Source organism: uncultured Sphingomonas sp., assembly GCF_964244235.1.
In the GTDB taxonomy this organism is placed as follows: Bacteria; Pseudomonadota; Alphaproteobacteria; order Sphingomonadales; family Sphingomonadaceae; genus Sphingomonas.
In genome coordinates this window covers 1-43,020 of the sequence record NZ_CAXTII010000013.1, presented here as the reverse complement: position 1 = coordinate 43,020, position 43,020 = coordinate 1, and the positions used below count along the sequence as shown (strand labels likewise).

At 67.3% G+C, this 43,020-nt stretch carries 45 protein-coding genes; 21 read left to right on the top strand and 24 right to left on the bottom strand.

Features of this window, described 5'->3' with window-relative positions; genetic code table 11:
• Positions 1-222: 222 nt before the first annotated feature.
• Together ACFE7D_RS04265 and ACFE7D_RS04260 are read right to left on the bottom strand one after the other, a co-directional pair.
• Complete coding sequence (locus ACFE7D_RS04265; protein WP_375394189.1) at positions 223-1,113, bottom strand: IS1595 family transposase; 891 nt, start codon at positions 1,111-1,113, stop codon at positions 223-225.
• Positions 1,114-1,351: 238 nt separating this feature from the next.
• Complete coding sequence (locus ACFE7D_RS04260) at positions 1,352-1,888, bottom strand: Panacea domain-containing protein (protein ID WP_375394188.1); 537 nt, start codon at positions 1,886-1,888, stop codon at positions 1,352-1,354.
• Between the two features lie 231 nt (positions 1,889-2,119).
• Between ACFE7D_RS04260 and ACFE7D_RS04255 the strand changes: the two genes are divergently transcribed.
• On the top strand, positions 2,120-3,709 hold the full coding sequence (locus tag ACFE7D_RS04255; protein WP_375394187.1) for a lysine--tRNA ligase: 1,590 nt from the start codon (positions 2,120-2,122) through the stop codon (positions 3,707-3,709).
• 90 nt (positions 3,710-3,799) lie between these two features.
• Here the strand turns inward: ACFE7D_RS04255 and ACFE7D_RS04250 are convergent, their stop codons facing one another.
• The 4 genes from ACFE7D_RS04250 to ACFE7D_RS04235 all read right to left on the bottom strand — a co-directional run bounded on the left by ACFE7D_RS04250 (position 3,800) and on the right by ACFE7D_RS04235 (position 8,129).
• Complete coding sequence (locus tag ACFE7D_RS04250; RefSeq protein WP_375394186.1) at positions 3,800-4,099, bottom strand: hypothetical protein; 300 nt, start codon at positions 4,097-4,099, stop codon at positions 3,800-3,802.
• Positions 4,100-4,309: 210 nt separating this feature from the next.
• Complete coding sequence (gene thrS, locus ACFE7D_RS04245) at positions 4,310-6,328, bottom strand: threonine--tRNA ligase (protein ID WP_375394185.1); 2,019 nt, start codon at positions 6,326-6,328, stop codon at positions 4,310-4,312.
• 47 nt (positions 6,329-6,375) lie between these two features.
• On the bottom strand, positions 6,376-7,188 hold the full coding sequence (locus ACFE7D_RS04240; RefSeq protein ID WP_375394184.1) for an NYN domain-containing protein: 813 nt from the start codon (positions 7,186-7,188) through the stop codon (positions 6,376-6,378).
• A 125-nt stretch (positions 7,189-7,313) separates the two neighbouring features.
• Complete coding sequence (locus ACFE7D_RS04235; protein WP_375394183.1) at positions 7,314-8,129, bottom strand: LD-carboxypeptidase; 816 nt, start codon at positions 8,127-8,129, stop codon at positions 7,314-7,316.
• A gap of 314 nt (positions 8,130-8,443) precedes the next feature.
• Here ACFE7D_RS04235 and ACFE7D_RS04230 point away from each other — a divergent pair, with 314 nt between their 5' ends.
• Both ACFE7D_RS04230 and ACFE7D_RS04225 read left to right on the top strand, forming a co-directional pair.
• Positions 8,444-9,841 carry a glutamate ligase domain-containing protein gene (locus tag ACFE7D_RS04230; protein ID WP_375394182.1) on the top strand — a complete coding sequence of 466 codons (1,398 nt, stop codon included), beginning with the start codon at positions 8,444-8,446 and terminating at the stop codon, positions 9,839-9,841.
• Between the two features lie 54 nt (positions 9,842-9,895).
• Positions 9,896-10,150: a DUF6356 family protein gene (locus ACFE7D_RS04225; protein WP_375394181.1), complete on the top strand. Its 255-nt coding sequence runs from the start codon at positions 9,896-9,898 to the stop codon at positions 10,148-10,150.
• Between the two features lie 84 nt (positions 10,151-10,234).
• On the opposite strand, the gene ACFE7D_RS04220 is transcribed toward ACFE7D_RS04225, so the two are convergent.
• Positions 10,235-11,590, bottom strand: coding sequence for an RsmB/NOP family class I SAM-dependent RNA methyltransferase (locus ACFE7D_RS04220; protein WP_375394180.1), 1,356 nt, complete (start codon positions 11,588-11,590; stop codon positions 10,235-10,237).
• 77 nt (positions 11,591-11,667) lie between these two features.
• On the opposite strand from ACFE7D_RS04220, the gene ACFE7D_RS04215 reads away from it, so the two are divergent.
• The gene (locus tag ACFE7D_RS04215; protein WP_375394179.1) at positions 11,668-11,829 is read left to right on the top strand and encodes a DUF1674 domain-containing protein; all 162 of its coding nucleotides are present in this window, start codon (positions 11,668-11,670) and stop codon (positions 11,827-11,829) included.
• A 31-nt stretch (positions 11,830-11,860) separates the two neighbouring features.
• Here ACFE7D_RS04215 and ACFE7D_RS04210 read toward each other — a convergent pair whose 3' ends face one another.
• A complete protein-coding gene (locus ACFE7D_RS04210) occupies positions 11,861-12,193 on the bottom strand; it encodes a pilus assembly protein PilZ (RefSeq protein ID WP_375394178.1) in 333 nt (110 codons plus the stop codon).
• A 23-nt stretch (positions 12,194-12,216) separates the two neighbouring features.
• Positions 12,217-12,759 carry a beta-carotene hydroxylase gene (locus ACFE7D_RS04205; protein WP_375394177.1) on the bottom strand — a complete coding sequence of 181 codons (543 nt, stop codon included), beginning with the start codon at positions 12,757-12,759 and terminating at the stop codon, positions 12,217-12,219.
• Positions 12,760-12,851: 92 nt separating this feature from the next.
• Here ACFE7D_RS04205 and sucC point away from each other — a divergent pair, with 92 nt between their 5' ends.
• From sucC to ACFE7D_RS04185, 4 genes are read left to right on the top strand one after another with little or no spacing between them, the layout of a single operon-like run.
• On the top strand, positions 12,852-14,051 hold the full coding sequence (gene sucC / locus ACFE7D_RS04200; RefSeq protein ID WP_375394176.1) for an ADP-forming succinate--CoA ligase subunit beta: 1,200 nt from the start codon (positions 12,852-12,854) through the stop codon (positions 14,049-14,051).
• Entirely contained in the window at positions 14,051-14,254 is a 204-nt protein-coding gene (locus ACFE7D_RS04195; protein WP_375394175.1) for a hypothetical protein, read from the top strand. The genes sucC and ACFE7D_RS04195 overlap by 1 nt, the downstream gene beginning before the upstream one ends.
• An 8-nt stretch (positions 14,255-14,262) precedes the next feature.
• On the top strand, positions 14,263-15,024 hold the full coding sequence (locus tag ACFE7D_RS04190; RefSeq protein WP_375394174.1) for an electron transfer flavoprotein subunit beta/FixA family protein: 762 nt from the start codon (positions 14,263-14,265) through the stop codon (positions 15,022-15,024).
• The gene (locus ACFE7D_RS04185) at positions 15,021-15,950 is read left to right on the top strand and encodes an electron transfer flavoprotein subunit alpha/FixB family protein (protein WP_375394173.1); all 930 of its coding nucleotides are present in this window, start codon (positions 15,021-15,023) and stop codon (positions 15,948-15,950) included. Before ACFE7D_RS04190 ends, ACFE7D_RS04185 begins: the two co-directional genes overlap by 4 nt.
• 8 nt (positions 15,951-15,958) lie before the next feature.
• Here the strand turns inward: ACFE7D_RS04185 and ACFE7D_RS04180 are convergent, their stop codons facing one another.
• The 6 genes from ACFE7D_RS04180 to ACFE7D_RS04155 all read right to left on the bottom strand — a co-directional run bounded on the left by ACFE7D_RS04180 (position 15,959) and on the right by ACFE7D_RS04155 (position 22,607).
• Positions 15,959-17,422: an ArnT family glycosyltransferase gene (locus ACFE7D_RS04180; protein ID WP_375394172.1), complete on the bottom strand. Its 1,464-nt coding sequence runs from the start codon at positions 17,420-17,422 to the stop codon at positions 15,959-15,961.
• A 58-nt stretch (positions 17,423-17,480) separates the two neighbouring features.
• The gene (locus ACFE7D_RS04175; RefSeq protein WP_375394171.1) at positions 17,481-18,710 is read right to left on the bottom strand and encodes an MFS transporter; all 1,230 of its coding nucleotides are present in this window, start codon (positions 18,708-18,710) and stop codon (positions 17,481-17,483) included.
• Positions 18,700-19,704 (bottom strand): histone deacetylase family protein, encoded by a 1,005-nt coding sequence (locus ACFE7D_RS04170; RefSeq protein ID WP_375394170.1) that lies wholly within the window; start codon positions 19,702-19,704, stop codon positions 18,700-18,702. The genes ACFE7D_RS04175 and ACFE7D_RS04170 overlap by 11 nt, the downstream gene beginning before the upstream one ends.
• On the bottom strand, positions 19,704-20,897 hold the full coding sequence (gene nhaA, locus ACFE7D_RS04165) for a Na+/H+ antiporter NhaA (protein ID WP_375394169.1): 1,194 nt from the start codon (positions 20,895-20,897) through the stop codon (positions 19,704-19,706). Before nhaA ends, ACFE7D_RS04170 begins: the two co-directional genes overlap by 1 nt.
• 36 nt (positions 20,898-20,933) lie before the next feature.
• Positions 20,934-21,482, bottom strand: coding sequence for a 2'-5' RNA ligase family protein (locus ACFE7D_RS04160; protein ID WP_375394168.1), 549 nt, complete (start codon positions 21,480-21,482; stop codon positions 20,934-20,936).
• Between the two features lie 123 nt (positions 21,483-21,605).
• Positions 21,606-22,607, bottom strand: coding sequence for an adenosine kinase (locus ACFE7D_RS04155; protein ID WP_375394167.1), 1,002 nt, complete (start codon positions 22,605-22,607; stop codon positions 21,606-21,608).
• Positions 22,608-22,678: 71 nt separating this feature from the next.
• Between ACFE7D_RS04155 and ACFE7D_RS04150 the strand changes: the two genes are divergently transcribed.
• Together ACFE7D_RS04150 and ACFE7D_RS04145 are read left to right on the top strand one after the other, a co-directional pair.
• Entirely contained in the window at positions 22,679-23,353 is a 675-nt protein-coding gene (locus tag ACFE7D_RS04150; RefSeq protein ID WP_375394166.1) for an EI24 domain-containing protein, read from the top strand.
• Positions 23,350-23,718, top strand: a complete 369-nt coding sequence (locus ACFE7D_RS04145; protein WP_375394165.1) for a hypothetical protein — start codon at positions 23,350-23,352, stop codon at positions 23,716-23,718. The genes ACFE7D_RS04150 and ACFE7D_RS04145 overlap by 4 nt, the downstream gene beginning before the upstream one ends.
• On the opposite strand, the gene queG is transcribed toward ACFE7D_RS04145, so the two are convergent.
• Positions 23,693-24,751, bottom strand: coding sequence for a tRNA epoxyqueuosine(34) reductase QueG (gene queG, locus ACFE7D_RS04140; protein ID WP_375394164.1), 1,059 nt, complete (start codon positions 24,749-24,751; stop codon positions 23,693-23,695). The genes ACFE7D_RS04145 and queG overlap by 26 nt on opposite strands.
• Positions 24,752-25,106: 355 nt before the next feature.
• Here queG and murA point away from each other — a divergent pair, with 355 nt between their 5' ends.
• Together murA and ACFE7D_RS04130 are read left to right on the top strand one after the other, a co-directional pair.
• On the top strand, positions 25,107-26,390 hold the full coding sequence (gene murA / locus ACFE7D_RS04135; RefSeq protein WP_375394163.1) for a UDP-N-acetylglucosamine 1-carboxyvinyltransferase: 1,284 nt from the start codon (positions 25,107-25,109) through the stop codon (positions 26,388-26,390).
• A gap of 87 nt (positions 26,391-26,477) precedes the next feature.
• A complete protein-coding gene (locus ACFE7D_RS04130; protein ID WP_375394162.1) occupies positions 26,478-26,780 on the top strand; it encodes a hypothetical protein in 303 nt (100 codons plus the stop codon).
• Between the two features lie 209 nt (positions 26,781-26,989).
• Here ACFE7D_RS04130 and ACFE7D_RS04125 read toward each other — a convergent pair whose 3' ends face one another.
• Together ACFE7D_RS04125 and ACFE7D_RS04120 are read right to left on the bottom strand one after the other, a co-directional pair.
• On the bottom strand, positions 26,990-27,343 hold the full coding sequence (locus ACFE7D_RS04125) for a phosphoribosyltransferase family protein (protein ID WP_375394161.1): 354 nt from the start codon (positions 27,341-27,343) through the stop codon (positions 26,990-26,992).
• 326 nt (positions 27,344-27,669) lie between these two features.
• Positions 27,670-28,995: a cystathionine gamma-synthase family protein gene (locus tag ACFE7D_RS04120; RefSeq protein WP_375394160.1), complete on the bottom strand. Its 1,326-nt coding sequence runs from the start codon at positions 28,993-28,995 to the stop codon at positions 27,670-27,672.
• Between the two features lie 89 nt (positions 28,996-29,084).
• On the opposite strand from ACFE7D_RS04120, the gene ACFE7D_RS04115 reads away from it, so the two are divergent.
• A complete protein-coding gene (locus ACFE7D_RS04115) occupies positions 29,085-29,465 on the top strand; it encodes a VOC family protein (protein ID WP_375394159.1) in 381 nt (126 codons plus the stop codon).
• Between the two features lie 48 nt (positions 29,466-29,513).
• On the opposite strand, the gene pgeF is transcribed toward ACFE7D_RS04115, so the two are convergent.
• From pgeF to lgt, 4 genes are all read right to left on the bottom strand, one after another.
• Positions 29,514-30,272: a peptidoglycan editing factor PgeF gene (pgeF, locus tag ACFE7D_RS04110; protein WP_375394158.1), complete on the bottom strand. Its 759-nt coding sequence runs from the start codon at positions 30,270-30,272 to the stop codon at positions 29,514-29,516.
• Entirely contained in the window at positions 30,269-30,781 is a 513-nt protein-coding gene (locus ACFE7D_RS04105) for a GNAT family N-acetyltransferase (RefSeq protein ID WP_375394157.1), read from the bottom strand. Before ACFE7D_RS04105 ends, pgeF begins: the two co-directional genes overlap by 4 nt.
• Positions 30,778-31,821, bottom strand: coding sequence for a class I SAM-dependent methyltransferase (locus ACFE7D_RS04100; RefSeq protein WP_375394156.1), 1,044 nt, complete (start codon positions 31,819-31,821; stop codon positions 30,778-30,780). Before ACFE7D_RS04100 ends, ACFE7D_RS04105 begins: the two co-directional genes overlap by 4 nt.
• A 74-nt stretch (positions 31,822-31,895) precedes the next feature.
• Complete coding sequence (gene lgt, locus ACFE7D_RS04095; RefSeq protein ID WP_375394190.1) at positions 31,896-32,780, bottom strand: prolipoprotein diacylglyceryl transferase; 885 nt, start codon at positions 32,778-32,780, stop codon at positions 31,896-31,898.
• A 134-nt stretch (positions 32,781-32,914) separates the two neighbouring features.
• Here lgt and ACFE7D_RS04090 point away from each other — a divergent pair, with 134 nt between their 5' ends.
• The 4 genes from ACFE7D_RS04090 to phbB all read left to right on the top strand — a co-directional run bounded on the left by ACFE7D_RS04090 (position 32,915) and on the right by phbB (position 38,746).
• The gene (locus tag ACFE7D_RS04090; RefSeq protein WP_375394155.1) at positions 32,915-34,621 is read left to right on the top strand and encodes a class I adenylate-forming enzyme family protein; all 1,707 of its coding nucleotides are present in this window, start codon (positions 32,915-32,917) and stop codon (positions 34,619-34,621) included.
• Between the two features lie 155 nt (positions 34,622-34,776).
• Positions 34,777-36,996, top strand: coding sequence for a molybdopterin cofactor-binding domain-containing protein (locus tag ACFE7D_RS04085; protein ID WP_375394154.1), 2,220 nt, complete (start codon positions 34,777-34,779; stop codon positions 36,994-36,996).
• The gene (hemH, locus tag ACFE7D_RS04080; RefSeq protein WP_375394153.1) at positions 36,993-37,997 is read left to right on the top strand and encodes a ferrochelatase; all 1,005 of its coding nucleotides are present in this window, start codon (positions 36,993-36,995) and stop codon (positions 37,995-37,997) included. Before ACFE7D_RS04085 ends, hemH begins: the two co-directional genes overlap by 4 nt.
• A gap of 26 nt (positions 37,998-38,023) precedes the next feature.
• Positions 38,024-38,746: an acetoacetyl-CoA reductase gene (gene phbB, locus ACFE7D_RS04075; protein WP_375394152.1), complete on the top strand. Its 723-nt coding sequence runs from the start codon at positions 38,024-38,026 to the stop codon at positions 38,744-38,746.
• A gap of 287 nt (positions 38,747-39,033) precedes the next feature.
• On the opposite strand, the gene ACFE7D_RS04070 is transcribed toward phbB, so the two are convergent.
• Both ACFE7D_RS04070 and rpmB read right to left on the bottom strand, forming a co-directional pair.
• A complete protein-coding gene (locus ACFE7D_RS04070) occupies positions 39,034-39,405 on the bottom strand; it encodes a glycine zipper 2TM domain-containing protein (RefSeq protein WP_375394151.1) in 372 nt (123 codons plus the stop codon).
• Between the two features lie 219 nt (positions 39,406-39,624).
• Positions 39,625-39,924 carry a 50S ribosomal protein L28 gene (gene rpmB / locus ACFE7D_RS04065; RefSeq protein WP_375394150.1) on the bottom strand — a complete coding sequence of 100 codons (300 nt, stop codon included), beginning with the start codon at positions 39,922-39,924 and terminating at the stop codon, positions 39,625-39,627.
• A 206-nt stretch (positions 39,925-40,130) separates the two neighbouring features.
• Here rpmB and ACFE7D_RS04060 point away from each other — a divergent pair, with 206 nt between their 5' ends.
• The 4 genes from ACFE7D_RS04060 (at position 40,131) to ACFE7D_RS04045 (ending at position 42,970) form a co-directional block, all read left to right on the top strand.
• Positions 40,131-40,352, top strand: a complete 222-nt coding sequence (locus ACFE7D_RS04060; RefSeq protein ID WP_375394149.1) for a hypothetical protein — start codon at positions 40,131-40,133, stop codon at positions 40,350-40,352.
• 39 nt (positions 40,353-40,391) lie between these two features.
• Positions 40,392-40,841 (top strand): nucleoside deaminase, encoded by a 450-nt coding sequence (locus ACFE7D_RS04055; protein WP_375394148.1) that lies wholly within the window; start codon positions 40,392-40,394, stop codon positions 40,839-40,841.
• A 309-nt stretch (positions 40,842-41,150) separates the two neighbouring features.
• The gene (locus tag ACFE7D_RS04050) at positions 41,151-41,543 is read left to right on the top strand and encodes an O-methyltransferase (RefSeq protein WP_375394147.1); all 393 of its coding nucleotides are present in this window, start codon (positions 41,151-41,153) and stop codon (positions 41,541-41,543) included.
• A 125-nt stretch (positions 41,544-41,668) separates the two neighbouring features.
• Positions 41,669-42,970, top strand: a complete 1,302-nt coding sequence (locus tag ACFE7D_RS04045; protein WP_375394146.1) for a hemolysin family protein — start codon at positions 41,669-41,671, stop codon at positions 42,968-42,970.
• The last annotated feature ends 50 nt before the right edge of the window (positions 42,971-43,020 follow it).

Here is a 43,020-nt window from a genome sequence, read left to right as displayed (position 1 = left end):
AAACTCGCCAGCATCATGCTATGGCTCAAATAATTAAATCGTCACCACAGCCTAAAGCCTCTTACCAAATCGTCGGTTCGCTGTCTATAAGCGCGTGCATGAAACACGTGTCCTTAGCTAGCGCCCTGGCGTCTGGTGACCTTGAGGCTTTCATTTCACAAGAGGAACGCCGGGGCGTCGAGCCTGTCGACCCCGGCGTTTTTCACAGGACGAAACGGGCTGTCATAGCGCCCCGACCAGTAGATCAAACATCGCATTCCCCCGGTGCCGATGATTCTGGCGGAAAGTGAATTCGTCCAAGTAACGCGACATGTACTTCTCACTGATATGCACGTGTGTCCCCCGGATCGACGCCTTGAACAGTTTCCAGAACGACTCCACGTGGTTGACGTGATGCTGAACCTTGTGACCGTAGTCGTAGTAACTCCATTCCTTCTTACCGTGTGACACAGTGCCATGCTGGTAGCCGTCGCCGGTCAATAAACCGTAGGACATTAGTTCGTCGGTCGAAACGGTCGTACCGGGCTCTACGTTCGTCAGCACCACGTTGCGCAACGTAGTTTTCTTCACATCAGGGATCACTTCCGTAGCGATCCGACCGTCGCGCTCGATCAGCCCCATGACGATCGTTTTGCCTGGTGCACCGCGACCACGCTTACCGCCTGAACGTCGGCCGCCGATGTAGGCTTCGTCGAGTTCAACGTGGCCGGAGAGCAGGTCTTCAAAGTGATCGGCTTTGCCCGCCAGCTCACGAATCTTCTGCCCCATGCGCCAGGCCGTTTTATAGGTGACGCCTAGCGTACGCTCCAGTTCCTTACCCGACACACCGTGGCGGGTGGTCGCAAAAAGGTACATCGCGTAGAACCAAGAGGGCAAAGGTGTGCGTGTGTCGAGCAGGATCGTGCCAGCGGTCGGGTGGACGTGATGACCGCACGAAGAACACGCATAGGCCCGTACGTTGGCGAGGCGGTTGAAACGACCGTACTTGCCGCACTTCGGACAATCGAACGTCGTACCGCCGAACCGAACCTCCATAATGTGGTCGAGGCACGCTTCGTCGGTAGGGAACCGAGCGAACATTTCGCGGACGGACATTTTTTCAGGCTTGCTCATGCAGCCTAACTAGCCGTTGTGGTACGTACGTCAAAGGGATAAACCCCATCAAGAAAGCAGTCGTGCTTCAGAGCCTCAGGATAGTCATTAGCCGCGAGTGGCATTTGCGCCACGCCATGATGGCGCGCTTCTGTGTTAATCCACAAAAACAATGCCGGTGCAGTACAAATGCAGATCGTGAGTTTTACCTTGGGAGGGCGTGCCAGCGTGGTATAAATGACAGCAAAATCGCCAACGGTCACAGTACGCCATACGCCGCGAAAGCCGCTGCATCCTCCAGGATTTGATCTCGAGCTGGATTGTCGGCATCGACGAACTTCTCATAGTCCATTGGACCATTACTGGCAGCCTCTGCCCAAGCGCGCTCTTGGTGCGTCCAGCCAGACAATGCGCCGAAACCCTTGTCGCGACAAAACGATATTGCCTCATTCAGGCACTCGATGTCGCTTATCGTCAGCGAGGATAGGTCAGCATCGCGCCGGGCATGAAGCCTAGGGTATGCAGACGCATCGATCGCGGCGCGAACTGCCTCAGGATCTTCGGCCATGCCAAGTCGATCGCGCATGAAATCGTAAAGCGTGGAAGGAACGGGTCCGGCCGGCATTGCGATGAACGTATCCGCGATAATGGGTCGAGCGTACCGATTGAGGTGCTTCTTCTCAGCTACGAACAACACCTTAGAGGTGAAGAATGCGGTGATTCCTGGCCAACGTGACGTTATGTACGCCAGCGCCTCGGTGCCCTTCCGCTCATCAAATTGGAACCGGAGTGCCATGAAGGCATACGTAGACTCGCGCCACCTCAATGTCTAGATGATTGTCAAGTAAACAGAAGAAGAACAAAAAAGAAAATGGGTGGGCTTCATCTCGGTATAAGGCTGAGCTTGCCTATCGAGTTACGTCTGGTCCTCTGCGGTTTCGATTACAAAGGGAACCGCTGGCCGCCAGTCGCCCGGCTCACCCCCCTCCGGTTGCCCCCCCCGCCCCCCCGCGCTACCCGCTCCGGCATGACCGACGACCTCCGCACCGCCGCCCTCGATTCCAAGGCCTGGCCCTATGAGGAGGCGCGCAAGCTGCTGAAGCGGTGGCCGGACGGGAAGCCGGGTGGCGCGCCGATGTTGTTCGAGACCGGTTACGGTCCGTCGGGGCTGCCGCACATCGGCACCTTCAACGAGGTGCTGCGCACGACGATGGTGCGCAACGCCTTCCACGCGCTCTCCGATATCCCGACCCGGCTGATCGCGTTCAGCGACGATATGGACGGCCTGCGCAAGGTGCCCGACAATGTGCCGGGCGGCACGATGCTGGCCGGGCATCTCGGCAAGCCGCTGACGCGGATCCCCGATCCGTTCGGGACGCATGACAGCTTCGCCGCGCACAACAATGCGCGGCTGCGCGATTTCCTCGACCGGTTCGGGTTCGAATACGAGTTCGCGTCGTCGACCGATTACTACACCGCGGGCCGGTTCGACGCGGCGCTGAAGGGCGTGTTGCGCGCCTATCAGGGCATCCAGGACGTGATGCTGCCGACGCTGCGCGCCGAACGCCGCGCGACCTATTCGCCGGTACTGCCGATCTCGCCGACCAGCGGCACCGTGCTGCAGGTGCCGGTCGAGGTGATCGACGCCGATGCCGGGCTGATCGCGTTCACCGACGATGACGGCCGGCGGATCGAGCAGTCCGTCCTGGGCGGCAAGGCGAAGCTGCAATGGAAGGTCGACTGGGCGATGCGCTGGGTCGCGCTCGGCGTCGATTACGAGATGGCGGGCAAGGACCTGATCGATTCGGTGGTGCAATCCTCGAAGCTCGCGCGCGTGCTCGGCGGACGCCCGCCCGAGGGCTTGAACTACGAGATGTTCCTCGACGAGAATGGCGAGAAAATCTCCAAGTCCAAGGGTAATGGGCTGAGCCTCGACCAGTGGCTGACCTATGGCCCGCAGGAATCGCTCGCGTTCTTCGCATACCGCGAACCCAGGAAGGCGAAGTCGCTCCACATGGGCGTCATCCCGCGCGCGGTGGACGATTACTGGCAGTTTCGCGGCAATTACGCCGGGCAGGATCTGAAGCAGCGTCTGGGCAATCCAGTGCATCATATCCATGACGGCGCACCGCCGACGGGTGCACTGCCGGTGACGTTCGGGTTGCTGCTGAACCTCGTCGGCGTGATGGGTGACGCGACGAAGGGTCAGGTGTGGGGCTATCTCGCCAACTACGTCCCCGATGCATCGGCCGATACCTATCCCGAACTCGACCGGCTGATCGACCATGCGCTGGCCTATGCGCGCGATTTCGTCGCGCCGACGTTGCGGCGGCGTGTACCCGAGGGGGTCGAGATCGCCGCGCTCGAACGCCTCGACGCCGGTCTCGCCGCGCTGCCCGGGGGAGCGAGCGCGGAGGACATCCAGACGCTGGTCTACGAGATCGGCAAGACCGAATTCGGGGAGCATGGGGGCTTCGCCGAACTGCGCGACTGGTTCCGGGCGCTGTACGAGACCTTGCTGGGGTCAAGCCAGGGGCCACGGATGGGCAGCTTCATCGCGCTGTACGGCGTTGCCAACAGCAGACGGCTGATCGCGGAGGCGCTGGCGAGGGCGTGAGGCGTCCGGCCCGCGCATGACAAACCCGCCCGCCTTGCGGCGAACGGGTCGTCGATCGTCCGGTAGCCGCGCCGAAGCGCGACCGATGGATCAGCAGCCGTTTTTCCGATTCTGCGCGGCGTCATGCTTCTTGTCGAGGTGCTTGCCGAGCAGCGCGCCGCCGACACCGCCCGCCACTGTGCCGAGCACGCCGCCGCCAAGCGCGTTGCCGACCAGCGCACCGCCCGCACCGCCTGCGAGCAGGCCGGTCGTCCCGCTGCTCTTCTTGCAACGATAATAGCGGCCATCTTGGCCGCGATAGGTGCGGTATTGCTGCGCGGTCGCGGCGGTCGGCGCGACGGCGGGGACGGTGACGGCGGCCATGAGGGCGACCAATGCCAGCTTCTTCATATCGATTCTCCTGCGCAACGATTGATGTGACGGGTGTATAACGACGCAAAGCCCGACTGGTTGCGATCCGTCCGAGCGGTCCTGCCGGTCCCTTTACGCCGCCGCGACACCCTGTTCGAGGATGCCACAACCGTCTTTGCGAGCCTATGCTTGAACGCTCCCTGACGTCGAGCGACAGCTACCAGTCATGTTCGCGTCATCGATCCCGGTTCATGCCAGATCGGGCGGCGTCGCTTCGCGGGTCAGTAACGTGGTCGCGTCGGCAAGTGTCAGCATCTCCTGCCCCTGGCTGCCGAGCCGGCGAAACGCGACCGTCCCCTCGTCCGCCTCGCGCTTGCCGACGACCAGCAGATTGGGGACCTTCGCCAGGCTATGTTCGCGCACCTTGTAGTTGATCTTCTCGTTGCGAAGGTCGGTCTCGACGCGGATGCCGGCCTTGCGCAAGGTCGCGGCGACGGTTTGCGCATAGTCGTCCGCGTCCGATACGATCGTCGCGACCACCGCCTGCACCGGTGCCAGCCACAGCGGGAAGCGGCCGGCGTGGTGCTCGATCAGGATACCGATGAAGCGTTCGAACGTGCCGAGGATCGCGCGGTGGAGCATCACCGGCCGGTGCCGCTCGCCATCCGCGCCGACATAGGACGCGTCGAGCCGCTCGGGCAGGACGGTATCGGTCTGGATCGTGCCGACCTGCCAGGTCCGGCCAATGGCATCGGTCAGATGGAATTCGAGCTTGGGGGCATAGAACGCGCCTTCGCCGGGCAGTTCCTCCCAGCCATATTCGGGCGTGTCGCGCCCGGTTGCGGCGACCGCGTCGCGCAACGACTGTTCGGACCAGTCCCACATCGCCTCCGATCCGAACCGCTTTTCCGGCCGGAGCGCGAGCTTGATCGCATATTTGTCGAAGCCAAGGTCGCGGTAAACCGAATCGAGCAAGTCGCAGAACGCGGTGACCTCTTCGATCAACTGGTCTTCGCGCACGAACAGATGCGCGTCGTCCTGCGTGAACTGGCGTACGCGCATGATGCCGTGCAGCGCGCCATGCGGTTCGTTGCGGTGGCAGCAGCCGAATTCGGCCATGCGGATCGGCAGGTCGCGGTACGACTTGATCCCCTGGCGGAAGATCAGGACGTGCGCGGGGCAGTTCATCGGCTTGAGCGCCATCAGGTCGGCGTCGCCCGATAATATCGCCCCCTCGTCCTCGGCATTGGGGATTTCGTCGGGCACCACGAACATGTTCTCGCGGTATTTGCCCCAATGCCCGGACTGCTCCCATTGGCGCGCATCCATCAGCTGCGGCGTCTTGACCTCCTCATAGCCAGCCGCATCCAGTCGCCGCCGCATATACGCCTCCAGTGCGCGCCAGATCACGAAGCCGCGCGGATGCCAGAACACCGACCCCTGCGCCTCGCTCTGGAGGTGGAACAGGTCCATTTCCTGCCCGATCTTGCGGTGATCGCGCTTGGCGGCTTCCTCCAGGCGGAAGAGATGCTGGTCGAGCTGCTTCCTGTTCAGCCAGCCGGTGCCGTAGATGCGGCTGAGCATCGCGTTGTTCTGGTCGCCGCGCCAATAGGCGCCCGAAACGCGCGTCAGCTTGAACGCCTGCGGGTCGAGCTTGCCGGTCGAGGCCATGTGCGGCCCGCGGCACATGTCGAGCCACTGGCCCTGGCGATAGATCGTCAGCTCCTCGCCCTCGGGCAGGCTCGCCGCCCATTCGGCCTTGAACGTCTCACCCTGCTCGGTCCAGCGATCGATCAGCGCTGCCCTCGTCCAGACTTCGCGGACGAACGGCTCGTTGCGCGCGATGATGGCGCGCATCTCGGCTTCGATCGCCGGCAGGTCGTCGTCGGTGAACGGCCGGTCCCGGCCATCGATTTTTGGCGGCGCGAAATCGTAATGGAAGCCGTCGTCGGTCGCGGGGCCGAAGGTGATCTGCGTGCCCGGGAACAAATGCTGCACCGCCTCCGCCATCACATGCGCGAGATCGTGGCGGACGAGTTCCAGCGCATCGGCCTCGTCGCGCGCGGTGACCAAGGCGAGGTCGGTATCGCCGTCGAACGGACGGTTCAGGTCGCGCACCTGCCCGTCGATCCGCGCGGCGAGCGCGGCCTTCGCAAGCCCCGGCCCGATCGCGGCGGCGACGTCCGCGGGGGTCGTCCCGGGCGCAACCTCGCGGACGGAACCGTCGGGCAGCGTGATGCGGAACACCTCGGCGATTTGGGCGGACATGGTGGAGACGACCTTTCTTCGTTGTTGCGACTGGACGCCGACGACCGCTAGGCTTGTTTCAAACCGTTGCGCAGCAGGGTCCGGAACGTCTTGCGCTCATCGGTGCCGACATCCCGACCCAGCCGGTCGCGCAGCTTGGCGAGCGCGGGGCGATCGAAATCGCTCGGCAGAGCGCCTCGGTTGGCGTCCGCATAGGCGAGCAACGCAAGCCGCTGATCGCCGAGTCCACCGATGAGTTCGATCGCCAACCGATCCGCCACGGCTGCGAAACCGCCCGGCTGTACGTCGTCGTGCCGCTCGACCGCCGCACGTTGCACGGCGGCGATCGTTATCAGCGGGCCGACCTTCACCTCGTCGAGTTCCAGGTGCGTATCGGCCTCGGCCACCAAATCTGGGGACTGCGATCCAAGGGCTGGCTTCACGCCGACCAGTTGGACGCGCACGCCATAGGTTTGAGCAACCTGCAACCCTACCCGGATATCTTCATCGCCGGACAGGATCACGGCGTCGCTGATCGCCTCGTTGCGCGCAAGCTCGATCATGTCGGTGACGATCAGCGAGTCGACCCCCTTCTGTTCGCCGCGGCTGTTCACCATGCCAAGCCGCAACTTGACATTCGCTGCGCGCCCAAGTGCTATATGCTCTGCCGTCTGGCTGCCGCCTCTGACCAGGCCGTCATACCAGTAAACGCGCAAGAGCCTTGCGCCCGGGGCTGCGGTCGCGGCAATTTCGGTGAGTAGCGTTATCGCGGCATCGACGTGCAGGGTAATACGCTGACGGGAAACCTTGGAACCGGCAAGGAGAGATCCTCCCTGCGCCAGCAAATAGCCGGCATCGACGAACACCGCCGTCTGCATCATGATAGTGGCCTTGTAGCAAACGGGGCTCCCGAAGGAGCCCCTAGGTAGCATCATCGACTGTTATGTAGCGGTCGATGACGAGCGCGATATGATCGGCTCACGGCAAAAAGTCAACCTCGCGGCGATCACGCGACGCCGAACGGGACGACCCGGTTGTCCTGCGTGTGCCCGATCTGCGCACGGCCGAGATACGGCACGGCCATCGCGGCGCACCAGCGGTCGATCATCGCCTCGATGCCTTCCCCCCAGGGCGGGTCGTTCGCCTTCACGTCGCTGACCGCGCCGAGCCGGATGCCCGCGATCCCCTTCAGCTGCGTGGCACTTGCCATATGGAACAGCAGCCGGTCGACATTGTAGAGCGGTTCGGACACCTCCTCGACGATCAGGACGTGATCGGTCAGGTCGGGCAGCCACGGCGTGCCGATCAGCGCGCCCAGGATCGACAGGTTGAACGCCGCCGCCGGCCGCCCGTTAAGCCCCGGCTCCAGCGCGGTGCGCGCGCTCTCCACCAACCAGGCGAGCGAGCGCATGACGGTCTCGTCGCCCTTTTGCCGGTGGATGTCGGTCGGCATCGGCCCGTGCACCGGCCGCCCGATCCGCCGCGCGTAGAGCGCGCCGAGCAGGAAACCCATGTCCGAATAGCCGACATAGGTCTTGTGCCGCGCCGCCGGGCCGAGCGCGGGCATGACGGTCGCGAGCAGCCGGTTCGATCCGTAGCCGCCGCGCGCGAACCAGACCGCGTCGTACGCCGGATCATTGGCATAATCGAGGAACGCCGCCGCCCGCACCGCGTCCGACCCGGCGAAATGCCCCGCCGTCGCGAAGCATTGCGGATGGAAGACCAGATCGACTTGCGGATATTCGATCGCCGCGAGTGCGGAAACCGTCGCGACCATGTCGGGATTCGCGCGATTGGCCGGGGCCACGACACCGATCCTCATCAGGGTGCAGACCCATAAACGGCAACGTCCGTGATCGCCCGGGAAAGGCCGCTGGCAAGGAGCGGGGCGCAGACGCGTGGCATCGCCACGCGCAAGCAAGCGACGTAGCCAGCGGCCTTTCCCGGGCGACCGCGAAGCGGCGGGCCGAAACCGGTGCGCAGGGGCGTCGTTCGTCGGTCACGATGCTTCGGCATCGCTCCCTCCTCATTCCTACCTGCGCGCCGGTTTCGGCTCCGTCCCGGACATTGCCATTTATGGGTCTGCACCCTCGTCCCTCGCTTGCCTGCCGTACCGCCCGGCGATAGCGCGGCATGATGCATGACGGCAAACCCTGTTTCCTGGTAGGTATCGGCGGATCGGGGATGATGCCGCTCGCGATGATCCTGCGTGCACGCGGGGTGACCGTCGCCGGATCGGACCGCGCGCTCGACCAGGGCCGCGTGCCGGCCAAGTTCGACGATCTGCGCGCGCGCGGCATCGCATTGTTCCCGCAGGACGGCAGCGGGGTGGTCTCCGCGGACCAGACCGTGATCGCCTCCGCCGCAGTGGAGGAAAGCGTGCCCGACATCGTCGCGGCGAACCGTCTCGGCTGCGCGCGCGCGACGCGCGCGCAGATGCTGGCGGGATTGTTCAACGATGCGGTGTTGCCGATCGGGATCGCGGGGACGAGCGGGAAATCGACCGTTACCGGGATGATCGGCTGGATCCTCCACGCGACGGGGCACGATCCGACTGTCATGAACGGCGCGGTGATGAAGAATTTCGCGAATGCAGACGCACCGTTCGCCAGCGCGCTTGTGGGCGGCGGCAACGCGTTCGTCAGCGAAGTCGACGAAAGCGACGGGTCAATCGCGCTCTATGCACCGATGATTGCGGTGCTGAACAATGTGACGCTCGATCACAAGCCGCTCTCCGAACTGCGCATGCTGTTCGCCGACTTCGCGGGCAAGGCGCGCACGACGATCGTGAACGTCGGCGATCCCGAGGCGGCGGTGCTTGCGGCGGGGGTGTCGGGGCAGGTGGTGACGGTCGCGGTCGAGGCGGCGGCGGATTTGCGCGCGGAGAACCTCGCCCCGGAACCGTTCGCGATAGGCTTCGACCTGATTGCGGGCGAAACCCGCCACCGCGTCCATCTTGCCGTGCCCGGCCGGCATAATGTCGCCAACGCGCTCGCGGCGATCGGCGCGGTGGTCGCGGCGGGTGTACCGATCGCGGAGGCGGTCGCGGCGATCGCGGGGTTCGCGGGGCTCAGGCGCCGGTTCGAACTCATCGGCACCGCCGCCGGCGTCGCGGTGATCGACGATTTCGGGCACAACCCGGACAAGATCGGCGCGACGCTCGACACCCTCCGCGCGTTCGGCGGGCGGCTGCTGATCCTGTTCCAGCCGCACGGTTACGGCCCGCTCCGGAAGATGCGTCACGAACTGGCCGCGGCCTTCGCCGACCGGTTGCGGCCGGACGACCTGCTGGTGCTGCCCGATCCGGTCTACCAGGGCGGCACCGTCGACCGCGCGGTGACGAGCGGCGATATCGTCGCCGACATCGTCGCCACCGGGGCGGATGCGCGCCACATCGCCGGCCGCGCGGATGCGGCGAGGCTGATCGCCGCCACCGCGAAGGCCGGCGACCGGATCGTGGTGATGGGCGCGCGCGACGATACGCTCGGGCTGCTTGCCGCGGACATTCTCGCCGCGGTCGCCGCCGGGGGTTAGCGTCGGGCGTCGATCATGGTATCGTTGCCGGACCGCAGCACGACGAGGTCGCTTATGTTCCGCCGCCTGTTTCTCGACCATCCCGCAACCGTCGGCGAAAGCTTTACCGAGCATTTCGGCGTCGCGAGCCGGTTCGGCTTGACGATGATCTGGGGCGGCGCGGGCGCGGTGCTTCACGCGTTCGTCCCCGCGCTGTGCAAGACGCGTGGCAGCGACACCGTCGCCGCGCTCCACGCGCAGATGGTCGCAAAGCGCGGCGCGGTCCGTGCGGATCAGGCGCAGATGAAGTCGGTGGAATATATCATCTGAGCGTTCCGTCATACCGGGCTTGCCCCGGCATCCATGGTGCGACGAGCCAACGAGCCTTTGTCGCGCGGCACGATGGACCCCGTATCAAGTCCGGGGTGACGAAGGGGCCCGAACGAACCGCGCGACGAAGAAGCCGTCGCACCCGCCGGCCTCCGCCAACATCCCCGGCAAGGTCCGCACCCAGCCCTGCTCGGTCGCCACGATCCCCGCGGGGAGGACCCCCGTCCCGGGCGCACGGACGGTGAATTCCGGCCGTGCCGCCAGGAACGCCTCCGCCTGCGCCTCGCCTTCCTCGCGCTCCAGCGAGCAGCTGGCATAGACCAGCGATCCGCCGGGCTTCACCCAATCCGCCGCACGCGCCAGCAGCGCCGCCTGCACCTGCGCCATCTCCGCGATCAGGCGGGGCAGCACGCGGTACAGGGTTTCGGGATGCCGCCGCACGATCCCGGTCGCGCTGCACGGTGCATCGAGGAGTACCGCATCGACGGGCGCGGGCGGTGTCCAGTCGAGCAGGTCCGCGGTCACCACCGCCACCGACAGGCCGGTGCGCGCCAGATTCTCGCGAAGCCGCCCGATGCGCTTGGGTGCCAGATCGACCGCGGTCGTGGTCCAGCCCGCCGCCGCGAGTTGCAGCGTCTTGCCGCCCGGCGCCGCGCAAAGGTCGAGCGCTTCGCCCGCGCCTGACTCGAGCAGGCGGACGGGGATCGACGCGGCGACGTCCTGCACCCACCATGCGCCCTCGGCATAGCCCGGCATGTCGGGCACCGGCGGATGCGACGGGATCCGGACATGCCCCGACGCGAGGCTGACCCCGCCGAGTTCGGCGCACCAGCGATCGGTCTGCGCGGGGTCGGCGATCGTGACATCCAGCGGCGGTGGCGCGGCGACCGCGCGCGCGATGCCCTGGACAGCCTCTTCCCCCCACGCCGAGCGCCAGCGATCCGCGGCGGCGGCGGGGAGCGTCGGCACCTCGGGCAACACGGCATTGCTGCGCGAGAGCGTACCGAAGACGCCGTGCACCAGCCGCTTCGGGCCGCCATCCACCAAAGGCAGCACCGTCGCGATCGCGGCATGCGCGGGCGTGCCAAGCACCAGGGTCTGCGCGAGCGCGATTCGCAGCGCCATCCGTGCCTTCGAATCGTCGGGCAAGGGCTGCTTGGTCGCCGAATCGATCAGCGCGTCGAGATCGGGGAGCCGGCGCAGAGTCTCCGCGGCAATGGCGTGCGCCAGCGCGCGATCGGGACCGTGCACCGCACGCGTCGCCTGCGGCAGCGCCTGTTCGATCGACTCGCCGCGCCGGAGCACCGCGTCGAGCACGCGCAATGCCGCACGCCGCGGCGCGGTGCCGAGCGGTTCGACGGGGCCGCGCGGGGCCGGATCGCGCGACGCCGGATTACGAGGGGGACGGACGGAGGACGGGCGGCAACGGGGCGGATTCACTGGACGATCTTTCGAGGCGGCTTGTCCGACCGGCGGTCCGATCCGATATCCGGTTCTCCCTTATCCGAAAGTTCGCCATGGCCAAGCGTCCCGTCCATGTGAAACCGCCCGCGCATCTGTCGGCGAACCCGCCGGTGCCCGAACCGCAAGCGGTTGCGCCGTCGAAGACGGATCCGCTCGGCAAGAATCCCACGCGTTACGGCGATTGGGAATCGAAGGGTATCGCGATCGATTTCTGACGACGAGCCGGGTTGGCCGGCCTTCGGAATGTCAGCGATTGCTCAGCGCGATGATGTGATCGAACACCGCCGGGTGGATCGGCTTGGCGAACGCGCAGCCATATTTGAATTTGTCGCGCCATGCGACCACCGCCTCGAGCGCGGCCATGCCGGGCAGCGTCAGCCACACGATGGTACCGGGCCATAACGTGAAGCTGGTTTCCGCACGGAAACCCGATTGCGACAGGTCGGTCACCTCGATCTCGAACCGCGTCTGACCGCGGTCGCGAAGGTGCGCACGCATCTTGACCGAGCGCCGGAGCGCGTGGCGAAGTTCTTCGCTGGTTGCCGGGTCGATCGGATCAGGAAAGGCGGGCTGGCTCATGCCGCCCTTATCCGCGCAGAAGGTTACTTTTCCGCAAACATGGCCGCAGGACCGGCGGCCGGGCCGGCTGCCGGGACCGGCGCCCGGACGCCCGCCCGCCGCCGCTCCTTCAGCTCTGCCTTCAACCTTTCGGGCCGCGGCGCGACGAGGAAGCCGAAGCTGACCGTTCCCGCCTTCGTCTCGACCACGTGGTGCAGCCGGTGCGCCTGCACGATCCGCTTCATATACGCCGATCTGGGCAGATACCGTGTCGGCAGCCGACGGTGGACGATGACGTCGTGGAACCCGAAATAGATCGCGCCATACGCGGCGATCCCCGCCCCGATCCACGTAAAGCCGGGCCACCAGCCGAGCTGTACGCCGCCCAGCAACAAGGTAAACGACGGCACCGCGAAGATCGCGGCGTACAGGTCGTTGAGCTCCCAGTTGCCGGCGCGCGCGCGGTGATGGCTTTCGTGGAGGAACCAGCCGAACCCGTGCATCACCCATCGGTGCGCGGCATAGGCGAACGCCTCCATGCCGACGACGGTAACAAGAAATAACATGGTGGCGATCGGCCAGGTCATACGCGGCGATATAGGCGAGCGCGCTTGCAAAAGCGAGCCGGGCCGTGCTTAGGCGGGGACATTCCCGATCCTCGAAAAGGTCCGAGGCACCCATGAATATCCACGAATATCAGGCGAAGGAATTGCTGGCCAAATTCGGCGTCCCCGTCCCCGCGGGCTTTGCCGCGCTTTCCGTAGAGGAAGCGGTCCAGGCGACCAGGAAGCTGCCCGGGCCGCTGTACGTCGTCAAGGCGCAAATCCATGCCGGCGGCCGCGGCAAGGGCAAGTTCAAGGAACTGGGCCCCGATGCCAAGGGCGGCGTGCGGCTTGCGAAGACCGAGGACGAGGTCCGCGCCGCGGCGACCGACATGCTCGGCAACACGCTGGTGACGATCCAGACCGGCGAGCATGGCAAGCAGGTCAACCGCCTCTACGTGACGGATGGCGTCGACATCGCCAGGGAATTCTACCTGGCCCTCCTCGTCAACCGCGCGACCGGCCGCGTTTCGATGGTCGCATCGACCGAGGGCGGGATGGATATCGAGACGGTGGCGCACGACACGCCGGAAAAGATCCACGCGATCGACATCGACCAGGCGACCGGCTTCATGCCGCATCATGGCCGCGCCGTCGCCGCCGCGCTCGAACTGACCGGCGATCTCGCCAAGCAGGCGGCATCGACCGCCTCGAAGCTGTACGACGCCTTCATCGGCACCGATGCCGAGCAGATCGAGATCAACCCGCTGGCGGTTACCGATGACGGGAAGCTGATGGTCCTCGATGCCAAGGTCGCGTTCGACGGCAACGCGATGTTCCGCCACAAGGACCTGCTCGCACTGCGCGACGAGACCGAGGAGGACCCCGCCGAGCTGGAAGCCTCCAAATACGACCTCGCCTATATCAAGCTCGACGGCGATATCGGCTGCATGGTCAACGGTGCCGGCCTCGCCATGGCGACGATGGATATCATCAAGCTGAACGGCATGTTCCCCGCCAACTTCCTCGACGTCGGCGGCGGCGCCAACAAGGAGAAGGTGACGGCGGCGTTCAAGATCATCCTGGGCGATCCCAACGTGAAGGGCATCCTGGTCAACATCTTCGGCGGCATCATGCGCTGCGACATCATCGCCGACGGCATCGTCGCCGCGGCCAGGGAAGTGAATCTGAGCGTACCGCTTGTCGTCCGGCTCGAGGGCACCAATGTCGAGAAGGGCAAGGAAATCCTCGCGAATTCCGGCCTGGCGATCGTCGCCGCGAACGACCTGGGCGATGCCGCGCAGAAGATCGTCGCCGAGGTGCAGAAGGCGGCGTAATGAGCATTATTAGTCATCGCGTTCCGCCGGAAGACCCTTCCGCGCCATTTTGCGTAAGTACAAATCGCTACTTTAAGACGCAGATTGAGGCTGAAGATTTTTACGAATCTGCAAAAGGTTGGCCATCCGTAAGCATCGATTTATGGAAACGGCAGTATGATGAGTGGGTCGCGGTGGACTGGTTCGGCTATCCGGAAGAATAGGTGAAGGCATGAAGGTACTGGTCCCCGTCAAGCGCGTGCTTGACTACAACGTGAAGCCTAGAGTGAAGGCGGACGGGACGGGCGTCGATCTGGCGAACGTCAAGATGAGCATGAACCCGTTCGACGAGATCGCGGTCGAGGAAGCCATCCGCCTCAAGGAAGCCTCCGTGAAGGCGGGCGGCGCGACGGAAATCGTCGTCGTATCGATCGGCGAGCAGAAATCGCAGGAGACGCTCCGCACCGCGCTCGCGATGGGCGCGGACCGTGCGATCCTGATCGTCAGCGAGGACAGGGTCGAGCCGCTCGGTGTCGCCAAGCTGCTCGCCAAGATCGTCGAGGAGGAGAAGCCCGACCTCGTCATCCTCGGCAAGCAGGCGATCGACGACGACAACAACCAGACCGGGCAGATGCTCGCGGGGCTGCTCGGCTGGGGCCAGGGGACGTTTGCGTCGAAGGTCGAGATGGCGGACGGCTCCGTCAGCGTGATTCGCGAGGTCGATGGCGGGTCGGAAACCGATACGCTGACGCTGCCTGCGATCATCACCACCGATCTTCGCCTCAACGAACCGCGCTATGCCTCGCTGCCCAACATCATGAAGGCCAAGTCAAAGCCGATGGCGCAGAAGACGCCCGCCGATTTCGGCGTCGATGTGACGCCGAGGATCAAGACGCTGAAGGTCGTCGAGCCGGGCAAGCGTTCCGCCGGCATCAAGGTCGCCGATGTCGACGAACTGGTGATGAAACTGCACGCGATGGGAGTGGCCAAGTGAAGACGCTCGTCTGGGTCGAACATGACGGCAGCGCCGTCAAGGATGCCACGCTGTCCGCGGTGACCGCCGCGGCGAAGCTCGGCGAAGTCCATCTGCTCGTCGCGGGGCAGGGTGTGGACGGCGTTGCCGCTGCGGCCGCGAAGATCGCCGGCGTCGGCAAGGTGCATGTCGCCGACGACGCCGCGTTCGCGCATGCGCTCGCCGAGAATGTCGCGCCGCTCGTCGCCGGGCTCATGGGGCATCACGACGCGTTCGTCGCGCCTTCCACCACCAACGGCAAGAACATCGCGCCCCGCGTCGCCGCCTTGCTCGACGTCATGCAGATCAGCGATATCCTGTCGGTGGAGAGCGAGGATACCTTCACCCGCCCGATCTATGCCGGTAATGCGATCGCGACGGTGCAGACTTCGGACGCGAAGAAAGTCCTGACCGTGCGCGGCACCGCGTTCGAAAAGGCCGCGGCCGAGGGCGGATCGGGCACGATCGAGGCGGTCGCCTCGACCGGAGACAAGGGGCTTTCGACCTTCACCGGATCCGAGATCGCGAAGAACGAGCGGCCCGAGCTGACCAGCGCGAAGATCATCGTCTCGGGCGGCCGTGCGCTCGGGTCGGGCGACAAGTTCCACGAACTCATCGATCCGCTGGCGGACAAATTGGGCGCGGGCGTCGGTGCATCGCGCGCGGCGGTCGATGCGGGCTATGCCCCCAACGACTATCAGGTCGGCCAGACCGGCAAGATCGTCGCCCCCGAAGTCTATGTCGCGGTCGGCATCTCTGGCGCGATCCAGCATCTGGCGGGGATGAAGGACAGCAAGACGATCATCGCGATCAACAAGGACGAGGACGCGCCGATCTTCCAGGTGGCCGACATCGGTCTGGTCGGCGATCTGTTCAAGCTGGTGCCGGAGTTGACGGAGAAGCTCTGAGTCGCGGTTTAGCCGGCGACCCGCACGAGCGATGCTGTCGGGTTCGGCGCGAGCAAGCGGCGGCGGATCGAAGCCGGGACGAAGCGGGCGATGCCGAGATCGTCCAATACCGCGCCCAGCGGGGTTCGCGGCGACGGATAGCGTGACACGATCGTGGCGTGCACGGGAATATGGTCGTCGGGCAAGAAATACAGTGCCCCCGGTCTCGGTTCATCCTGCTCGACCATCGACAATCGGTTCCAGGCAATCGGCATCAGCGCGCGGTGGTAGGTCGCGGCGTCGGTGACGATCGGCGTGGTCGGCAGCGATCGTGCGGCGGTCACGAGTGCCTGTGCCGCCCAGCGCGAATGCGTATTCTCGATCGAGAGCATCAGCAGGTTGGTCGCGATCGCGACGGTCAGCACCGCCGCGCGCACGCGCATGCTCGCGTGGTCGAGCCAGACCGCCACCGCCACCGCCGCGCCGATCGCCGGGAGCATGAAATAACGCGGGTTGAGCACCAGCCTGGTATAGAGCGCGCCGACGAGCAGGAAGGTCGCGAGCCCCAGCGCGACGAGGATCGTCATCCGCCGCCTTGCCGGCACCGCCAGCATCCGGTCGACACGGAGCGCGACCGCCGCGATCGCCAACCAGAAGATCAGCGCGAAATCGTCGTTGACCAGAAGCACGAGCAGCGGGTCGATCGCCGGATGGACGAGGACATTCCCCTCCAGATTGGCGGCGCGATCGATATGACTGTCGTGATGGAATGCGACGTCCCAGCGGTTGAGCGCGTGTCCGGTCGCCAGCCATTGGAACAGCGCCTCGCCCGCCAGCAATATCGCTGAGGCGAGCCCCATCGCGATCATCGCGCGCCGCGGCACCGGCCGGCCAAGCATGAACAGCGGTACGAAGCCGAGCAGCGCCAGCGCCGTGGTTTCCCGGCACAGGATCGCGGTGCCGAACGCCAATCCGGCACCCACCGCACGCCGTGTCGTCGCGTCCCTGGTCGCCGCACAGTCGCCGATCAGCAGGATGCCGACCAGCAGGAACGTCGCTTCGGTGAGATCGCACGACGCGGTGGTCGCGTTGGCGACGACGACGGGCATCGTTGCCAGCAGGATCGTCGCGATCCAGCCGGCCCGCGCCCCGCCGATCCGCGCCGCGAGCGCGTGCACCGCGATCAGGAACGCGGCATACCAGGACAGCGCGACGAGCGTCAGCGCGGCGGCACCCTCGCCGATCACGCGCATCGCGGCGGCGAGCCCGATCACGAGCGGGAAACGCGTCGCCCAATGATCGTGACCGGCGAACGGCGGCGCGACGAGCCAGTGCCGTGCGGCCAGATAATAGGCCGCATCGTCCGACGCGGCATAGCCGATCCACCCCAGCGCGAGCGCCGCAAGCACGAGCATCGCCGTAAGCACGGGCCAGTGCCAGGTCGCGACAAGGCGAACGCGGACGATCGCCCGCGCGGACGGAAGAATCTCCATCCTTCCTGCCCTAATGCACGGGCTTTAAAAAATGATGGGTAGCGCTCCGGCTACAGCCTCAGGCTTCGGGGATCGACGCGCCGGGCGGCGGCTCGACGATCAACGGCGGCACGCCGCGCAGCACCAGTCCGAGGATCAGCGCCACCACACCCGCGACGAGGCAGAAGCCCGCGACCCCGGCCCAGCCATAGCGGCTCCACGCCACACCGCCGGCGGAGCCCAGTACGCTCGATCCCAGATAATAGAAGAACAGATACAGCGCCGCCGCCTGTCCGCGCTGGCCCGTTGCGCGGCGACCCACCCAGGCGCTGGCGATCGAATGCGCGCCGAAAAAGCCGATCGTGACCACGCCGATGCCCGCGACGAAGACGCCGAGCGGGCGCGCCAGGGTCAGCGCGGTGCCCGCGATCGCTATCGCGATCGGCACCCAGAACACGCGCCGCCGCCCCATCCGGCCGGCCAGCCCGGCGAACCAGGCCGAACTCGCCGAACCGAGCAGATAGAGCAGGAACACCGCCCCGACCGCCGCCTGGCCGAGCGCATAGGGTGGGGCGAGCAGGCGGAAGCCTGCATAGTTGTAGATCGTGACGAAGATGCCCATCAGCAGGAACGCCTCGGCATATAACAAGGGCAATGCGGCATCGGCGAAGAGGCGCTTCGTTTGCGCCAGCACCGCACGCGGCGGTAGTGCGGAGCGCGCAAACCGGCGCGAGGGCGGTGCCAGCCGACGGAATGCCTCGCCCATCGCCAGCCCGAGCAGCCCGACCACCGCGAGTGCTGAGCGCCATCCCGCCAGATCGGCGACCAGGCTTGCGACCAGCCGCCCGCCCATTCCGCCAAGCGCGCTGCCGGCGATATACAGCCCCATCGCCGCACCGACCGATGCGGCGTCCACCTCCTCCGCGACATAGGCCATCGCGACCGCCGGCACCCCCGCAAGCGCGACGCCGGTCAGCAGCCGGAACGCCAGGAGTGCGCCCCAGCCGGGCGCTGCGGCGGCGGCGAGCGTCAGCGCGCCCGCGGCGATCATCGCCCACACCATCAGCGGCCGCCGCCCGACCCGGTCCGACACCGCGCCTGCGACGAGGATGCCGACCGCGAGCGGCCCGGTCGCCAGCGATACCGCAAGCGATGCGCCCGCCGCGCTCAGCCGATACTGGTCGGCGAACAAGGGCAGCAGCGGCTGGACAGCGTACAGTAACGAGAAGGTCGAGAAGCCTGCGAACAGCATCGCGAGCGTCAGCCGCCGATAGGTGGTGCCCCCGCGGGCATGTCCTTCAGAACCCACCGAGGAATCCAGCGACATTGTCGCCCAGCGCGCCGACCGCATAGCCGCCCTCCATCAGGATCGCGGTGGGCCAGCCGCGTGCGGCGATATCGCGCGCGAGAACCGGATAATCCGCGGTCTCGAGGGCGAAATGGCTGATCGGATCGCCGCGCCAGGTGTCCGCGCCGAAGCTGACGATCAGCAGCCCGGGCGCGAACCGGGCGATCGCGTCGAGCGCCACGGCTTGCGCGCCGCGGAACGCGGTCAGCGTCGCACCGTGCGGCAAGGGCAGGTTGAGCGTCGCGCCCGCGCCTTCGCCCTCGCCGCTCTCGTCGGCATGGCCCCAGTAGAAGGGGTAGTCGGTCGCCGGATCGGCATGGACGCTGGCGTAGAATATATCGCCGCGCGTCTGGAAGATGTCCTGCGTGCCGTTGCCATGGTGATAGTCGATATCGAGGATCGCGACCCGCGCGGTGCCGGCGTCGCGCGCCGCCTGCGCCGCGATCGCGGCGGCGTTCAGGTGACAATAGCCGCCACAATAATCCGCGCCCGCATGATGCCCCGGCGGCCGGCACAAGGCGAACGCCGCACGCTCCCCCGCCAGCACCGCCTGCGTCGCGGCAAGCGCGGACTGCGCGCTCCAATAGCTCGACGTCCAGGCCTTCGCGGTGATCGGCGTCGTCGCGTCGAAGCTGTAACGGCCCATCGCCGCATCGATCCGGTCGAGCGGCACGGCGCGGCGGCCGACGACCGGGAAAGCGTAGGGGATCGCATCCCCGGACCGCCCCGCCGCCATCCAGCGCGCGGGCGCGGATTGCAGGAAATCGACATAATCCGTGGTGTGGACCGCAAGGATCGGCGCGGTGCCGCGATCGGGCGGCGTCTCCGTCCCGCCGATCGCGGCCAGGATCGCATCCACGCGCGCCGGCGTCTCCGCATAGGGCGCAAAGCCGCCATTGTGAAGTTCCAGGGCCGGCGCGTGCAACGCCTGGCGGGGATCGAAGAAGCGCCGCATCAAATCCTCCGCGCCGGTGCCGCGAAGCGCAGCACGCCATATCCCGCCAGCGCTGACAGGATCGACCCCGCCAGCACGCCGATCCTTATCGCCGCCATCCGCGCCGGATCGCCCGGAAAGGCCAGACCACCGATAAACAGGCTCATCGTGAAACCGATCCCCGCCAGCAGCGTCACGCCGTACATCTCCACCCAGCGCACGCCGCTCGGTCGTCTGGCGATGCCGATCCGTTCGGCGACCGCGACCGCAGCCAGCATGCCGAACTGCTTGCCGACGAACAGCCCCGCCGCGACCCCGATCACCAGCGGTTGCGGGAGGACCCCGACGCCGAATCCGGCGAACGACACCCCGGCATTGGCGAGCCCGAACACCGGTACGACGACGAACGCCACCCAGGGCCCGAGCGCATGTTCGAGCCGGTGGAGCGGGGAACCCGCCGTATCGGGCGCGCCCGGCGACCGGCGGATCGGCACGAACACCGCCGCCAGCACCCCGGCGACGGTCGCATGCACGCCCGATCGCAGCACCAGCACCCACAACAGTGCCGCCGCGATCAGATAGGGCGCGAGCGTCACGACCCCGCGCCGGTTCATCGCCGCCATGATCGCCAGCACCCCCCCCGCCGCCGCCAGCGCGCCGAGATCGAGCCCGTGGCTGTAGGCGACCGCGATGATCGCGACCGCACCCATATCGTCCGCGATCGCGACGGTGGTCAGGAACAGTTTCAACTGCGGCGAGACGTGCGGGCCGAGCAGCGCCATGACGCCGACCGCAAAGGCGATATCGGTCGCCGCCGGGATCGCCCAGCCCGCCCTGAGCGCAGGATCTTGCCATGTCAGCGCCAGATAGGTCAGCGCCGGCACCGCCATCCCCGCCACCGCCGCCACGATGGGCAGGCGTCGACGGGAGGGTCTGGCTAGCTGGCCGTCGATCAGCGCGCGCTTGATCTCCAGCCCGACGAGCAGGAAGAACAGCGCCATCGCGCCGTCGTCGATCCACAGACGCATTGTCATCGCGCCCATGACCGGGGCGATGACGGGGCCGGTTTTCAGCCGCAACAGCGCGTCATAGGCGTTGGCGGCGGGCGAATTGGCGAGGATCACCGCGATCGCCGCCGCGGCGATCAGTACGACCCCGCCGGCGGCTTCGCTGGCCAGGAACGCACGCAGCGTGGACGGAGCGGGGCGGGACATTCCCTTTCCTAACCCCAGCCGCGCCATCGGCAATGGTCAGAACAGCGCGAGCTGCGGGCCGGGGGCCGGCTTCAGCGGCCAGCGCGCGAGCACGTCGTGCCGCGTCCGCCCGACATGGCTGTGGATCAGCACAAATTCCTGTGCGGTCCAGCCGAGCGGCGCGATGCCCTGGGTAAAAGGCGCACCTTGCCGGTAGCCGAGCGTCATGTGCGTCCCGAAACGGTAATCCCGTCGTGGGACCACGCCGACCCGCTCACGCGCGGCGGTAATTCGCTGGCGCAGCGCCTCGACCCCGGGATTGCGCCGCCCCGGTCGGAGCGCAACCGATTTCGGGCTGCCGACCGCGAGATCGAACGCCATGTCGAACGGCACCGCCGCGACCGCATTGCCCGCCGCCATCAATGTATCGACGAGGCCGCGCGGCAGGTCCGCATGATCGTCGATGATGTCGATCGTGACGTGCAATCGTTCCGCCGCAAGCGCCTGTCCGCGCGCGTCGAACCACGACGCGGCGTTGGCGATCCGCCGCGCGAGACGGAGCGGCGGACGGATCGCAAAGAACAGGCGGTGCGAGGCTTGGGACATGACCGGCTCCGAATCAGGAGGAAGAATAGCAGAAACGTTCTACATTTGTTCTTTATCCCTTGTCGACTCGACCTTTGGTGCCCAGGGTTCACCCGATCGGTCGTCACCCCGCGCGACGACGAGTCACCGGGCCAGCTTCTGCGTAACCAGAGCCTTCATGTCGACGATCGGCCGGGCACCGACATGCCCGATGATCTCCGCCGCGCAGATCGCGCCGAGCCGAAGCGATTGCGTCAGGTCGCGACCCTGCGCCTGGCCATGCAGGAACCCGGCGGCGAACAGATCGCCGGCCCCCGTGGTGTCGACGACTCGGTCGATCGGCTCGGCGGCGACATCGGCGCGCGTTCCCGCCTGCACCGCGCAGGCACCATCGGCACCCCGGGTGACGACCAATGTCGGCACCTTCGCCGCGACCTGCGCCAGCGCCGCCTCGAAATCCTCGGTCCCGGTCAGCGCCGCCAGTTCGGCTTCGTTGGCGAACAGGATGTCGATCAGCCCGTCCGCGATCAGCTTCCTGAAATCGCCGCCGTGGCGCGAGATGCAGAAGGTGTCGGACAGCGTGAACGCGACCTTGCGCCCGGCCTTGCGTGCGACCTCGATCGCGGCACGCATCGCGGCGCGGGGCTCCTCGGGATCCCACAGATAGCCCTCGAGATACAGGATCGCCGCATCCGCGATCAGATCGCGGTCCAGCGCGGCCTCGGGCAGGAACTGCGATGCGCCGAGAAAGGTGTTCATCGTCCGCTGCCCGTCGGGCGTGACGAAGATCAGGCAGCGTGCGGTCGTCGGCTCGCCGCTGCGCGTCGCGGTGGCGAAATCGACGCCGGCGGCGCGGATGTCGTGGCCGAACACGTCGCCCAGCTGATCGTCCGCGACCTGGCCGATGAAGCCGCATCGGCCGCCCATCGCTGCGATCGCCGCGACGGTGTTCGCGGCCGAGCCCCCGGACGCCTCCATTCCCGGGCCCATCTTCGCATATAGCGCATCCGCATCCCCGGGGGAGAACATCAGCTGCATCGATCCCTTCGCCATCCCCTCCGCGGCGATGAAGGCATCGTCGGTCTGCGCGAGGATGTCGACGATGGCGTTGCCGATCGCGACGACGTCGTATCTGGGGGTGCTCAAGGGGCTGGTCCGCTTCGTGGATAGGGCGAAAGCCGTTGCCGTACGGTCCAAAGCACAGCAGGACAATGGTCATGATCCGCGCCTTCGCCCTGTCGATCGGCCAACTCGGCGATCCCGCGACCCTGCGCGTGCTGGCGGGTTCGATCGCGATCACCTGCGCGGTGTTCGGGCTGATCGGGGTCGGCATCTGGTTCGGGGTACAGGGGCTGAGCGACGACTGGCTCGGTTTTCGCTCGGGCGCGCTGTCGGGGCTGGTCGCGGTCGCGGTAGTGGTCCTCGGCGGCTGGCTGTTATTCGTCGTGGTGGCGATCGCGGTGCTGCAGATGTTCGCCGACCGGATCGTCGCCGCGGTCGAGGCGCGGCATTATCCCGCCGCGCGCGCCACCGCGCATGGGGTCGGGCCGGGACGCGCGGCGTTGATGGGATTGCGATCGGCGGCGCGCGCGCTGCTCGCCAATCTCGTTGCGCTGCCGGTCTATATCGTGCTGCTGTTCACCGGCATCGGGCCGGCAATCGCGTTCTTCCTCGTCAACGCCTGGGTGATTGGGCGCGATCTGGGGGACATGGTCGCGGCGCGGTACCTCCGCCATGCGGCGATGCGCGGCTGGCGCAAGGCGAACCGGTCGCGGCTGTTCGTGCTGGGACTTGTCGAGACCGGGCTCTTCGTGGTGCCGCTGGTCAACATCCTCGCTCCCGTCATCGGCGCGGCGATGGCGACGCATCTGTTTCACGAGGATAGGGCATGAAGACCATCGGCGCAGCGATCGGACTGGGACTGTCGCTGGCGGGTTGCGCCGCGACACCGGCGGCGCGACCCGCGGCGGTGGGGCAGGTGGCGGTTCCCTATAACCCGATCGGGCTGGAACGCGTGATCGGGCAGGATGCCGCCAGCCTCACCCGGCTGTTCGGCCAGCCCGATGCCGATATCCGCGAAGGCACCGCGCGCAAGCTGCAGTTCCAGGGCCGGTTCTGCGTGCTCGACGCGTATCTGTATCCGAAGGACGGGCAGCCGCCGCGCGTGACCTATATCGACGCGCGCGAACCCGACGGCAGCACGATCGACCGCGCAAGCTGCGTGTCCGCGCTCACCCGGCGCGAAGGCGGGAAATAGCCCAGCCGGCCGCCTCCGCGACGACCGGCGATGGATCGGCGGTGAGCGGCATGAGAAACGCGATCAGCGCGGGATCGGCGCTGTTGCCCGCCGCGATGCAGGCGTTGCGGACCATGCGGTCGCGTCCGATCCGCTTGATCGGCGAGCCGGCGAAGACCTGGCGGAATCCGGCATCGTCGAGTCGCAGCAGGTCGATCAGTTCGGGCGCGGCCAGTTCGGCGCGCGGCGCGAACGCGCGGTTGGCGCGGGCGGTGGCGGCGAACTTGTTCCACGGGCATACCGCCAGGCAATCGTCGCAGCCATAGATGCGGTTGCCCATCGCGACGCGGAATTCATGCGGGATCGGCCCGGCATGCTCGATCGTCAGGTACGAGATGCAACGCCGCGCATCGAGCCTATATGGTGCCGGGAAGGCGTCGGTCGGGCAGGCGCGCTGGCACGCATCGCACGATCCGCACGCATCGCGCGCTGGTCCGGCGGCGGCGAGATCGAGCGTGGTGTAGATCGCGCCGAGGAACAGCCAGCTGCCGTCCGTCCGGCTGACCAGATTGGTGTGCTTCCCCTGCCAGCCGATCCCCGCCGCCTCGGCCAGCGGCTTTTCCATGACCGGCGCGGTGTCTACGAACACCTTCAGGTCGCCGCCCGCTTCCGCCACCAGCCAGCGGGCGAGCGCCTTCAGCTGGCGTTTGACGACATCGTGATAGTCGGACCCTTGCGCATAGACCGATATCCGTCCGATCCCGCGCTCGTCCGCCAGCCGCAGCGGATCGGCGGCGGGGGCGTAGCTCATCCCGAGCGAGATCACGCTTCGCACCGCGGGCCACAACGCGGCGGGTGCAGCGCGCTGATCGGCGCGCGCCTCCATCCAGATCATGTCGCCATGCGCGCCGTCCGCAATCCACGCGCGCAATCGCTCGCCGGCCAGCGGGGCGGCATCGGCGCGCGCGATCCCGCACGCGGCGAAGCCCAGGGCCGTCGCCTGGGCGGCAAGGCGCGTCTCGATCGCGGAGGGTATCGTGGCCGACGCATCCATGCGCGGTCGCTAGCATGCCGGGGCGGCGGGCGGCTATTCGCCGCCGCTTGGTGCGGGTAGCCAGTTCAGGTCGATCCCGGCGCGGCGATCGACAAACTGGCCATTCCACCATCGCGCGTTCGTCGAGCGCGCGCCCGCGCACGGCCTCACGTTCGGTCAGCGCGCCGTCCTCCAGCTGGCGCAGCATCCGGTCTACGGGCCGAAGCGATCGGCAAGGCCATGGTCCGGCAAGATCGATAATCCCCATGGCCGGCCGTCCTGGCCACGACCGCGATCGGCGCGCATTGAAATGCATCAATCGTTTGCAAGGCCGGCCAAGACTTGCGCGTTCGCGCCGCGGCGATAGACGAAGCCGATGGACCGTATCCTCATCCGCGGCGGCAATCGCCTGTCCGGTCGCCTGCCGATTTCCGGCGCGAAGAACGCCGCGCTGACGCTCATGCCCTGCGCGCTGTTGACCGACGAACCGCTGACGCTCCGCAATCTGCCACGCCTCGCCGATATCGACGGCTTCGGGCACCTGCTCAACCAGTTGGGCGCATCGACCGCGATCCAGGGTTCGCGGCCCGAGGATTTCGGGCGGGTCATGACGATCCGCGCAGGCACGCTCACCTCGACCGAAGCACCGTACGACATCGTGCGCAAGATGCGCGCGTCGATCCTGGTGCTCGGCCCCTTGCTTGGGCGCGGCGGCGAGGCGCGGGTCAGCCTGCCCGGCGGCTGCGCGATCGGCAACCGACCGATCGACCTCCACCTGAAGGCGCTGGAGGCGATCGGTGCCGAACTGGAGATGGCGGCGGGCTATGTAAAGGCGACGGCACCGGGGGGGAGACTCTCGGGCGGCAACTACCGTTTCCCCATTGTATCGGTCGGCGCGACCGAGAACGTCGTGATGGCCGCCGCCACCGCGTGCGGCACCAGCGTGATCGAGAATGCGGCGCGCGAGCCGGAGATCGTCGATCTGTGCCACTGCCTGGTCGCGATGGGCGCGTCGATCGACGGCATCGGCACCGAGACGCTGACGATCGAGGGGCGCGACCGGCTGCACGGCGCGACCTATGCGGTGATGCCCGACCGGATCGAGGCGGGCAGCTATGCCTGCGCCGCGGCGATCACCGGCGGGTCGCTCGAACTCATGAACGTCACCGCATCCGACATGCGCGCCACGCTCGACGCACTGGTCGAGGCGGGGGTCACGGTCGAGGAGCGAGCGCGCTCGGTGCTGATCGAGGCGACCGGCGGGATCGGCCCGCTGACGCTGTCGACCGCGCCCTATCCGGGCTTCGCGACCGACATGCAGGCGCAGTTCATGGCGATGCTGTGCCGCGCGGACGGGGCGAGCGTGCTGACCGAGACGATCTTCGAGAACCGCTATATGCATGTGCCGGAGCTGGCGCGGATGGGTGCCGACATCCAGGTCCATGGCCGAACCGCGGTGGTGAAGGGCGTCGACCGGCTGACCGCCGCACCGGTGATGGCGACCGACCTGCGCGCGTCGATGAGCCTGATCCTGGCGGGCCTCGCGGCGGAGGGCGAAACGCAGGTGTCGCGGGTGTACCATCTCGACCGCGGCTACGAACGGCTGGAGGAGAAGCTCAGCGCGGTCGGGGCGGATATCGAGCGGGTGGGGGACGGGTGAACCCCGAAACTTTCGCTGACGTACATCAAATATCGGAACTGCCGCGATAATGGCCGGTTGACGCCTGCGAAGCACAGGAGACCGGACATGCGTATCATCCTCTCGATCGCGGCGGTGGCGGCGCTGGTCGTTCCGGCCATGGCTATGGCCCAGACCGACACATCGGCAATGAGCACGACCCACGTCAAGACGAAGCACCACAAGGACAAGAACAAGGCGATGTCGAGCGGCACGTCGGGGTACACCGGCAACACCGAAAGCGGCCAGTCGACGCCGCAATCGGCACCGGGTGCCAGCACCGACGGATCGCAGCCGGGTACCAGTTCGGGCGCGACGATCCCTACGGGTCAGACCACGTCGAGCACGGGGGATCCATCCGCGCCGCAATGAACGTGTCATCGCACCCGTCCAGCCCCGGCAGCGCGAGCTGTCGGGGCTGTTCGCGTCACCCGTCCGCGACGCATTATCGATCACGAAGCGATACTCGACGTGGCTCCCTCCGCATCAGGTCAAAGGCCATATCGATATCCTCGATTCGGACCATCGGTGCGGTGCAGCATGGACGAAGAGCCGTGTCATGCGCTCGGTGACGAATGTCGCTATCCGATCCGTTTGGCGACCGCCGCGGCGTCTTTTTGCAGCGCAGTATCGGGGCCCACGGCTTCCCACGGGAAGACGTACCAGTCCTTCGTCACCGTCCGGTCGATCACGCGCGCGCGGTAATCGACGCGCTGCGCCGAGACGCGGTTATCGATCAGCGTCGCGATCCGAACCGATCCGGATATCGCCCCGGCTTTCGCAAGCGCGGTGCGGAGTGCGCCGATCGTCAGCCCGGAATCGTTGATGTCGTCGACCAACAGCAATCGCTCGCCCGCCCGGCTATGCTTGGCCAGCCGGACGACCACATCGCCCGCGAAATCGGCGAGCCGGCTCGACCAGTCGCAAGACAGCATCGGCAGCCCGGTCGCATGGCCTGAGATAGACCGCGGGGACCAGTCCGCCGCGGCCGATCCCGACGATGTACGTCGGCCTCCAGCCGACATCCGCGCCGATCGCTGTGGCGAGCGCGGTTATGTCTTGGTCGAATGCGGCGTGCGAAACGGGGGCGAAGACCGGCATCAGGCCGCCGGGGCTACCCAGGCGTCGAGCACCGCCGGATGCGCCGCTACCGCATCGCCGGGCAGGAACGGTTTGGCGATGAAAGGGGCGGTGTCGCTCATCCCTCTTTCATTGCCGCTCCGCCGGAGGCGCGCAAGACGGCACCGCTGCGTTCATACCGTCAGATCGCCGCCAGCGCCTGGTCGAAATCGGCGATCAGGTCGTCCGCATCCTCGACGCCGATCGAGATCCGCACCAGATTGTCGGTGATCCCCAACGCCTGCTTGCGCGCGTCGGGCACCGACAGATGCGTCATCGCGGCCGGATGACTGGCGAGCGTCTCGGTCCCGCCGAGCGACACTGCGAGCTTGGCGATCTTCAGCGCGTCGAGGAACGCGAACGCTTCCTTCTCGCCGCCGTTCACCAGCAGCGAGAAGGTCGACCCCGCACCGGTGCAATGCCGGCGGTAGATGTCCGCCTGCCGCTCCATCCCCGGGCTGTCCTCCAGGAAACCGAGATAGCCGACGCGTTCGACCTTGGGATGGCCACGCAGGAACGCACAGACCTTCGCCGCATTCTCCCCCGCGCGGCTCATGCGCAGTTCCAGCGTTTCGAGGCTCCGCAGCAGCATCCATGCGGTGTTCGGGTCGCAGATCGTACCGATCGTGTTGCGCATCGACCGGATGGTATCGATGTGCGCCTTCGATCCAAGCACCCCGCCCGCGACGAGATCGCTGTGGCCACCGGCATATTTGGTCAACGAATAGACGACGATGTCCGCGCCGTGCTTCAGCGGCTGGAGCCACAGCGGCCCCAGGAACGTATTGTCGATCGCGATCGGCGGCTTGGTCTCGCCGGTGAAGATCGCGTCGCGACTGGCGGCGACCGCCTGGATGTCGACCAGCGCGTTGGTGGGATTGGCGGGGCTTTCCAGATAGATCATCGCGACGTTGCCGCTCGCCGCGCGGCGCAGCACCGCGTCGATTTCCTCGCGCGTCGCGCCTGCCGGAAAATCCAGCCAATGCACCCCGAACCGTCCGAGGATGCGCGCGATCAGCGTCTCGGTCGCGGCGTAGAGCGGCCCCGAATGGACGATCGTGTCGCCCGGCTTCACCATCGCCAGGAACAGGGTCGCGATCGCCGACATGCCCGACGAGAAGGCGAGCGCGTCCTCGGCCTCTTCCCAGATGCCCAGCCGATCCTCGAGGATTTCCTGGTTCGGCCCGTTGAAGCGCGAATAGACCAGGCCATCCGCGCCGCCCGGCCGCTTGCCGGTCACGCCCTCGAAATGACGCTTGCCCGCCGCCGCATCGGGAAAGACGAAGGTGGAGGTGAGGAAGATCGGCGGTTTCAGCGCGCCTTCGGACAGCGACGGGTCGTAGCCATGCCCCATCATCATCGTCGACGCCTTGAGCTTGCGATCGCCGATCGCCTCCACCGACGGCTTCGTTTCGCTCGTCGAAGGAACGCCGGTCATGTCTGCTTCGGTTTCGGTCGGTTCGGGCATCATGCTCTCCGTGGATCGGTTTTCCGGGCCGTTGCGGAACGCACAGCGTGAGGATATGGCCACGGCCGTCCACCCACGAAGGATTGCCCATGCCGGTCGCCGTCGTCTCGATCCCCGTCAGCGATCCCGAACGATCGCTCGCCTATTACCGCGACGTGCTCGCACTGTCGGTGGTCAACGACACGCCGATGGGCCCGGCGATGCGCTGGCTCCAGATGCAGCCTGCGGACGGCGGATCGACCGTGGCGCTGGTCACCTGGTTCGACCAGATGACGCCGGGATCGATGCAGGGGTTGATGTTCCACGTCGCCGATATCGACGCCGAACATGCACGGATCGCGGCGGCGGGCGGGACGCCTTCGCCGATCGACGAACAGCCCTGGGGGCGGTTTACAATGCTGAGCGATCCGGACGGCAACGGGCTGATCGTCGCGCAACTGACCGCGCCGGAGGATGTGAAGACGCGGTAGTTCGCGATTCTCCACCCCCCCGCGGGGGGAAGGATCGTCAAGCTTGGCCTACCCTACCCCGATGATCGCGATCTGCCGCCCGTATCCCGGCTCGCCGCGATGCGTCGCGCGGCGGTAGCTGTAGAAGCGGTCGGCGTCGGCATAGGTGTCGAGCCCTATCGCCTCGATCCGGCCGACTCCGGCCGACGCCAGCCGATGCGCGACATAGGCCTCCAGATCGAAGCGGTGATGCCCGGCGCGGCCATCCGCGAAGAAGCGCTCGTTCGCCGGGTCCGCGGCGGCGAAGCGGCGCAGGAATGCGTCGTCCACCTCGTAGCTGGCGCGCGCGATCGTGGGACCGATCGCGGCGACGATCCGCGCCGGATCGGCACCGAGCGCGGTCATCGCGATGACGGTCGCATCGGTCACCCCCGCCAGCGCGCCCTTCCACCCCGCGTGCGCCGCGCCGACGACACCCGCCTGCACGTCCGCCAGCAGCACCGGCGCGCAATCCGCGGTCAGGATGCCGAGTGCGAGCCCGGGCCGGTCGGTGACCAGCGCATCGCCTTGCGGCCGGTCGGACAACGGCGCGCGCACCGTCACCGCACCCGCGCCGTGCACCTGATAGACGGTCGTGAGATGCGCGCCCGGCAGGACCGCGCGCGTCGCCAGCACCCGGTTCCGGGCGACCGCGTTCGGGTCGTCGTCCGACCCCAGCCCGACGTTCAGCCCGGCATGTACACCGGTCGAGACACCACCGTGCCGGCCGAGAAAGCCGTGCGGTACGCCGTCCAGCGCGGCGGCGCGGATGACCTCAACCCCGCTCACAGCGTCAGCCGCAGGACGAGATCGCGATCGATCTGCGTACCGGTCTTGAACGCATAGTCGCCGATATGGGCGAAGCCGAGCCGACGGTAGAAGGCGAGCGCACGGTCGTTCCCCTCCCAGACGGTCAGGACGAGCGCATTCGCCCCCCGATCGCGGGCGGAAGCGGTCGCCCAGTCCATCAACGCGTGCGCGACGCCTTTGCCATGCCACCCCGACGCGACGTAGATCTGCATGAGCTGGAGCGTTCCGGGCGGCGCAAGACCCGCATGCAGATAGCTGTCGCCGAGCTTGGCATAGCCTGCGACCGAATCGCCTTCGACCGCGAGGTGAAAATGGATGGCGGGATCGCGGAAATCCCGCATCAGGGCACCTTCGGGGCCGTATGCTTCGGCCAGATAGAGCGCGAGATCGGCGGGCGAACAGGAATGTCGGAAGGTTTCGATCCAGCTCCGTCGCGACATCGTGTCGACCGCGGGGCCGTCGGAAGGGGTTGCGTCGCGGTAGATCATGCGAACGCCGCCGGTGCGGGCCAGCCGGGCGCGGTCACCGCCAGCGCGCGGAACAAGGTTCCCATATCGTCCATCAGCCGCATGCGGTCCGCCATCAGCGCCTCGGCGCGGTCGGGGGCGGCGCGCGCAAGCGCGGCGGTGCGCTGATCGATGCCGAGCGCGCCGAGCAGCTCGCGCTGGGCGATCGGTCCCCATGCGACCGCCCCCGCCGCCTGCGCCGCCGCGGCGAGCGTCGTGAAATCGACATGCGCGGTCAGGTCCTGTTCGCCCGGCGCGTCGAACGGATTGGCGGGGACGTGATCGCGCACCGCCTGCAGCGTCTCGCCGACAAGCGGGCCGTCATAGCCATAGTCGATCGCCAGCAGCGCGCCGCCCTGCCTGGCGATCCGCCCGGCGAGCGCGCGCATGGTCGCGACCGCATCCGGACACGCCTCGATGATCGCGCCGGGCGGGGCGACCCGCAATGATTCCGGGATGACCGCGTCGGGGACTGGCTTGCCCGCGACGGGGAGGAACAGCGTGTCCTGGCAGGCGACGAGGCGCTCGTGCCACCGGTCGCGTTTCACCAGCTGGCGGATCGGCAGCGCGTCGAAGAACTCGTTCGCGACGACGATCAACGGGCAGTCGGTCGGGAGCGTATCGGCGCTGTCGTGCCAGGTCGCGTCAGCGATGCGCCGGGCCTGCGCAGCGCGCAGCACCGGGCTGGTCTCGACGAAATGCATGGGCGGTGTCAGCTCCGCCTTCGCCATCGCGCGCGCGGCATCGGCGGCGAGCGTCCCGCGGCCCGGCCCCAGTTCGACCCAGGCGATAGCGGGTCGCCCTGCCCGGTCCCACAGGTCCGCGCACCACGCGCCCGTCAGCTCGCCGAACATCTGGCTGATCTCGGGCGCGGTAGTGAAATCGCCGCCTGCGCCCAGCGGATCGCGAGTCGCATAATAATGCGCGTTCGCCGCCGCCATGAACTGTGCGACCGACACCGGTCCCGCCAGCGTGATCGCGCGGGCGAGGCGGTCGGCGAGAGGGGAGGCCGGGGCGGACATATTTGCAGCGCAATGCATCCGGACGTCGCAGCTCACAAGACAACAGAGATCCTGCCCCGGACGGAGAAGATTTGTCAGGCCACGCTCTCGGTTCCCGCGATCGGTTCCACCCGTCGCCGCCGGCCCGCTGCCGTCGCGATCAGATACACGCCCCCCAGGATCATCGGCAGGCACAGGAACTGACCCATATGGAAGCCCCATTTGCCGAACAGCGTGCCCGCGAACTGGCCGTCCGCCTCACGCACGAACTCCACTGCGAAGCGCGCGAGGCCGTAGCCGAGGATGAACAGTCCGACGAGCTTGCCCGGATCGTAGCGCGCCTTGGTGCGCCAGAACGCGAACCACAGGACCGCGAACAGGAGCGCACCTTCGAGCACCGCCTCGTAGAGCTGGCTTGGATGCCGCGCGAGGTCGCCGCCGGTGGGGAAGACGATCGCCCAGGCGACGTTTGTCGGCCGGCCCCATAATTCGCCGTTCACAAAATTGGCGAGCCGCCCGAAGCCAAGCCCGAACGGCACGCAGCAGGCGATGTAATCATGGACCCGCAGCCAGTTGAGCGCATTCGCGCGTGCGAACAGGATCAGCCCCAGCGAAACGCCGATCACCCCGCCGTGGAACGACATCCCGCCGTCCCACAGCCGGAGGATCCGCACCGGATGCAGAAACATGTCGGGCGCATAGAAGATGACATAGCCAAGCCGCCCGCCGAGGATGATGCCCAGCGTCGCATAGAATACCAGATCGTCGGCATGCCGCCGCGCCATCGGCGCGCCGGGCTGGTCGAGCAGTTTCAGCAGATACCACCAGCCCGCCAGAATGCCCGCGATATAGGCGATCGAATACCAGCGCAGCGTGAAGAACCCGACCGAGAAGATGTCCGGGTGCAACCCCAGCGTCTCGAAGCGGATATGACCGGCGGGATTGCCGACGCCGGTAAGTTGACCGGCGGGATCGCCGATGCCGGTAAGGTGGCCGGCGAGATCGCCGGCTGGCGCGGTGATGGCCGCGGCGAGCGTTGCCAGGATCAAGACTTTCCCCTCTGCGTTCACCCCTGCATAAGGGGGTCAGGCGACAAGACCAAGTGGAGAGAATGATGCCCAGCGTGCTGGACCAGCGGATGGATGCGGCAATGGCCGCGGTCGTTGCCGACGAGGGGATGCTCCCGCTCGCCAGCATCCCGCGATATGGCCGCGCCCTGCCGGTGATCGCCGCCGCGCCGCCGACGCTTGGCGCGTATTTCGCGCATTTCGCGGGCGAACATGCGCATGCGACGTTCCTCGTTGCCGGCGACGAGCGGCTGACCTTTGCCGAAGTTCATGCCGCGGCGACCGGCGTCGCGCATGCGCTGGTCGCGCGCGGTGTCGTAAAGGGTGACCGTGTCGGCATCGCGATGCGCAATTCGCCGTCCTGGATCGCGCTCTACATGGGGATCGTCATGGCCGGCGGCATCGCGACTTTGCTCAACGGCTGGTGGCAGACCGAGGAGCTGTCGGCGGCGCTGAACGAGGTGGCGTGCGACATGGTCTTCGCAGATCCGCCCCGGGCGAAGCGTCTGGCGAGCCTTGAGGATGCGCATTGCGCCGTGATCGAGATCGACGATGCCCGGCCGCTGGCGGCCGCACTGCGACCGCTCGGCACGGGCGACGCCGCGACCGCCATGCCGGCCATTACGCCCGACGATCTGGCGACGATCCTCTTCACGTCGGGCTCGACCGGCCCGTCCAAGGGCGCGCTGTCGGATCACCGTGGCGTGGTGCAGGCGATCTTCAATTACCTGGCGCAGGTCATGACGATGGTCGGCATCGCGACCCAGGACGGCAATCCGCCTATGGGCCAGCCATCGACATTGCTCAACGTGCCGCTGTTCCACGTCACCGCCGAGATCCCGGTGATGCTGCAAAGCTTCGCGATGGGGCGCAAGCTGGTGCTGATGGCCAAATGGGATGCGGAAGAAGCGATGCGGCTGATCGAGAAGGAAGGCATCACCTATTTCGTCGGCGTGCCGCTGATGAGTTTCGAGCTGCTGACCCACCCGAACCGCGCGAAATACGACCTGTCGACCGTCGCCGATTTCGCCGCGGGCGGCGCGCCGCGCCCGGCCGAGCATGTCCGCCGAATCGCGGAGGAGATGGCCGGCCCGGATGGAAAGGGCGGCGCGCCGTTGATCGGCTATGGCCTGACCGAGACGAATGCGATCGGCACCAGCAATTGGCGATCCAACTACATCGCCAAACCCAATTCGGCGGGACGGCCGTCGCTGCCGCTGGTCGATCTGGCGATCCTCGACGATGCCGGACGGCCCGTCGCGCAAGGACAGCGCGGAGAGATCGCGATCCGGTCGATCTGCAACTTCCGCGAATATTGGGGGCGTCCCGATGCGACCGCCGCGGCGATGACCGCGGACGGCTACTTCCTGACCGGCGACATCGGATATCTGGACGAGGACGGCTATGTCTTCATCGTCGACCGCAAGAAGGACATCATCATCCGCGGTGGCGAGAATATCTCGTGCCAGGAGGTCGAGGCGGCGCTCTACGAACATCCCGACGTCGCCGAAGCCGCGGTGTTCGGGCTGGCGGACGAGCGGCTGGGCGAAGTGCCCGGCGCGGTCGTCGTCCCGCGCGACGGGGCGGTGCTGACGGCGGAGGGCCTGGCCGGGTTCCTGCACGCGCATATCGCTGCGTTCAAGGTGCCGCAGACGATCTGGATCACGCACGCCCCGTTGCCGCGGCTCGGAACGGAGAAGATCGACAAGGTCCGGGTCCGCGCGACGTATCGTGCGCTGGCGGTGGTGGGCTGAGGGTCGCTCGCCCGGGCAACTTCGTCCCCGCGCTTGTCCCGGGGTCCAGAGCCCTGAGCGCTTCGCCCGTTGCTCTGGATGCCGGGACGAGCCCGGCATGACGGAGGATGAGACCCCAGCTTGCACCCACCGCCCCGCAAAGTAGAGCGTCCCGCATGGCGCAGGCGATCGACAGGCGGACCTTGCTGGTCGGAGGGGGGGTCGGTGTCGGGCTGGTCGTCGCCTGGGCGGCGTGGCCGCGCGCCTATCCGGTCAACCTCGTCGCCAATCCGGACGAGCGCATCTTCGGCGCATGGCTCAAGATCGGCATGGACGGCCACGTCACGGTTGCCGTGCCGCAGGCGGAACATGGCCAGGGGGTCTATACCGTCCTGCCGCAGATCGTCGCGGACGCGCTCGGCGCGGACTGGCGGACCGTCGGGGTCGAGGCGGCACCGGTCAATCCGCTCTACGCCAACCCGCTGGGTTTCCGGTCGTTGCTGGAGGGCGTCGACGACGCGCTGCCTGCAGGCATCATCGACGAGGCGGCGCGGCGCGCCCCGGTGATGCTGACCGGTGGATCGTCGTCGGTGCGGATGTTCGAGGACGCATGCCGGCAGGCGGGTGCCGCCGCCCGGACATTGCTGTGCAAGGCGGCGGCGAAGCGCTGGGATGTCGCGTGGACCGATTGCGGGGTCGATGCCGGGTTCGTCGTCCACCGGGGCAAGCGCCTGCGCTTCGCCGAACTCGCCGAGGCGGCGGCGAAGGAGACGCTGCCCGATCCGCTGCCCGCCGATGCGCCGGGAACAGGCAAGCTGGTCGGACAATCGGTGCCGCGGATCGACGTGCCGGCGAAGGTCGACGGCTCGGCGAATTTCGCCGGCGACATCCGCCTGCCCGACATGGTCCATGCCGCGATCCGCCAGGCACCGCGCGGGGGCAGCCGACTGGTGGCGATGGACCGCGCCGCCGCCGATCGCATCCGCGGGGTGGTCGCGATCGTCGATCGGCCGGGCTGGGTCGCGGTGGCTGCGACGACGTGGTGGGCGGCGGAGCGGGGCCTTGCCGCATTGAACCCAAGGTTCGAGACGACAGGCCCCGTCGCGACCACCGAGTCGATCGACGCCGCGCTGACCGCCGCGTTCGACGGCCCGGGCACGCGCATGGTGAAGGCGGGCGATGTCGCGGCTGCGTTTCGCGGCGCGCGGATCGTGACCGCGGAATACCGCGTCGCTCCCGGGCTCCACGCCGCGATCGAGACGACCAGCGCGACCGCACACCGGCATGGCGGGCGGCTGGAATTGTGGCTGCCGGCGCAGGCACCCGCCAATGCCCGACGCGCGGCGGCGCAGGCGCTCGGCATCGACGAGGCCGCGGTCGTCATCCACCCGATGCTGGTCGGCGGCGGGTTCGGCGACCGGATCGAGACCGGCGCGGCGGCACAGGCGGCGGTGATCGCGCAGGCGATCGAACGCCCCGTCGCGCTGGTCTGGTCGCGCGGCGAGGAGTGCGCGAACGACCTGTACCGTTCGCCCGCCGCAGCACGGATGGCGGCGCGGCTCGCCCCCGGCGGCGCGATCCTCGGCTGGTCGGCGAAGATCGCCGCACCCGCGACCGGCAAGGCGCTGGCTAAACGGCTGTTGCCCGGCATCGCGACCGATGCCGCGCTGGCGCTCGGGTCGGCGGGGGACGCCTATGCCGTCGCGGGCGCGCTGCCCCCGTACCGCATTCCGAACCATGCGATCGATCATTATCCGGCCGAGATCGGAATCGAGACGGGCCATCTTCACGGCGGCGCGCATGGCTATACCGCGTTCTTCACCGAATGTTTTCTCGATGAACTGGCGCATGTCGCGGGGACCGAAGCACTGTCCTACCGGATCGGCATGCTCGGCGGCAACGCGCGGCTGGCGCGGTGCCTGTCGACCGCGGCGTCGCTCGGCGGGTGGGACGGCGGCGTCGCCGGCAGCGGACAGGGGATCGCCTGCCACGCCTTTCGCGGCAGCTATATCGCGGTGCTGGCGGAGGCGCATAGGGGAGAGGGCGGGCGGGCGGTGGTCGACCGGCTCGTCGCCGCGGTCGATTGCGGGCGGGTGATCCACCCCGACATCGTCCGGCAGCAGATCGAGGGCGGGCTGATCTTCGGCACGGCGATGGCACTCGGGGCATCGACGGGCTTTGCCGGCGGCTCGGCAAGCGTGCACGGGTTCGAGGGGATGGCGCTGCCGATCCTCGACGACGCCCCCGACGTGACGGTGGAGATCATCCGCAGCGACGAGGCACCCGGCGGGGTCGGCGAGCTGGGCGTGCCCGCGGTCGCACCGGCGATCGCCAACGCGCTCCAGTCTGCAACGGGTGTCCGCATCCGCTCGCTGCCGCTAGGACGGGGGGCATGATCCCCCCCGACCACCCCGTCATCCCGCGCCCGCGAATCGGCGTGCTGCTGATGAACCTCGGCACGCCCGACGGCCCCGACACGAAATCGGTCAAACGCTATCTCGGCGAATTCCTGTCCGACCGGCGAGTCGTCGAACTGCCGCAGATCGCGTGGCAACCGATCCTGCGCGGGATCATCCTGAACACCCGACCGAGAAAATCGGCGCATGCGTACAGCCAGGTGTGGAGCGAGGAGGGCTCCCCGCTCGCCGCCTTCACGAAACGGCAGGCGGCGGCGCTGGCGGACGCATTCGGGCCGGGTGTCACCATCGACTGGGCGATGCGCTACGGCAATCCGTCGATCCCCGAACGGCTGGCGGCGATGAAGGCGGCGGGGTGCGAACGGATCCTGCTCGCCCCCCTCTACCCGCAATATTGCGCGGCGACGACCGCGACCGCGAACGACAAGGCGTTCGCGGTGCTGGCCGGCATGCGCTGGCAACCCGCGATCCGCACGCTGCCGCCCTATCATGACGACGCGGCCTATATCGACGCGCTGAAGACGTCGATCGAGGCGGGGCTTGCAGCGCTGGATTTCGAGCCCGATGCGCTCGTCGCCAGCTTCCATGGTATGCCCGGGCGGACGCTGGCGCTGGGCGATCCCTATCACTGCCATTGCCGGAAGACCGCGCGGTTGCTCGGCGAGGCGATGCGCCGCGACCTGATCGTGGCGTTCCAGTCGCGGTTCGGCCCGGCGAAATGGCTCGGGCCCGCGACCGACGAGACGCTGGCGGCGCTGCCGGGCAAGGGCATGAAGACGGTGGCGATCTTCGCGCCGGGTTTCTCGTCCGATTGTCTCGAGACGCTGGAGGAACTCGCGATCCGCGGGCGCGAGAGCTTCGAGGCCGCGGGCGGCGGGCGTTTCGCCTGTCTGCCCTGCCTGAACGACAGCGAACCCGGTATCGCGATGCTTCGCCGCATCCTGTCGCGCGAGCTTGAAGGCTGGGTCGCGCCCCTCTAGCATCGCGGCAAAATGAGGAGAGGTGAATGGCACGGATTGCGATCGTGACGGGCGGTACGCGCGGCATCGGCGAGGCGATCAGCCTGGCGCTGAAGGACATGGGCATTACCGTCGCCGCCACCTATGCGGGCAACGACGAACGGGCGTCGGCCTTTACCGACCGGACCGGGATCGCCGCGTATAAATGGGATGTCGCGGATTATGACGCGTGCCAGGCGGGCTGCGCGCAGGTCGCCGCGGACCTGGGGCCAGTCGATATCGTCGTCAACAATGCGGGCATCACCCGCGACGGCACGATCCTGAAGCTGACCTACGAAGCGTGGAAAGAGGTGATCGACACCAACCTCGGCGGCTGCTTCAACATGGCGAAGGCGGTGTTCGGCGGCATGCGCGACCGCAAATGGGGTCGGATCGTCAATATCGGATCGATCAATGGCCAGGCCGGGCAATATGGCCAGGTGAACTATGCCGCCGCGAAATCGGGCATCCACGGCTTCACCAAGGCGCTGGCGCAGGAGGGCGCGAAGGTCGGCGTGACGGTGAACGCGATCGCGCCGGGGTATATCGATACCGACATGGTCGCGGCGGTGCCCGGCGACGTGCTGGAGAAGATCGTCGCGAAGATTCCGGTCGGACGGCTCGGCCAGGCGCACGAGATCGCGCGGGGGGTCGCTTTCCTGTGTTCCGAGGAGGGGGGATTCGTGACGGGATCGACGCTGAGCATCAATGGGGGGCAGCATATGTACTGACGGGCGCAGGCGCGTCGCCTCGGCCATGCCGATGCGCGTAGCGCACCGATCGGCACGACCGGCGGGTCGGCCCCGCCGATCCCGGCCGACGGCTTCGCCGTCGGCCCGTCCGAGAAAGCCCCTCCCCAATCAACCGCTCGTACCTGGACCCCGGCCTTCGCCGGGGAGGGGCGAAGGTTTGCCATCCGGTCCGGAAGTCCTCACCCCCCGAAAACGAAACCGGCGTCCTCCCTTGCAGGAGAACGCCGGCCCGCCCCTCGAAACGCTACGCGAGGGTAACTGACGCTTTACCGGCGGCAGTATCCGGGATTGCCCGATCGGCCGATCGCATTGCCGGCCAGGGCACCGGCTCCCGCGCCGGGCACGGTGCCCAGTGCGCGGTCGCCACGTGTGTCGATGCTGCGGCCGAGCAGCCCGCCGGCGATCGCGCCGATGATCGTCCCGCCGGTGCCGTTGTCGCAGCGCGCCGGGCGGTAGCCGGGGCGGTTGTAGCCGGAACGATCCGGATAGCCGCCGCGGTCGTACCCGCGCGGCGCATGGCCGCCGCTGGTGTAACCATGAAGCTGCGCGGTCGCCGCGGTCGGGGCGAGCATGGCGGCGGCGGCCAGCAGGGCGGCACCGGACAGGCAGTGCTTCAGCATCGAACCGTGCTTCAGCATCGAACCGTCTCCCTTTCCCGACCGGCGGCGGCACATCCGTCGTCGATGGAAAGCCGTATGGGCATTCGGCATTGAGCGGATACTGAATGCGTCCGTTATCGTGCGTTCAGGCACGGCGGGCCGCACGATGCGCAAATACGAACGGCCCGCGGCTCCGGACAGGGAACCGCGGGCCGTCGGTCGGTCGATCGCAGGCGTCTTCACGACACCCGAACGGAGTCAGGCGGCGACGGCGGCGTCCGCGCGCTTCTTGACGATGGTGCGCTTAAGGCGGCGGCACCGCAGCGACAGCAGGTCGTCGCTCGTCTTCACCAGCCAATTGTCGAGACCGCCATTATGCTCGACCGAGCGCAGCCCGTGGGTCGAGACGCGCAGCCGGACGCTGGTCTCCAGCACGTCGGAGATCAGCGTGACGTTCTGCAGATTGGGCAGGAAGGTCCGCTTGGTCTTGTTGTTGGCGTGGGAGACGTTGTTCCCCACCTGCCGGCCCTTGCCGGTCAGTTCGCAGATGCGCGACATCGATCGATACCTTATAGTTCGGGGATTGCCCGGAAAGGCCGCGCGGATAGCCCGGTGCGGCGCAGGCGTCAACCGATTCAGCGGCTGGTCTCGGCTTGCGGGATGGTTCGTTTTGCTGTGGCCAATACCGTATCGACCGTGCAACCGTCATACCGGCGTCGCGTTGTTACGCCACCGAACCGTTGTTCGAACCGAAGGGGAAACACATGCGTACGCTGCTCGTCCTGGTCGCGCTGGCCATCATCATCGTTGCCGGCTGTATGTATTTCGGGATCATCAACATCGATCAGACCCGGCCGGGCATCGTCCAGGCCCCCAGTTTCCACGCCGATGTCGCGCGCGTGACGATGGGGACGGAGAACAAGACCGTCGCGGTGCCGACGATCTCGGTCCAGAAACCAGGTGCGACGCCCACGCCTGCCAACTGACGTTTTGCGCGCGACGCGCGCAGGCGGCATGGGGGCCGGATGATCCCGCTTCCGCCCCCGATGCGCGCCGCGCTCGACCATGCCCGTGCCGCCGCCGCGTTGGGCGAGGTGCCGGTCGGTGCGGTGATCGTGCGGGACGGCAGTGTCGTCGCGGCGACGGGCAATGCCCCGCGCGGCCTCGCCGATCCCACCGCGCACGCCGAAATCCTGGCGATTCGCACAGCCGCGCAATCGCTGGGGCGCGATCGGCTGGAGGATTGCGATTTGTGGGTCACGCTCGAACCCTGCGCGATGTGCGCGGGCGCGATCGCCCATGCCAGGATCGCACGGCTCTATTACGGCGCACCCGACCCGAAGGGCGGCGCGGTCGAACACGGGCCGCGGCTGTTCGCGCAACCGACCTGCCACCACCGGCCCGAAGTCTATGCGGGCATAGGCGAAGCCGAGGCGGCGGATTTGCTGAGGATTTTCTTCGCCGCACGGCGGTGAATGCGTCCCGGCCGGTCGGCAAGCTGTGGGACATGCAATATGTCAGGTTGTCATGTCAGGTTGCTCGTTCACCAGGAACATATATGCGCCAACCCGACTATCCTTCCGCCGATGCCGAACGCTGGATGGCGGTCGATACCTATTTTGCGCGGATGCTCGCTCCGGACGACGACGCGCTGATCGCGGCGCTCGCGGCGAACGCTGCGGCGGGTCTTCCGTCACACGATGTTTCGGCGCTGCAAGGACAGATGCTGGCGCTATTCGTCCAGATCGCCGGTGCCAGACGCATCCTCGAAATCGGTACGCTCGGTGCCTGTAGCACGATACGCATGGCCCGCGCCCAATATCGAGGGTGCGAAATTATTGGACCGGATCGACCTTCGGATCGGGAAAGCGCTGGATATCCTGCCAACGCTGACGGGTCCGTTCGACCTGATCTTTATCGATGCCGACAAGCCGAATAACCCGGAGTATATCCGGTGGGCCTTGCAGCTGTCGGTGCCGGGCACCGTCATCATCGGCGATAACGTCGTTCGCGGTGGTGCCGTCGTTCACGCAGACAGCGACGATCCCAATGTTCGCGGCGTCCGAAGCTTTCTCGACGTCATCGCGGCCGAGCCGCGCTTGATCGCGACCGCCATTCAGACCGTTGGCGAGAAGGGTTGGGACGGGTTCTTGCTCGCCAGGGTTATCGACGCATGACGTCCGCCGGTCCGCTGCGCGGTTGGGGCCGCACACGACATGCCGCGCCTGGGAATTTTCCTGACGATCCCGCCACAAGATACGTTGTCGCGGACCGCCATTCGCGGCTAGACAGGCGTCAGCCGATGGCACCGCTCCCGCCCTTTCCCTGGATCGACGTCGCGATCATCGTGGCGCTGGTCGCGCTGAACGGCGTGTTCGCGATGAGCGAGCTGGCGATCGTGTCCGCGCGCAAGGCCCGGCTGGAGGCGATGGCGCGAACCGGACGGGCCGGTGCGCGTGCCGCGCTGCTGCTCGGGGCCGATCCCGGCAAGTTCCTGTCGACGGTGCAGATCGGTATCACCCTCATCAGCGTGCTGGCGGGCGCGTTCTCGGGCGAGGCGCTGGGCGAGCCGACCGCGCTTCGGCTGCAATGGCTCGGGCTGGCACCCGGTACCGCGCACAGCCTGGGTTTCGCGATCGTGATCGGGGTGACGACCTTCGTCTCGCTGATCGTCGGCGAACTCGTCCCCAAGCAGTTCGCCCTGCGCGCGCCCGAGCCGATCGCCGCGACGATGGCACCGGCGATGCGCCGGCTTGCGGTCGTCACCGCGCCGATCGTGTGGCTGCTCGATTCGACCAGCGCGGCGATCTTCCGTCTGATCGGGCTCAGCCGCGAATCGGAGGAGCATGTCACCGCGGAGGAACTGCAGCTGATCGTCGCGGAGGCGTCCAAGTCAGGCGTGATCGAGGAGCATGAACGCTCGATCATCTCGGGCGTGGTGCGTCTCGCGGATCGGCCGGTGCGCGAGGTGATGACCCCGCGCAACCAGATCGACTGGGTCGATCTCTCGCTCGACGCCGACGGTATCCGCGACGCGCTGCTGGCGACGACTCACAGCCGGCTGCCGGTCGGGGACGGATCGATCGACGCGGTCGTCGGCGTGGTGCAGGCGCGCGACATCGCCGCCGCTTTGTTCAGGGGTACGCCGCTCGACCTGCATGCGCTGATGCGCAAGGCCCCCGTCGTCATCGATCAGATCGACGCGATGGACGCGCTCGACGCGTTGCGGCAAGCGGACGTGCCGATGGCGCTGATCCACGACGAATATGGTCATTTCGAGGGGATCGTGACCCCCGCCGACCTGCTGGCGGCGATCGCGGGGGAGTTCGCGTCGGATTCGCACCCCGACGATGCGCCGTCGGTGGTCGAGCGCGACGACGGGTCGCTGCTGGTCGCCGGCACGATGGCGGCGGATACGCTGGCCGAGCGGCTCGGCATCGACCTGCCCGAGGACCGCGACTACGCGACCGTTGCAGGGCTGGCGCTCGCGATATTCCGGCATCTGCCCGCGGAGGGGGAGAGCTTCGTGCTGCAGGGATGGCGGTTCGAGGTGATGGATCTGGACGGGCGGCGGATCGACAAGCTGCTGGTGGGCGCGGGCTAGAGTCAGATGACATTAGGCTGCTCGGTATCCGGCGTTGCGGAGATAGTTAC

Coding starts and splice junctions, on each gene's coding strand:
- ACFE7D_RS04260 (WP_375394188.1), bottom strand. CDS start 1,888: ATGGCACTCCGGTTCCAATTTGATGAGCGGAAGGGCACCGAGGCGCTG.
- ACFE7D_RS04145 (WP_375394165.1), top strand. CDS start 23,350: ATGAAGACCATCGGCGCAGCGATCGGACTGGGACTGTCGCTGGCGGGT.
- ACFE7D_RS04250 (WP_375394186.1), bottom strand. CDS start 4,099: ATGAAGAAGCTGGCATTGGTCGCCCTCATGGCCGCCGTCACCGTCCCC.
- ACFE7D_RS04100 (WP_375394156.1), bottom strand. CDS start 31,821: ATGTCCGCCCCGGCCTCCCCTCTCGCCGACCGCCTCGCCCGCGCGATC.
- ACFE7D_RS04170 (WP_375394170.1), bottom strand. CDS start 19,704: ATGCGGCGCTTCTTCGATCCCCGCCAGGCGTTGCACGCGCCGGCCCTG.
- queG (WP_375394164.1), bottom strand. CDS start 24,751: ATGGATGCGTCGGCCACGATACCCTCCGCGATCGAGACGCGCCTTGCC.
- sucC (WP_375394176.1), top strand. CDS start 12,852: ATGAATATCCACGAATATCAGGCGAAGGAATTGCTGGCCAAATTCGGC.
- ACFE7D_RS04120 (WP_375394160.1), bottom strand. CDS start 28,995: ATGCCCGAACCGACCGAAACCGAAGCAGACATGACCGGCGTTCCTTCG.
- ACFE7D_RS04070 (WP_375394151.1), bottom strand. CDS start 39,405: ATGCTGAAGCACGGTTCGATGCTGAAGCACTGCCTGTCCGGTGCCGCC.
- ACFE7D_RS04130 (WP_375394162.1), top strand. CDS start 26,478: ATGCGTATCATCCTCTCGATCGCGGCGGTGGCGGCGCTGGTCGTTCCG.
- ACFE7D_RS04085 (WP_375394154.1), top strand. CDS start 34,777: ATGGCGCAGGCGATCGACAGGCGGACCTTGCTGGTCGGAGGGGGGGTC.
- ACFE7D_RS04265 (WP_375394189.1), bottom strand. CDS start 1,113: ATGAGCAAGCCTGAAAAAATGTCCGTCCGCGAAATGTTCGCTCGGTTC.
- murA (WP_375394163.1), top strand. CDS start 25,107: ATGGACCGTATCCTCATCCGCGGCGGCAATCGCCTGTCCGGTCGCCTG.
- ACFE7D_RS04150 (WP_375394166.1), top strand. CDS start 22,679: ATGATCCGCGCCTTCGCCCTGTCGATCGGCCAACTCGGCGATCCCGCG.
- ACFE7D_RS04090 (WP_375394155.1), top strand. CDS start 32,915: ATGCCCAGCGTGCTGGACCAGCGGATGGATGCGGCAATGGCCGCGGTC.
- thrS (WP_375394185.1), bottom strand. CDS start 6,328: ATGTCCGCCCAAATCGCCGAGGTGTTCCGCATCACGCTGCCCGACGGT.
- ACFE7D_RS04255 (WP_375394187.1), top strand. CDS start 2,120: ATGACCGACGACCTCCGCACCGCCGCCCTCGATTCCAAGGCCTGGCCC.
- ACFE7D_RS04215 (WP_375394179.1), top strand. CDS start 11,668: ATGGCCAAGCGTCCCGTCCATGTGAAACCGCCCGCGCATCTGTCGGCG.
- rpmB (WP_375394150.1), bottom strand. CDS start 39,924: ATGTCGCGCATCTGCGAACTGACCGGCAAGGGCCGGCAGGTGGGGAAC.
- ACFE7D_RS04235 (WP_375394183.1), bottom strand. CDS start 8,129: ATGAGGATCGGTGTCGTGGCCCCGGCCAATCGCGCGAATCCCGACATG.
- ACFE7D_RS04115 (WP_375394159.1), top strand. CDS start 29,085: ATGCCGGTCGCCGTCGTCTCGATCCCCGTCAGCGATCCCGAACGATCG.
- ACFE7D_RS04195 (WP_375394175.1), top strand. CDS start 14,051: ATGAGCATTATTAGTCATCGCGTTCCGCCGGAAGACCCTTCCGCGCCA.
- ACFE7D_RS04180 (WP_375394172.1), bottom strand. CDS start 17,422: ATGGAGATTCTTCCGTCCGCGCGGGCGATCGTCCGCGTTCGCCTTGTC.
- hemH (WP_375394153.1), top strand. CDS start 36,993: ATGATCCCCCCCGACCACCCCGTCATCCCGCGCCCGCGAATCGGCGTG.
- phbB (WP_375394152.1), top strand. CDS start 38,024: ATGGCACGGATTGCGATCGTGACGGGCGGTACGCGCGGCATCGGCGAG.
- ACFE7D_RS04060 (WP_375394149.1), top strand. CDS start 40,131: ATGCGTACGCTGCTCGTCCTGGTCGCGCTGGCCATCATCATCGTTGCC.
- ACFE7D_RS04055 (WP_375394148.1), top strand. CDS start 40,392: ATGATCCCGCTTCCGCCCCCGATGCGCGCCGCGCTCGACCATGCCCGT.
- nhaA (WP_375394169.1), bottom strand. CDS start 20,897: ATGTCCCGCCCCGCTCCGTCCACGCTGCGTGCGTTCCTGGCCAGCGAA.
- ACFE7D_RS04160 (WP_375394168.1), bottom strand. CDS start 21,482: ATGTCCCAAGCCTCGCACCGCCTGTTCTTTGCGATCCGTCCGCCGCTC.
- ACFE7D_RS04230 (WP_375394182.1), top strand. CDS start 8,444: ATGCATGACGGCAAACCCTGTTTCCTGGTAGGTATCGGCGGATCGGGG.
- ACFE7D_RS04045 (WP_375394146.1), top strand. CDS start 41,669: ATGGCACCGCTCCCGCCCTTTCCCTGGATCGACGTCGCGATCATCGTG.
- ACFE7D_RS04125 (WP_375394161.1), bottom strand. CDS start 27,343: ATGCTGTCTTGCGACTGGTCGAGCCGGCTCGCCGATTTCGCGGGCGAT.
- ACFE7D_RS04205 (WP_375394177.1), bottom strand. CDS start 12,759: ATGACCTGGCCGATCGCCACCATGTTATTTCTTGTTACCGTCGTCGGC.
- ACFE7D_RS04225 (WP_375394181.1), top strand. CDS start 9,896: ATGTTCCGCCGCCTGTTTCTCGACCATCCCGCAACCGTCGGCGAAAGC.
- ACFE7D_RS04105 (WP_375394157.1), bottom strand. CDS start 30,781: ATGATCTACCGCGACGCAACCCCTTCCGACGGCCCCGCGGTCGACACG.
- ACFE7D_RS04210 (WP_375394178.1), bottom strand. CDS start 12,193: ATGAGCCAGCCCGCCTTTCCTGATCCGATCGACCCGGCAACCAGCGAA.
- ACFE7D_RS04240 (WP_375394184.1), bottom strand. CDS start 7,188: ATGATGCAGACGGCGGTGTTCGTCGATGCCGGCTATTTGCTGGCGCAG.
- ACFE7D_RS04190 (WP_375394174.1), top strand. CDS start 14,263: ATGAAGGTACTGGTCCCCGTCAAGCGCGTGCTTGACTACAACGTGAAG.